This is a genomic window from Gimesia benthica (genome assembly GCF_009720525.1).
GTDB classification, from domain to species: domain Bacteria; phylum Planctomycetota; class Planctomycetia; order Planctomycetales; family Planctomycetaceae; genus Gimesia; species Gimesia benthica.
In genome coordinates, this window is the sequence record NZ_CP043930.1 from 7,663,842 (window position 1) to 7,721,512 (window position 57,671).

Annotated in this window: 37 protein-coding genes and 2 pseudogenes (2 of these 39 cut by a window edge); 24 read left to right on the plus strand and 15 right to left on the minus strand. The window is 53.2% G+C overall.

Annotated elements, in window-relative coordinates; genetic code table 11:
• The 6 genes in view from F1728_RS29930 to F1728_RS29955 are tightly spaced (at most 52 nt apart) and all read right to left on the minus strand, a layout consistent with a single transcriptional unit that may run on beyond the window.
• Positions 1–1,045 carry the 5' portion of a glycosyltransferase gene (locus tag F1728_RS29930; RefSeq protein WP_155367072.1) on the minus strand. It extends 206 nt beyond the left edge of the window, so the window shows 1,045 of its 1,251 coding nt (coding positions 1–1,045); it begins with the start codon at positions 1,043–1,045; the stop codon falls past the left edge of the window.
• Between the two features lie 45 nt (positions 1,046–1,090).
• Positions 1,091–2,347 carry a GNAT family N-acetyltransferase gene (locus tag F1728_RS29935; protein ID WP_155367073.1) on the minus strand — a complete coding sequence of 419 codons (1,257 nt, stop codon included), beginning with the start codon at positions 2,345–2,347 and terminating at the stop codon, positions 1,091–1,093.
• A 7-nt stretch (positions 2,348–2,354) separates the two neighbouring features.
• Entirely contained in the window at positions 2,355–3,500 is a 1,146-nt protein-coding gene (locus tag F1728_RS29940; RefSeq protein WP_155367074.1) for a glycosyltransferase, read from the minus strand.
• A gap of 51 nt (positions 3,501–3,551) precedes the next feature.
• Positions 3,552–4,733, minus strand: a complete 1,182-nt coding sequence (locus F1728_RS29945) for a GNAT family N-acetyltransferase (RefSeq protein WP_155367075.1) — start codon at positions 4,731–4,733, stop codon at positions 3,552–3,554.
• Between the two features lie 52 nt (positions 4,734–4,785).
• Positions 4,786–6,279, minus strand: coding sequence for an oligosaccharide flippase family protein (locus tag F1728_RS29950; protein ID WP_155367076.1), 1,494 nt, complete (start codon positions 6,277–6,279; stop codon positions 4,786–4,788).
• A gap of 34 nt (positions 6,280–6,313) precedes the next feature.
• Positions 6,314–7,795 carry an O-antigen ligase family protein gene (locus tag F1728_RS29955; protein WP_228030409.1) on the minus strand — a complete coding sequence of 494 codons (1,482 nt, stop codon included), beginning with the start codon at positions 7,793–7,795 and terminating at the stop codon, positions 6,314–6,316.
• A 337-nt stretch (positions 7,796–8,132) separates the two neighbouring features.
• On the opposite strand from F1728_RS29955, the gene F1728_RS29960 reads away from it, so the two are divergent.
• Positions 8,133–9,917 (plus strand): ABC transporter ATP-binding protein, encoded by a 1,785-nt coding sequence (locus F1728_RS29960; protein WP_155367077.1) that lies wholly within the window; start codon positions 8,133–8,135, stop codon positions 9,915–9,917.
• 51 nt (positions 9,918–9,968) lie between these two features.
• Here the strand turns inward: F1728_RS29960 and F1728_RS29965 are convergent, their stop codons facing one another.
• A complete protein-coding gene (locus F1728_RS29965) occupies positions 9,969–11,963 on the minus strand; it encodes a family 16 glycoside hydrolase (RefSeq protein WP_155367078.1) in 1,995 nt (664 codons plus the stop codon).
• 54 nt (positions 11,964–12,017) lie between these two features.
• On the minus strand, positions 12,018–13,214 hold the full coding sequence (locus F1728_RS29970; RefSeq protein ID WP_228030410.1) for a sialidase family protein: 1,197 nt from the start codon (positions 13,212–13,214) through the stop codon (positions 12,018–12,020).
• Between the two features lie 287 nt (positions 13,215–13,501).
• Here F1728_RS29970 and F1728_RS29975 point away from each other — a divergent pair, with 287 nt between their 5' ends.
• The 3 genes and pseudogenes from F1728_RS29975 (at position 13,502) to F1728_RS29985 (ending at position 16,105) form a co-directional block, all read left to right on the plus strand.
• Positions 13,502–13,780, plus strand: a complete 279-nt coding sequence (locus F1728_RS29975; protein WP_145041419.1) for a hypothetical protein — start codon at positions 13,502–13,504, stop codon at positions 13,778–13,780.
• A 161-nt stretch (positions 13,781–13,941) separates the two neighbouring features.
• A pseudogene (locus F1728_RS29980) lies at positions 13,942–15,734 on the plus strand (ATP-binding cassette domain-containing protein).
• A gap of 29 nt (positions 15,735–15,763) precedes the next feature.
• Entirely contained in the window at positions 15,764–16,105 is a 342-nt protein-coding gene (locus F1728_RS29985; RefSeq protein WP_145185866.1) for a translation initiation factor, read from the plus strand.
• A 12-nt stretch (positions 16,106–16,117) separates the two neighbouring features.
• Here the strand turns inward: F1728_RS29985 and F1728_RS29990 are convergent, their stop codons facing one another.
• Positions 16,118–17,620, minus strand: a complete 1,503-nt coding sequence (locus tag F1728_RS29990; protein WP_155367079.1) for a M81 family metallopeptidase — start codon at positions 17,618–17,620, stop codon at positions 16,118–16,120.
• Between the two features lie 206 nt (positions 17,621–17,826).
• On the opposite strand from F1728_RS29990, the gene F1728_RS29995 reads away from it, so the two are divergent.
• Positions 17,827–18,999 carry an FAD-dependent oxidoreductase gene (locus tag F1728_RS29995; RefSeq protein ID WP_155367080.1) on the plus strand — a complete coding sequence of 391 codons (1,173 nt, stop codon included), beginning with the start codon at positions 17,827–17,829 and terminating at the stop codon, positions 18,997–18,999.
• Between the two features lie 7 nt (positions 19,000–19,006).
• Here the strand turns inward: F1728_RS29995 and F1728_RS30000 are convergent, their stop codons facing one another.
• The gene (locus F1728_RS30000; protein WP_155367081.1) at positions 19,007–19,744 is read right to left on the minus strand and encodes a CorA family divalent cation transporter; all 738 of its coding nucleotides are present in this window, start codon (positions 19,742–19,744) and stop codon (positions 19,007–19,009) included.
• Between the two features lie 161 nt (positions 19,745–19,905).
• Between F1728_RS30000 and F1728_RS30005 the strand changes: the two genes are divergently transcribed.
• On the plus strand, positions 19,906–21,177 hold the full coding sequence (locus F1728_RS30005; protein ID WP_155367082.1) for an efflux RND transporter periplasmic adaptor subunit: 1,272 nt from the start codon (positions 19,906–19,908) through the stop codon (positions 21,175–21,177).
• Between the two features lie 69 nt (positions 21,178–21,246).
• Positions 21,247–24,399: an efflux RND transporter permease subunit gene (locus tag F1728_RS30010; RefSeq protein ID WP_155367083.1), complete on the plus strand. Its 3,153-nt coding sequence runs from the start codon at positions 21,247–21,249 to the stop codon at positions 24,397–24,399.
• 43 nt (positions 24,400–24,442) lie between these two features.
• Here F1728_RS30010 and rlmB read toward each other — a convergent pair whose 3' ends face one another.
• Positions 24,443–25,228, minus strand: a complete 786-nt coding sequence (gene rlmB / locus F1728_RS30015) for a 23S rRNA (guanosine(2251)-2'-O)-methyltransferase RlmB (protein ID WP_155367084.1) — start codon at positions 25,226–25,228, stop codon at positions 24,443–24,445.
• A gap of 205 nt (positions 25,229–25,433) precedes the next feature.
• Here rlmB and map point away from each other — a divergent pair, with 205 nt between their 5' ends.
• The 14 genes from map to F1728_RS30085 all read left to right on the plus strand — a co-directional run bounded on the left by map (position 25,434) and on the right by F1728_RS30085 (position 48,055).
• Entirely contained in the window at positions 25,434–26,231 is a 798-nt protein-coding gene (map, locus tag F1728_RS30020) for a type I methionyl aminopeptidase (protein ID WP_390644276.1), read from the plus strand.
• 241 nt (positions 26,232–26,472) lie between these two features.
• Positions 26,473–28,647: a GDSL-type esterase/lipase family protein gene (locus F1728_RS32005; RefSeq protein ID WP_228030413.1), complete on the plus strand. Its 2,175-nt coding sequence runs from the start codon at positions 26,473–26,475 to the stop codon at positions 28,645–28,647.
• A gap of 40 nt (positions 28,648–28,687) precedes the next feature.
• Complete coding sequence (locus tag F1728_RS30030) at positions 28,688–29,578, plus strand: acetamidase/formamidase family protein (RefSeq protein WP_155367086.1); 891 nt, start codon at positions 28,688–28,690, stop codon at positions 29,576–29,578.
• A 72-nt stretch (positions 29,579–29,650) separates the two neighbouring features.
• Entirely contained in the window at positions 29,651–31,270 is a 1,620-nt protein-coding gene (locus F1728_RS30035; protein WP_155367087.1) for a N,N-dimethylformamidase beta subunit family domain-containing protein, read from the plus strand.
• An 88-nt stretch (positions 31,271–31,358) separates the two neighbouring features.
• On the plus strand, positions 31,359–32,771 hold the full coding sequence (locus F1728_RS30040; RefSeq protein ID WP_155367088.1) for an SBBP repeat-containing protein: 1,413 nt from the start codon (positions 31,359–31,361) through the stop codon (positions 32,769–32,771).
• A 1-nt stretch (position 32,772) separates the two neighbouring features.
• Positions 32,773–33,834: a hypothetical protein gene (locus tag F1728_RS30045; RefSeq protein ID WP_155367089.1), complete on the plus strand. Its 1,062-nt coding sequence runs from the start codon at positions 32,773–32,775 to the stop codon at positions 33,832–33,834.
• A gap of 381 nt (positions 33,835–34,215) precedes the next feature.
• Positions 34,216–35,169, plus strand: coding sequence for a DUF1559 domain-containing protein (locus F1728_RS30050; protein WP_155367090.1), 954 nt, complete (start codon positions 34,216–34,218; stop codon positions 35,167–35,169).
• A gap of 100 nt (positions 35,170–35,269) precedes the next feature.
• Complete coding sequence (locus F1728_RS30055; RefSeq protein ID WP_155367091.1) at positions 35,270–35,704, plus strand: carboxypeptidase-like regulatory domain-containing protein; 435 nt, start codon at positions 35,270–35,272, stop codon at positions 35,702–35,704.
• Between the two features lie 181 nt (positions 35,705–35,885).
• On the plus strand, positions 35,886–40,142 hold the full coding sequence (locus tag F1728_RS30060; RefSeq protein WP_155367092.1) for a DUF1592 domain-containing protein: 4,257 nt from the start codon (positions 35,886–35,888) through the stop codon (positions 40,140–40,142).
• A gap of 71 nt (positions 40,143–40,213) precedes the next feature.
• On the plus strand, positions 40,214–41,518 hold the full coding sequence (locus F1728_RS30065; protein WP_228030414.1) for a DUF1552 domain-containing protein: 1,305 nt from the start codon (positions 40,214–40,216) through the stop codon (positions 41,516–41,518).
• 13 nt (positions 41,519–41,531) lie between these two features.
• On the plus strand, positions 41,532–42,227 hold the full coding sequence (locus F1728_RS30070) for a GntR family transcriptional regulator (protein WP_194242597.1): 696 nt from the start codon (positions 41,532–41,534) through the stop codon (positions 42,225–42,227).
• Positions 42,228–42,623: 396 nt separating this feature from the next.
• The gene (locus F1728_RS30075) at positions 42,624–45,188 is read left to right on the plus strand and encodes a tetratricopeptide repeat protein (protein WP_155367094.1); all 2,565 of its coding nucleotides are present in this window, start codon (positions 42,624–42,626) and stop codon (positions 45,186–45,188) included.
• 426 nt (positions 45,189–45,614) lie between these two features.
• Positions 45,615–46,496 carry a YybH family protein gene (locus tag F1728_RS30080; protein WP_194242598.1) on the plus strand — a complete coding sequence of 294 codons (882 nt, stop codon included), beginning with the start codon at positions 45,615–45,617 and terminating at the stop codon, positions 46,494–46,496.
• A gap of 56 nt (positions 46,497–46,552) precedes the next feature.
• Positions 46,553–48,055, plus strand: coding sequence for a hypothetical protein (locus tag F1728_RS30085; RefSeq protein WP_155367096.1), 1,503 nt, complete (start codon positions 46,553–46,555; stop codon positions 48,053–48,055).
• Between the two features lie 138 nt (positions 48,056–48,193).
• Here F1728_RS30085 and F1728_RS30090 read toward each other — a convergent pair whose 3' ends face one another.
• The 4 genes and pseudogenes from F1728_RS30090 to F1728_RS30100 form a co-directional block, all read right to left on the minus strand.
• Entirely contained in the window at positions 48,194–48,706 is a 513-nt protein-coding gene (locus F1728_RS30090) for a response regulator (RefSeq protein WP_155367097.1), read from the minus strand.
• Positions 48,707–48,955, minus strand: a pseudogene (locus F1728_RS32795) (ATP-binding protein); the annotation flags it as partial.
• Between the two features lie 408 nt (positions 48,956–49,363).
• Positions 49,364–50,065, minus strand: a complete 702-nt coding sequence (locus F1728_RS30095) for a 3-keto-disaccharide hydrolase (protein WP_155367098.1) — start codon at positions 50,063–50,065, stop codon at positions 49,364–49,366.
• A gap of 146 nt (positions 50,066–50,211) precedes the next feature.
• The gene (locus F1728_RS30100) at positions 50,212–51,978 is read right to left on the minus strand and encodes an arylsulfatase (RefSeq protein ID WP_155367099.1); all 1,767 of its coding nucleotides are present in this window, start codon (positions 51,976–51,978) and stop codon (positions 50,212–50,214) included.
• A 262-nt stretch (positions 51,979–52,240) separates the two neighbouring features.
• Here F1728_RS30100 and F1728_RS30105 point away from each other — a divergent pair, with 262 nt between their 5' ends.
• From F1728_RS30105 to F1728_RS30115, 3 genes are all read left to right on the plus strand, one after another.
• Positions 52,241–53,566, plus strand: a complete 1,326-nt coding sequence (locus F1728_RS30105) for an MFS transporter (RefSeq protein WP_155367100.1) — start codon at positions 52,241–52,243, stop codon at positions 53,564–53,566.
• A gap of 232 nt (positions 53,567–53,798) precedes the next feature.
• Positions 53,799–56,000 (plus strand): sulfatase-like hydrolase/transferase, encoded by a 2,202-nt coding sequence (locus tag F1728_RS30110; protein WP_228030415.1) that lies wholly within the window; start codon positions 53,799–53,801, stop codon positions 55,998–56,000.
• 79 nt (positions 56,001–56,079) lie between these two features.
• A protein-coding gene (locus F1728_RS30115; RefSeq protein ID WP_155367102.1) for a DUF4838 domain-containing protein crosses the window boundary here: on the plus strand, positions 56,080–57,671 show its 5' portion. 127 nt of this gene lie beyond the right edge of the window; only the first 1,592 of its 1,719 coding nucleotides appear in the window; the start codon lies at positions 56,080–56,082; its stop codon lies off the right edge, out of view.

Genomic DNA, 57,671 nt, shown 5'->3' on the forward strand with positions numbered 1-57,671 from the left:
GCAGCTGCGGGTTGTTCGGAGTCACCAGCCGATCCTGGAGGGGATCGGCGATCTCCGGAATCCCGCCCACGCGACTGGCTACGAAACGGCTTCCGCAGGAAATCGCTTCCAAGAGCACATTGGGAACTCCCTCTGAAAGGCTGGGCAGGGCAACGACATCGGCGGCCCGATACCAGTCTGGCAGTCGGGACTGTGGTTGTGACCCCTGCAACTGGAAATACTTGTCTAATCCGTACTCTGTTACTTTCTGGTTCAAACGGGAATGTAATGAGCCATTACCTAAAACATAGCATGTAAATGCAGGCCCCTGCTTACTTATTTTCTTACAGGCTTCCAGCAGAACCGTATGTCCTTTCACGGGTTCCAGTCGCCCTACGCTGACGATCACTTTACGATCCGGATCGAGTCCCAGACGCTCGCGGGCCGCCCGTTGATCACCGGGGCAGAAGCGGCTGCGATCCACGCCCCGATAGACGGTATGAATCTTCTCAGGATGGATCTGCAGCTTTTGCACTGCGGCTTCGATGTCCTGGCTCACCGTGATCACAGCATCCGACTGTTGCAGTACCGATTGAATCGCCCGCCGCCGATGTCGATTCCGGGTCAACAGCAAGACATCGCTGCCCCCCGTCATGACGACCGCTGGAATTCCGTGTTCGCGGGCTGCCCTGACGGCGACCTCTCCATCCGGGTGCAGCCAGTACGACAGAATCACGTCCGGTTGAAACCGGGCGATAGCCCGATTCAAAGTCGAACGGATCGACCAGTACAGGAACTGGCCGTAATGCTGATGCAGCATTTTCGGCGGGTAATAGAACCGCGGATAATCAACGCGCATTCCGTTAGCCGCTTCAAAAGGCAGCCAGTCGGGATCGAGTCGAGTCCGCTGGCTGACCCGGGAAGAACACTCATCCACCCAGGCGACCGGTGAGATCACATGGGTTTGGTGAAGTTCTCCCAGGGACTGCATCATCGCAGCGTTAAAAGTCCCTTTTCCCGGGTGCTGGGAATTCGGAAACACATTAGATAAGAACAGGATTTTCATAAGTCGTCCATCTTTCGATAGTCAATGCGCTACTGCTGGGCCAGCTTACCTGCTGCCCAGTTTTCCATATCGCACCAGTTGTCGCAGACCGGTATAAATGCCGGAGGTCTTCAGCAGGTGTCGTGCTGCCTGATCAATCCTGCGGGAGGAATTCAGATAGCAGAGCAGGCTTTTGTTTTTTAACGTATTCGACATCAGCATGACGGCCCCGCTATGGGTCAGCTCGGAGCTGTAGCGCTGCTTGTATTGCGCATCGCCTTCGCCGAAATCGTATGTGCGGGGCGAGTCGTACTCGGTCAAATCTTCCAGGATCAGTAGTAACAGCGTTTCACCTGGTGAAACGCTGGCGTAATCCAGATCAAACCCGAATTCGAGATCGTAGAAGATCCCCTGAAACTGACTGCCGATTTTGAATGCCACGGGGCGATCCCCGTCCATCAGCAGGTAAGAACGCAGGGATCCGTGCAACGCGTAGAACATCAACTCGCTGACTTCCTGATCATTGTTTTTGACGCGCAGCCCCAGTCGTTGACTCTGCCAGGAGTTTTTCGATACCTGGTGAGCCGCACTCAGAAAGTCTGTGATCTGGTCTGGCTCCGTGATCCGTACCAGCTTGAGATGGCTGTTGTCCCGAATCATTTTGCGATGCTTCCGACGGGATTTAGACCGGAACTGATTCCAGTAATCAGCTGCATTTTCCGGGAACCGGATCAGGCTGCGCGGCTGATATCCCGTATGGGAATAGGTCAGACAGCGATCCTCCAGTCGATCCAGGCAGGCTTTCACGGGCGATTTGAGATGGACATCTTCCAGGAACAGGAAAGCACCATGTTGTTGTTCACAGAATTTCAAAGTGGTTTCCAGCAGGAATTCGAGAAACGCAGAGTCATCCTGGTATGCCTGCTGAAGTAGAAAGCTGTTTCCCTTTAAATAATATCCTTGCAGCAGTCGTGCCGGCCCCATACCACGCAGCGTCTTTGTGCTGAGGTTTTTGGGACAACAGATACCTGCGGCCACCAGCGTCCCCTGGTGACGGCAAAACATCACGTAACTGGGGCGATCCGGAAACGATTTCTTTAACTGCGGTTGCAGGTGCAGCAGATAATCCGGGTGATGGTTTAAAAGTGCGTGTGGATCCTGTTCAAACAGTGCCAGCCAGTCCTGGTAGAACTGGGACATCGGTTGCAGGTCTTCCATCTGCACGGCATAAAAACTGATTTGCAGTTCATCAAACGGCGCGGTTCTTTCTATTTCCGGGTCGAGTGACAGGTCGTGGTGAGTACAGGTTAAATTCATATTCATGGCGGGTTCACTTAACTTGTAGATTCAAAATCTGTTGATACAGGCTTTCGTAGTCTTTAATCATTGAACGCACATTGAAGTGCTGTTCGACACGTTCGCGGGCCGACTGGCCCATGGTCAGCCACTTCTGAGGCTGAGTACACATTTGACAGATGGCTTCCGCAAGCAGCGATGCATTCGCCGGGGGGACCAGCAGTCCGGTTTCCGGTTGCTGGACAATCTCCGGATTTCCACCGACGGCCGTCGCCACAATCGGTAATCCGACCGACATGGCTTCCAGCAGGGTCAATGAGATTCCTTCTGTCAGAGAAGAAGAAACGTAAAAGCCAGCCTGCGTCAGCAGGTCAGGGACGTCATTCCGCTCTCCCAGGAAGCGCACATGGGATTCCAGGTTGAGTTCTGTTGTGATCTGTTCCAGTTTCGCGCGTTCGGGACCATCTCCCACGATCATCAGCTCGAATTCGGGAATCGAATCAACGACCAGCCGCACCGCTTGCAGCATCGTTGCAAGATCCTTTTCAGGCGACAGACGCGAGACAGTAATCGCCCGCATCTCTGCCACCGGTCCGGAAAAGGCAAACCGATCCACGTCGATCCCATTCCAGATGCGGGTTACTTTACGCTCGTTCAACCAGCCCACTGAGCGACAGCGGTCTCCTGTGTCATCCGAGACAGGAATCACGCGATTCGCCAGGCGGCTGGCCAGCGCAAACTGCAGCCGCTCGTTAAAGGTCTCTCCGAAGCGGCGACCATGACGCGTCTGAATGATCGCGGGGATCCCGACGAGACGTCCGGCCAGTGTGCCGTAAAAGTGAGGGTACGCATTGTGGGTGTGCAGCAGGTCGTAGTTCTTCTCCAGGAAAAATTCCTTCAACTGACGGATGCGTCCCAGCTTACCCGAGGCAGTCAACGGAAAGGGAATGACGGGGCAACCCAGCTTCTGGATTTCCTCTGCAGGAGCGCCCATCTCTCCCAGCGCGACGAATTCGAGTTCGTATTCCGCTGCATTATGGAATCGGGCAAAATCAACCAGCAAACGTTCCAGTCCACCCGTGCATAGAGTCAGGCTCAGATGACAGACCCGGAGCCGCGCTGCTGATTTCTGAGCCGCGGCATTGGTTTCGTTGCTGGAAGTGATTTCGATGGTGCTCATGTTATTTTCATTCATAAGAGATTGATTCCGACTGAACTTGATACCGAATTGTCATTCCTCGTCGGCGTTCGATTTCTGAATCAGCTGCATGGTCTGTTTGATTTTGCGCAGGGTATTCAACGCGGTAAATTTCCAGCGGGGACGCTTCACCTGTGCCCACGTGAGGTAGCTGTGATGTGTGCTCATCTTCTGCTTGTGGTGGCTGTTACCGGCCAGGAAATCATAGGCATCGAAGCCACGACGGAAGCACTCTTCGATACAGAGATAATCCGCGATCACACCCGGGCTCAGTTTACCCTGGTATTCAGCAGAACCACCCTGGTAGCACAGCACGCGGTTGCGGTCGATCAGGACCTGCACGCAACCGATGATGTCGTTGCCGAGCTTGACGCGGAACAACCCCATCTGTCCGCTGGGAACCAGCTTCTGAATCAGCGCTTTATGGAAATCGGTAAAACGCTGGCTGGCATAGGAACCAGGTTCCCCCTCTTTCTGCCAGCGTGCCTGATGTAACTCGACCAGATCCGCAAAGATGTCCTCCGCTTCGGCAACGCTCTCCGCCCATTTTCCGTTGAGGTCGCCGTATGATTTCATGTTCTTCCGCAGATTTTTACGGGTGGAATAACCAAAGCCGGAAATGACTTCCCGTTCTTCCTCCCGGATCAGCTTCAGGTCGAAATAGCGACTTTCGATTTTGCGGAAACCCTCGTCGGAAACGGGCAGGTTCCAGGCTTCCAACTCATCACTGGCAAAGCCATCAAAGTGAATCGCATCCCAGCTCTTGTTTTTCTCAAGCAGTTCCATCAGTCCCTGCATGAAGTCAGACTGTAATTCGGTGGGGACGAGCAGGGCATTGTATTCCACACACGCACTGTCGGATGCCGGTTCACCCGCCGTTCCCAGGTGCAGCGTATTGACAGCCATCGGTCCGTCGAATTGCGCGACTCCTTCGGTCACGAGACAGATCCCGCAGGGCACATTGTCTTTGGTCGCCACGACGAACGAATAGGGGACCAGGTCTCCAAAATATTCGATCCAGGTTGACGTCCAGACGTGTGAACACATCAGGGGGACCTCGGAGAATTGTGCTTCTACTGTTTTCCAGACTTCCAGACAGGCTGTACGCTGGCTGCTGTCATACTGAGCCAGTGACAGCGCCTGTGCTGTCTCCTGAGTTGCAGAAGCGTTGGAAAGCGTATCAATTGTCTGGTGAGAACAGTCGAGTAAAGTCATTCAATTACCTGTCAGGATTATTAGTGATAAATGTGTTTCAGATAAAAATATTTCAGGACGTGGTTCGTTTAAGTAAAGGACTGCCTTTCTCAAACAGTAGCCAGGTACCAGCCAGGAAGGCTCCCCCTCCGCAGGCGATACAGGCCAGGACCACCCACGAATTCCGTATCTCAAAAAAATGCGGCAGCCAGTAGGAATACGCCAGCAGAGCCAGCAGCGGGGCGATAGTCGGTCCAATCGCATAACGCAGCAGTCGGCTCCGGGAGATATCCAGTTTTTTCAACGCATACGGGAGCAGGATGCCGAGCTCCGCAAACAGAATCGGAATCGCAGTCCCCAGGGCCACGCCGACCAGTCCGAGGTACTGGATCAAAATCAGCGATAAAATCAGGTTGGCCAGCGCTTCTCCCATGTAAATCAGGGAAGGGACTTTCACATTCCCCATGCCGTACAGCACCGAGCGGAAGATCGAGATCGGCAGTGCCACGATCCGGGCGCCCAGCAGAATTGTCAGCAGCAGATGGCTCTCCGGATATCCGGGCCCCACCCAGGTGTTGATCAATGTCTGTCCGAAAAAGCCTGCGCCGATGAAAAAGCCAGTCACCAGCAGAAAGGAAAGGGAGACGCCGTTCAGAACCAGCTTCTGTAAGGCACCGTGGTCCTCGTTGGCATTCAGCTCTCCTGCCCGAGGCATGAAGACCTTGCCGATCTGGGCGATGGGCATATTGATAAATTGTGTCAGTCGTAACGCGATGTAATACGGGACGATCATGGCTGGACTGAAGAAGATCCCGATCACAATGGAGTCGGTGGCCTCGATCAGGGTCCAGGCGATGGCATCGATGAAGGCAAACCCACTGAACGAGCCACATTCCCGGAGGATCGACCAGTCCATATACTTTGTGTTGATGCGGAACTGTTTCAACTGCCGAAACGCAAACAGGCACTGCCCGATGTTTTCAAACAGGGTGACCGCGAGGAAAATCGCGGCGATAATCAGCAGTCCCTGTTCGGCTCGCAGGAAGGCCACGGTCAGAACCAGCCGTAGAATCCCACTGGTCAGGTTGACTCCGCGTTCAATGTCAAACCGCTGAATCCCCATCAGCACACCACCAAACACGCTGCCCGCCAGGCCCACAAATACGTTCAGACCCAGGATCAGGATGACGAGCCGGACTTCGGAGATTGGCACCGATCCCCATTCACTCAGATGGGGAGCCAGCCAGGCAATGATGCCGGCTGCCATCAGTGCCAGAAACCCCATTCCCAGGTAAATCGCGAAAATCACATTCGCTACCTGGTTCAGGTGTTTCCAGTCTTCCTTGGCGTGATAATGTGCCACGTACCGGCTGATCGTCTGGCCAAATCCAAGGTAGAGCAGACCCGAATAGCCGGCGATCGCATTAATGAAAATCCAGCTCCCGTACTGCTGGTCGCCCAGGATGTGCAGTACGTAAGGCATAAGGAATACGCCGATCAACAGGCTCACCCCATGGTTGAGCCAGTTGGCACAGAGATTCCATTTAACTGATCGACGCTGATTCATGTTTGTTCTTTCGAAAAACCGCACTGACGACAGGTCAGCCGGCGAAAATTCGTACAAAAATGGCAAATGAGATCAGCATTCCTACGCTGATACCAATCAGCCAGAGCTGATGTTGTTTATTCCAGTAAACGACGGGCGTTGGTCGCGCCAGGCTGGCTCCCGCCAGGTTCAGATACGCCGCAGAGACTCCTACAATCATGTAGGTAGGAACCACGTAACAGCGGGAGAGTGACATCATCCCGCCGCACCAGGCTGCCAGAATCGCACAGGCGTAAGGCAGGTAACGTTCCAGTTCCCGATCACGCATGATTGGTTTTCCCCGGGACGCAATCTGGAACCGCACCAGACGATACAAACCCAGGCCAGCAAAAAAGAAACAGCCGATGAACAGGGTGCCGCCAAACAGCCCCAGTTCCGTAAACGCGTGGACGTAAGAATTATGAGCCGCGAGCCCCGCCATATCAGAGTATTCACCCTGGCCGATTCCGAAAAACAGATTCGCTGACTTCAGCGCAGAGATCCCCTCACGCCAGAGCAGAATCCGGTCGTGTCCGGTTCCGGAGTTCAAGTCGATATTGCCCTGTCGTCCCGCGAGCACCGTCAGGCCGGCAACACCTACGACCGCACAGGCAATCGCGGCTTTCTTACCATATTTCGGTAATACGAAGACCATGCCTGCGATGCCCAGAGTCAACAGGCCGCCGCGCGAGCGGGTATCCAGCAGGCCGATCATCAGGATGATCATGCTCACGATCCACAGGAACCGAAACGGGCTCTTGACCGGATCGTTGAAAAAGTAGAGGCACAGCATACCGGTGGCGACAATCAGTACGGACAGGTCGTTGGGATCCTGAAAGATACCCGTACCCCGCATTCGGAAGACGCGAATGACTTCACCCGCATCTGAGACGCCGTCACGGTCGCTGACGTGTTTGATGAATTCAAAGTCGATGATCCCGGCATAGTCAATCACACAGAGCAGAATCATCGCAGATGACGATATCGCCACCGTTTTCAGCAGTCCCTTCAGACGCTTGGGAGAATCGATAATGGAGATGAGTAGAATGTAATAAATCAGTGTTTTCAGGAATGCGACTGTCGATGTCCGCACGCCGTAGAGGTACATATGCGATAGATGCGACATCGCAACAGCGACCAGTACTCCAATCACGCACAGCGTTATCGGCTGACGTTTCAGGTTCGGAAACTGCACCACACGCTTGATCTGATCCAGTGACAGGAAGAAAGATGACAGTATCAGCACTTCATAGATCGGCAGTCCCTTGAGAGCCGGAATCAGCTCCGCGGGTCTCAAAAACAGATTGATGTTGACCAACAGGAACAGGATGTAGGCATTGTGGGGAGCCGAATTTCCCCCGATGATCGACTGAGGCAGGGGGCGGCGACGTCGTGGAGAGGCGGCGTTATGAGCGCGCATTCCATGCGTATCGGGCGTTCTCGTACTGGGAGCGGCCCGCTCGGCAGGAGGACTGGATGAATTTCCTTGGTTAATCATCGAACTCGATTCAGTTGGAAATCCGCGTTTCCATATATCCGGAACGGTACAGAGTTTCAGGCTCTTCAATCCGGATATTTTGACATTGCGCACTTACTGAAAAGATAGATCAGGAACTAGCTGCATGTGGCGAGAATTCAACGTTTCCCTCGCTTTCCGGGCTGTAATAATTGCTACAACCGTCAAGGGCCGAGAAAGTTCGTAGTGAGATGAATCGGGATCACTGCAAAAGCAGCACGTTTGATCAATTGAATCATTGCGAGCTTCCCGTTATCTTCTCTGTCCTCGTGTATACGTTTTACTGATTATCCCTCTGAAATAACGACTTGGTAGAGTAATGGCGACCCTGATTGATATATCCAATGTGACCAAGAGTTACGGTGCTCAGGAACTGCTGAAAGAAGCTTCTGTTTCACTGGCCGACGATCAGAAAGTCGGTTTCATCGGACGCAACGGTGCCGGTAAATCGACCCTGTTACGGATTCTCCTCGAAGAAGAATCTGTCGACAGCGGACAGATCGCACGGCATCCCAATCTCCGCGTCGGCTATCTGAGACAGCACGATCCTTTTCAAGAAGGGGAAAGTGCACTCGACTTTCTGATGCGCGACAGTGGTCAGCCCGAATGGAAATGTGGCGCCGTCGCCGGTCAGTTTGAGTTGAAAGGCCGGTTCCTCAACGGTCCCGTCAAGGAGCTCTCCGGTGGTTGGCAGACCCGCGTCAAGCTGGCCGCCCTGTTGCTGCACGAACCGAACTTCCTCATGCTGGACGAACCGACCAACTTCCTTGACCTGCGTACTCAGCTGCTGCTCGAAGACTTTCTGAAAGATTACCGCGGTGCCGTGCTGGTCGTCTCCCACGATCGTTCGTTTCTGAAAGCCGTCTGCTCCCAGACCCTCGAACTCAAACGGGGGAAACTCACCCTCTTCAACGGCGATGTCGATCAGTATCTTGAAAATCAGGACATTCTCCGTGAACGGGACGAGCGGACCAACGCCACCGTGCTGGCCAAACGTCGTCAGCTGGAAACCTTCATTGCCAAGAACAAAGCGGGCGCCAACACCGCCTCACAGGCCCGCAGCAAACAGAAACAGCTGGAACGCCTGACACTCACCGAGATCGAAAGCGCTGAATCGACGGTGCATATCGTGATTCCGCAGACCGAAAAACGGCAGGGAGTCGCGCTGGCCTGCGAACAGCTGGCAATCGGTTATCCCGATCTGCAGGTAGCCGACGACATTACGCTCGAAATCGAACACGGCTCTCGGGCTGCCATTGTGGGAGACAACGGTCAGGGGAAAACCACCTTCCTGCGGACCATCTCTGGTTCGTTGCCTCCCAAAGACGGGGAACTCCGCTGGGGCTATCACTGTAACGTCGCCTGTTACGCGCAGCACGTTTATACATCGCTACCCGATAAAATGACAATTCGCGAGTACCTCGAGCACGAATCTGCTCCCGGCACAACCGCGCAGCAGATTCTGAACGTTGCGGGAAGCTTCCTTTTCAAGGAACAGGCTCTGGATAAGAATATCAAGGTCTTGAGCGGGGGCGAGCGGGCACGGTTGTGCCTGGCGGGAATCCTGCTCGGCAACTATTCGATTCTGATCCTCGACGAACCGGGCAACCACCTGGACGTCGAGACGGTCGAAGCGCTGGGAGACGCTCTGGTAGGCTTCCAGGGAACCGTGATCTTCACCAGCCACGATCGGCACTTCATGGGCAAGGTCGCCACCGATGTGATCGAAGTCGCCAACGGCTCCGTCAAGAGTTACGAAGGGGACTACGACGCCTACCTCTACCGGGTTAAGAAAGAGGTCGCTGACGGGCACCGCGAGGCGAATCAGCAGTCGGTCGCGAAACAGGAGCAGCAGAGCAAACAGGACGCTCCCCGGGAAAAAGGCTACGGGGGAAAAATCAAGGAAGCCCGCAAAGAGCTCTCTGCCATCGAACGTAAAATTGCGCAGCTGGATGAGAAAAAGAACAGCATCAACGAAAAGTTCCTGAAAGCCACCAGTCCAGATCAGGCGCAGGAACTACATGAGGAAATGCAGCCCCTCGTCGATGAGATCGGCGAACTGGAAGTCCGCTGGATGGAGCTCTACGAGTTCCTGGAGCAGTAAGTACTGTCTGGAACAGCCCGGGTTAAAGCGATATTCGCAGCCTTACGCAGCTCAATACTCTTTGACCCGGATGTTTTTATACTCCACATGACTGCCATGGCCCAACAGGCCGATATGACCGCGCATTCGTTTGAGACCGGGGTGTTTTTCGAGCACCTTGGGATCTTTTATATCCGCCAGGTCGGTCTGCAGCACGGGCATGTCATTGACAATCACGGTGATTTTCGAACCGCGGCAGATAATTTCCTCGTGGTTCCATTCTCCGGCCGGCTTCAAAGCACCTTTTTTCGCCGGGATGACATCATATACTGAGCCATGATATTGGGTTGGCTTCAGCTTTTTCGGGTAACCTTTGTTATCCAGTACCTGGATTTCGATTCCCTCGTAAGCGGGCCTCTGATCGACGAGGGGGCAGCGGATGGCAATTCCGTTGTTGGCCCCCTCAGTGAGTTTGAAATCGAATTTCAGACTGAAGTCGCCAAATTCTTTCTCGGTAAACAGGAAGCCCCCTCCATCAGAGGGGCAGATCAGCTTGCCGTCGGCAACGTGATACCCTTTGCGGTTGGCCCGCTTTAACGTCCAGCCGGTCAGATCCTTGCCGTTGAACAGAGGCTTGTATTCAGCCGCCTGTTCTTCTGCAGGCGATTCACACGAGATCGGCAGCGTATACTGTTTGAGCCACAAATCATCGGACTCCTGCAGATAGTTCAGCAGCTTTTCCGAGAGCGCTCTGCGGACGTCCTGGTATTCTGGCTGACAGGCCACGTTGATGACCTCGTCCGGATCCTGCTTCAGGTCGTACAGTTCGACTTCATCACGGAACAGGAATTTGTGTACGGTCCGCTGCCCGAGTGTCGGTTCCTGCAAACGCAGTGTTTCATTCCAGGTGGCCCGCGCAAGGGTGTCGATGGGCAGGGGATACTTCGATCGCCATTCCAGGTTCCAGATCAGTTTATAGTCGCGGGTGCGAATTGTCCGCATCGGATAATACATGGTCACTTCATGAAAGTTATGCGCCAGAATGACATCGTCCCAGCCGGGAGTGTGCTGCTGACCGACCGTCGGCAGCATGCTCCGCCCCTGCAGCTTGTAGCGAGGCCCTTTGGTCTGGGTCCAGTCCAGCACCGTCGGAGTGACATCGAGCAGCGAGACCATCGCGTCTGAAACGACTCCCTGTTTCTCGGCCGGCAGTCCCGGTTCGCGGATAATCATCGGCACATGCACTCCCGGATCGTAATGGTTAGCCATCGCTCCGGGCTCAGAGGAACCGTGATCGCTGGTGAAAATGACCAGCGTATCGTCGGCGTGCCCCGCTTCTTCCAGTGCCTTGAGAATACGACCAATGCCGGCGTCCATATAACTGATCTGCTGATAATAGCCGGCCAGTCCTTCGCGTACTTCAGGTCGATCGGGCAGATAACGGGGAACCTGGATCTGGGCAGGATCGTATTCTTCTAACGGCATTCCGGGTTCGGGAGCTCTCACACCCCATTCTGGTTGTGTGCGGGAGGTCGGATGCGGATCGTGAAAACCCAGCACCAGGAAGAACGGTTCATCACTTTCCTGCTGAATAAACTCGGCAGCCAGGTCGGACATCGCCTTGACCGCGTAACTGCCGACCTTCGGCTGAAAATCGATTGTGGTGTCTTCCGGCCAGAGATGGTATTTGCCGATCATCCCCGTGCGATACTTGTTTTTATCAAGCAGAGCGAAAACGGTCTCGACATGAGGTCTCAGTCGAAAATTATGCGCCCCGTGCGGATGTCCATACTGCCCGTTCGCATAAGTCTGTAACCCGGTATAAAACACACCTCGACAGGGACCGCAGGAAGCGGTGGTCGCGAATGCATACTGGTAACGCGTCCCTTCCCGGGCCAGTTGATCGATATGAGGTGTCTTGATTACCTTGTTGCCGTAGCAGCCACAGTCTTCCTGGTTCTGATTGTCAGAAAACAGAATCAGTACATTTTGCCGCGCTTTCGCAAAAGACTCTGCGGGCACGAACAGCAGACCAGAAAATACGACCAGATAAAACAGACACCTCATCGGTAAAACCTCATGTTGTCGAGTCGTTGATTGAAATAAAAGACCGTTGAAAACTTATTTCTTCTTGGGTATTTCGCCCGTTGCCTCATTGATGAGCACCCGCTGCCGGACTTTACCGGAAACCGGTTTACCAGCCAGGACGTCTTCCTCGGTAAAGGTAGTCATCAGGATATTCTTATCGCCGGTTCGGGAGTAATCGTAGATGATGTAGATCGTACCATCTTTGCTCTGCACACCGTCTGGATAGGAGACTCCCGGCCGTTCATCCAGCAGCAGGCCTCCCTCCCAGGTTTTGCCATCATCCTTTGAGATGTAGGCGGTCAGATCGCGTCGCGTCTTGCGGTCCGCAGGATTGTGACGGACCAGCAACAGATTGCCTGAATTCAGGCGACGAATAAAGAAGCGGGCATTGATGTGCGGAATGGTCGACGCTTTCCCGGCAGACCAGGTTTTCCCACCGTCCGTGGAAATCGATTCGCCAATGCCGTAACGCGTACGCACCAGGGTCCACAGACTGCCGTCCTTGCGTTCGACAATCATATGTTCGTCGAAAGTACGCTCGGGAACATCGGTCTGTCCCAGCAGTTCAAACGTTTTTCCCTGATCCCGGGAGATAATAATGTTACCGCCCCGTTCTTCAGGTAAATCGAAACGGTACTCAATCGCTTCTTTTGCCGGTTGTTTCCAGACGGCCACAGGCAGCAGCCAGTCGCCGTTCGACAGGACCGTGGGCTTATTCATCATGATCCCGTTGCAGATGCGACGAGGTTTACTCCAGGTCGGATTCTCCTTGTCGGCTTCATCGGTCGTAATTGCCCAGACACCACTGCGTCCGTCCCACCAGCGGTAAGACTGTGCCCAGAACAGCCACAGCTTTCCCGAGGGATCCCGCCATAACGCGGGGTCGTAAGCACGCACGGGACCAGGCGGATCGATGACCAGTTTAGGACCCGACCAGGTTTTGCCATCATCACCACTGGTCACCAGAATGACGTAGTTCAGTTCCCCTTCTGTAATACCACCAGAATACCAGAGGACCCACAGACGACCGTCTTTAGACCGTTCCAGTCCCGGGATTCCCTGGAACATCCGCGTGTCATCCGCGTATTCCGGACCGGGGTTCGTATTGATTGGCGGAGCAACCAGGGCGGGATCAGATTGATCATCCGGTTCGGCACTGAAGCCATTGACTGGTGTGAGAACAGAGCAGGTGATCAGAAAAGCGAAGCAGGCGGTAAACAGAGAGCGCAAGATGAGACCTCATTAGCTGGTAGAATGTCATTTCAGATCAATGGTTTTAAGGCAAACCGAGACTGAAGCCATGCTAGCAGATCAACGCACCCGTGGCGAGTATTCAGATCAACAAACGGCGATGTGAATCCGGTTTTCGGGCACGCGTGAAAAGTGTTCTGCAACCTTAGATCTGGAACCGGAACTGGACAGACTGTCCAACCTGACCTAGAGTATGGTTGCAGAGTCTGTGCTTCCGACAGACTGCCCCCCATTCATCTTGCTTCATTAGACGCTTAAGGGATTCCATGGATTTAACGGAACTGATCATCCTGTTGGTAGTTTCAGGACTGTGTGGCAGTATCGCCCGGGCACTGGCCGGCTCGACGCGCGGGGGCTGTCTGGTGTCGATTGCGCTGGGATTTATCGGTGCTCTGATCGGCAGTAAACTCGCCATGGCCCTCGAACTGCCCGAAATACTCTCGATTCCGCTGGGTGGGCGAAACTACCCGGTGGTCTGGTCCATTATCGGGGCGTCCCTGTTTGTAGCCGTCCTCAGCCTGCTCTCCGGTCGCAAACGTCTTTGAATCTCTGATTCTGACAGGCGTTTATCCCCCGGTTCTCATCAATCCCGCTTCGCGCCGGCATTGCAGATTCCGAGAGCTGAACTTAACATGTCCGTGTGCAAGCGATTCCCGACCATGCGAGTCGGGTTTTTTTATATCCATGTGAGCGGAAGTGCTGAGTAATGTCACTGTTGAGCTTGAGTGAAGTCTCCTTTACCTGGAGTGGTCCGCCACTGCTGGATGGCATCAGCCTCGAAATCAATGCGGGAGAGCGCATCGGGCTGCTGGGGCGTAACGGGGCCGGTAAATCCACGCTGATGAAAATCATCGCGGGCGAACTGGATCCGGACCACGGGGACATCAAACGCGATAAAGACCTCCGCGTGGCACGTCTCGTTCAGGAAGTCCCCGCAGGGGGCGCACACCAGATCCATAAATTCGTCGCGGAAGCGGCGGCCCCCTTCTACGAGCATGACTGGGAAGTCGATCATGCCGTCGATCAGATCCTCGCTCGCATGGGGCTGGTCGGCGATGAAATCTTCGAATCCCTCTCCTCGGGTATGAAACGCCGGGTATTACTGGCGCGGGCAATTGTGCAGGCGCCGGACATCCTGCTACTCGACGAACCGACCAACCATCTGGATATTCCCGCAATCAAATGGCTGGAACAGTTCCTGCAATCCTATGAGGGAACACTCCTGTTCGTCACCCACGACCGGGTCTTCCTGCAGGCCCTGGCGACGCGGATCATCGAAATCGACCGCGGTCACATGTACGACTGGACCTGCGACTACGATACCTTCCTCAAACGCAAAGAAGCGTTTCTCGAAGCGGAAGAAAAACAGAACGCATTATTCGATAAGAAGCTCGCAGAAGAAGAGGTCTGGATCCGACAGGGTATCAAGGCCCGTCGTACCCGCAACGAAGGACGCGTCCGAGCCTTGAAGAAAATGCGGGAAGAACGCAAACAACGCCGCACCCAGGTGGGGAACGTCAATCTGCAGGTTGCCAGTGCCGACCGCTCGGGGCAAATGGTGATCGAAGCCAAAGATGTCTCGTTCTCGTATGGTGACGAACCGGTCATTCGCAACTTTACGACACTCATCTCTCGGGGAGACAAAATCGGAATCATTGGCCGCAACGGTGCCGGCAAAACCACGCTGTTGAAACTGATGCTGGGAGACTTACAGCCGGACAGTGGCACGATTCGTGTCGGAACCAATCTGGAAGTCCTGTACTTCGACCAGCTCCGCGAGCAAATCGAAGAAGAGAAAACGGTGATCGAAAACGTTGGTGAAGGTCAGGAGACGCTCACCATCGATGGCAAACCCCGCAACATTTACGGTTACCTGCAGGATTTTCTCTTCACACCGGAACGGGCCCGCCGACCGGCCCGCTTCCTCTCCGGGGGGAGCGCAACCGGTTATTACTCGCCAAGCTCTTCAAACGCCCGGCTAACCTGTTCGTGCTGGACGAACCGACCAACGACCTGGATGCAGAAACCCTGGAACTGCTCGAAGAACTGATCTGCAATCATCCGGCAACGTTGCTGCTTGTCAGCCACGACCGGGCCTTTCTGAATAACGTGGTCACCGCCACACTCGTCGTTGATGAAGACGGAAGCGTCAAAGAATACGCGGGCGGTTACGATGATTATCTCAGACAGTCCGAAAACAGCAAAGCCGTCGAAGAGAAGAAGCCAGAGTCAAAAAACCAACCAGTAGCCAGCCCGGAAAAACCCAAGCCGAAGGCCAAGCTGAGTTATAAAGAAGAACGGGAACTGGAACAGATTCCTCAACAGATCGAAGCACTGGAACAGGAACAGACCGAACTGCAGTCGGCGATGTCTGATCCTGACTTTTTTAAACAGAGCAATGATGTCATTACGGACGCTTCAAATCGTCTGCAAACGATTCAGAGCGAACTGGAACGTCTGCTCGAACGCTGGGAAGAACTGGAATCGCGCGTTCAATAACCGCGGATTCAATCCACGAAGGAGATACCATGCGCCTGTTTGAAGGAACTCCCTTTGACCGACCTCCCCGCTGCGAAAAATGCGATCAGCTGGAAGAAGAGTGCATCTGCCCGCCCGAACCACCGTTTCGAATTCCTCCCGAGCAGCAGACCGCACGGCTGTCGATTGAAAAACGCAAAAAGGGGAAACGCGTCACCGTGATCCGAGGTTTACCCGCAGAAGGCAACGATCTCCCTGAACTCTTGAAACAGATCAAAGACCGCTGTGGCGCCGGCGGCGCACTCAAGGACGAAGATCTGGAAATTCAGGGAGAGCAACTGGACCGGGTTCGCGAGACTCTCCAGCAGATGGGCTTCAAGGTCAAAGGCTGAGGCCCCCGCAGTTTAAATATCTGGTGCCGTTTCGTAAGGGATTTCGACCGGATAGAAATCCTGCTTTCTGCGCTGATGATTCAGTTTGGCAAAGTCGTGCGTGTGAATCGCGCGGGCTTCCACGTTGAAGATCGAGCCGGCGAATGGTTCAAAACTGGCTCGGAAGTGCGCCGATGATTTGACTGAGATGTAGTTCATCGATTCACAATCAATTCCCAGCGTCTTGGAAAACGCCGGGCCGAAAGGCTGTTCGCGGGCAGTGACCACCACCACGTTGACGCCATCCTGCTGAATCCAGGCAGAGGGACCCATGTTCCCCGTCAGTCCTGCATACATGGGACCATCGTACTTGAACTCGCCATGAGACAGTGCTTTGACGGTGGCTTTCATCTTCACCGGAGGCCCCTGAATCGGATCAGACTTGCCGCCGACCTCAGTTTCAATCGTGCCTCCTACGCCAACTTCGTGGGCCAGCGCCACGACCTCGGGATCGACGATATACAGAATCAAAGCCTTGTCCAGTTTCATGTCCAGAAAGGTCTGCAGGATCTCGGTCGAATCGCCGGCGGTACCACCACCAGTATTGTCAGCGTGGTCGGCCAGGATGATCGGGAACTTGCCGATTTCCTGTCCCTCTTTGATCGCATCGGTGACTGAGAAGGGCAATTTGTACCAGCGGCGTCGCCGTTCCCAGATCCAGCCACTCAGTTCGTCCGCCGTTTTGTCTGCCAGTTCCTGATCGTTGTCAGCCACGACGATGATCGACGGGCCAACTTCAGGGATGTCGGCCCAGGGAAATCCTGTCGAGACGGTGACGCCCAGAATACCGGGGCGGGTTTCGATTTCATGCGCGTAATCCATGACCTCTCTCATCGGCATGTGTGCGGTTACCTGGCAGGCGGTGCTCCAGAACAATGGAATCTGTCGGAGTGTCATCACCGGTTTGACCTCACCGTTGATAATCCGCACGATGAGATCCGCTGCTTCCTGCCCCCGCTCATTCATGTCGATATGCGGATAGGTGTCGTAACCCAGGATGGCGGTCGCCTGTTCCACGCGGAGAGGTGAATGGTTGCCGTGCATGTCTGGAGTCACAAGGATCGGCCGGTCGTCTCCCAGGTATTCCCGTACTTTCGAAATGAAGTGACCGTCGCCATCTTCAATTCCATCGATGACCATCGCCCCGTGCAGGTCGAGCAGCACACCGTCAACCGGGCCCCCTTCGTCTTCGGCCGCTTTCAGCCGGTCCAGGAACTCAGCGAGCAGGTCGTCATAAGTCTTCCGTTCAATCAGACCGCTGGGAAATGCAAACGTCCATAGCAGCGGAATCAGTTCGAATCCGTGTCGTTTGGCTGCATCAATGAAGCCGCCAATACAGACATTCGCGCCGGGAAACGTCTCCATGATCTCCTGACCACGAAACAGTCCACGGTCGTTGATGAAATCATTCAGGGTGGTGGGAAGATCAGAGTAGGTGCTGGTTTCATGAAGCACACCGCCGGTTGCGATTCGCATGAGGAAGACTCCTGGGAGGTTATTGGGATGGATGAGCACCAGAGGTACAGATCGGATCTGTGTTATTTAACATAGTTAAAGATTTCAGAAAAAGAAAGCGAATCCACGTTCTGGTTTCCTCTTTTCAGAATGTCTGATTTTCATTATGTAGTGAGTCTGCCAGTCAGGTATCTCCTCCAGAAACTCTCGAACATTGAGCCGATAACATGAAGATTGCGATCGCAGGTGGTGGTATTGCGGGGACTGCAGTGGCAGCTCTGCTCGCCAGACAGGGGCATGCTGTGACGCTCTTCGAGCAGGCGGTGCACTGTGGTCCGGTGGGAGCGGGGATCATGATCCAGCCTGTGGGACAATGGGTTCTCCAGCAGTTGGGCCTCTATGAACAGATCGCCGCGGAGTCCGCTCGACTTAATGCGATTGAAGCCGTCCGGGAGTCAGGTAAGCGTCTCATTCGTCTGGAATACCAGCGACTGCATTCCGATCTGTTTGGGCTGGGAGTGCATCGGGGACGACTGTTTGCCGCCCTGTTGAATCTCGCTCAACAGGCGGGCACTGAAATTCGCGAAGGATCCCGGGTGATCGGTTACCAGAATGGATCAGCCGGATTGTCCCTGCATCTGGAACAGGGAGGGTGTGAAGAGCAGTTCGATTTTCTGGTCGCCGTCGATGGCTCGCGCTCTCAGCTGCGTTCGATCAGCGGGATTCCGCAACGGGGCGTCGAATACGAGTACGGGGCGCTCTGGGCCACGGGAAAATGCACCGCGGTCCGCGATCATCTGCTGCAGCTGGTCTCCGGAACACGTCGGCTGGCCGGTCTGTTACCTATCGGGCAGGATGAATGCAGTTTTTTCTGGGGACTGACGGCAGACCAGTTCAGCCGCTACCAGCAGCAGGGATTCGACCAGTGGAAGCAGGAAGTTCTGGCCCTCTGTCCGCTGGCAGAAGAGCTGTTGCGTCAGACTACCGGCTTTCAGGATTACACCTTTACCACTTACCGCAGCATCTCACTTAGTAGATGGTATGCAGACCGTGTCATTTTCATGGGAGACGCCGCCCATCCCACCAGCCCACATCTGGGGCAGGGGGCCAATCTGGCACTGGAAGATGTCTGGATCTTTGCCGAATGCCTGCAACAGCAGGGGGACTTTCAGTCTGCCTGTCACCTCTATGAATCGCGCCGAAGCAGCAAGCTTCGTTTCTATCAGCGGATTACGGGCTGGCTCTCGCCGTTCTTTCAGTCGCCCGGCGTACTCCGCGGCTGGGGCCGCGATCTCAGTCTGCCCGTCATGAGCCAGACTCCAGTCTTGCGCGAACAGATGCTCAAAACCCTCTGTGGCTTCAAGACCGGCTGGTTACACAGTTCTCAACCTGGTAAGTAGTCGTCGTTCACCGCGGACCCCGTTTGAGAAACAGGTGAATCACAAACCCGAGCCCCAGTCCGGTCGCTACCATGATCCAGAACGGGTAGGGAGTCAGGTACTGTTCGTAGCCGTGCCGAAAGTTGGAACCGAAAATCGTACTGAGTGTGGCGATCGGGAAGAAATAAGCAATGAGCAGATTCAATCGGTGCGACGAAAGTTCGATGCGTGCGGAGACTTTGGCCTGTTCTTCCGCCTGTTTCGCAACGATATATTCCAGCGCATTTTTGGCATCGGTAATCAGCAGCTCGGCGGTTCGTTCCAGTCGATAGGCATTATCGCGATAGTCGATCAGCAGTTTGTCTTTCGGAATCGCCTCGCGCGCGATCTGCAGGGCCTGCGTTGCATGAGCCAGGGCCCGATACAGAGGCCCCAGGTGATTCAGGACTTCGAGGTAATCGAGCGAGCTGGTCGCCTGGTCTACCTTTTCGTCATAGTTTTCCAACAGCGTCTCATATTCTTCGAAGTGCGTACTCAACGCATCGGGACTGCTTTTGAATTCAGAAGCGTGCCAGGTGGCATCCGGTTCGCGCCAGAAGAAACACCCTTTACGATAAGTGTCTTCAGGCTCAGGAGGCGCATGCAGGATGATTAACAGGTGTCCTTCTGCAACCATGGTTCTCTGTCGCCCGACCTGTTTTCCCAGTCGATCATGAAATTCTGCGGGGACATTCCAAGTCGCCGGTAAAAGTGAAGAATCCTGCATCTTGGTTCTCAATCTCTTTTTAAGTCAAATGAGAATTGCATTTAGAGTGTCTAAGTGAGTAGTATGCCTGTTACTACGGGCCGCGTATATATGGAAATGATCCGGATTCTGAGATACTTCAAGACAAATGACTGGTCTTGGTAGCGATAAAAGGGAGCACTGTGAACGATTCACCCGTCCGATTTTCAATTCTCAAATCTTTAGTCTTACTCTGTCCCCTTACGCTGCTGCTCAGTGGCTGTAATCAGCCGCCTCCACCACCACAGATGAAACCGCCTGCAGTGACAATCGCGGAACCGGTTGTCAAACAGGTGGTCTTCAATGAAGATTTCACCGGAACACTGGCTTCGGTCGCCTCGGTGGATATTCGCGCCCGCGTCGCAGGATTCCTGGAAAAGATCGACTTCCAGCCATCAGACGATGTCAAAAAAGGGCAGTTGCTGTTTGTGATTCAGCAGGACGAGTACCAGGCGGCTCTGGATAAAGCCAATGCTCAGATGGAAGCAGCCAAGGCACAACTGGTCGATGCTCAGGCAACCCTGGATCGCTATACCGAACTGTTAAAGAAACAGGCCGTCACGCCCCAGGATGTGAACGATGCCACCGCAGCCCGCGATAAAGCCAAGGCAGCAGTCATGGGAGCGCAGGCGGATATCGAACAGGCTCAGATTAATATGGGCTATACCACAATCAAATCTCCCATTGACGGCAAGATCAGTCGAAACCTGGTCGATGTCGGCAACCTGGTTGGCTCCGGAGAAAATACGCTGCTGACGACCATCGTGACAATGGATCCGATCTATGTCTATTTCGATGCCAGTGAGCGTCTCTGGCTGCAGGCTTTAAAGAAAAAAAGATCACCCACTGATAAAGATCCACTCCAGGTGCATGTAGGGCTTTCAGATGAAGAGGGCTTTCCTCACGTCGGTACCATCGACTTCGCGAATAATAAAATCGATCCGGGCACAGGCACCATTCAGGTGCGAGCAGTGCTGGAGAATAAGCAGGGTTTTCTTTATCCCGGACTGTATGTTCGCGTCCGCGTGTACGGCGATCCGATTCCCGGTGCGGTACTCGTGAAGGATATATCGATCGGGACTGACCTCGCAGGAAAATACCTGCTGATCGTGGGGAAAGATAACATCGTTGAGAAGCGACAGGTGGAAATCGGTCAGCTCGATAACGGTATGCGGGTGATTCTGAAAGGGATCAAGCCGGGAGAGAAATATATCGCGGAAGGCATTCAGCGCGCCCGTCCCGGGAAGCCGGTGACGATTACCAATAATCAGGCTGCAGGAAACCAGCAGACCGCTGGGGGTCAGCAGCAGAATAAACAGGCAGCACCGCAGCAGGCAAAACCCGCTGCGGAACCGAAGAAAACCGGTGATGCGCAGGGTAAACCTGCCGCTGCAACTGATAACAAGCAGAACTGAGCTGCGACAGGGCCATGTAGTTTGATTCTCTGATTTGCCTGACTGAATATTTAAACGAAACGGACGAGAATGTTTTCCCGGTTTTTTATCTATCATCCGATTTTTGCCAGCGTGATCTCGATCGTCATCGCCATTGTCGGTGCTATCTCGCTCCCGCTGTTACCCGTGGAACTCTTTCCGGACATCACACCTCCTACTGTTGCCGTCACCGCCACTTACCGTGGGGCAGATGCGCAGGTGGTCGCGGATACAGTCGCCACCCCGATTGAAGAACAGGTCAATGGCGTGGAGAACATGATCTACATGTCCTCCAGCAGTACCAGCGACGGCAACATGACGTTAACGGTCACATTTGACGTCGGCACCGATCTCGATATGGCGAACGTGCTGGTTCAGAACCGCGTTGCCATTGCCAATCCGTCACTTCCGGAAGACGTCAAACGGGAAGGCGTTACCACCAAAAAAAAATCAACCAACATGACGCTGGTGATTGCCCTCAATTCGCCGGATGAAACCTTTGATGAACTCTACCTCAGTAACTACGCGTCCATTAATATCAATGACGAGCTGAAACGAATTGATGGTGTCAGTGATGTCAACGTAGTCAACGCCAAAGATTTCGGCATGCGGATCTGGCTGAATCCGAATCAGCTCGATACCCGGAATATTACAACGACCGACGTGGTCGATGCGCTCCGTCAGCAGAACGTGCAGGTGGCCGCCGGTTCGATTGGTCAGGAACCCAATCCCGATAATCAAGACTTCCAGTTGACGGTAACGACCCTCGGTCGTTTGACGGATCCCAAACAGTTTGCTGACATCATTATTAAGACAGGCGAAGACGGTCAAATCACTCAAATCAAGGATGTGGCCCGGGTCGAACTCGGCGCACAAAGCTATTCAGGGTATTCGCAGCTGAATGGCAAGCCGGCCGCACTGATCGCCGTTTACCAGCTGCCCGGGGCCAATGCGCTCGATGTTGCTGAGAAGTCGCGTAATGTAATGGAACGTCTCAAAAAAGACTTTCCCAAAGGGTTGGAATATTCTGTCCCCTATGACTCCACCGAGTTTGTAACCGCCTCCATTGATGAAGTAGTCACCACCCTCTTCATGGCACTCTTGCTGGTGTTTATCACCATTTTTGTTTTCCTGCAGGATTTCCGTGCCACTTTGATTCCTGCAGTGACCATTCCCGTCTCGCTGCTGGGAACGATGGCAGTCATGCTGGCGATGGGCTATACGATTAACACGCTCTCCCTGTTCGGGATCGTACTGGTCATCGGGATTGTGGTTGACGATGCCATCGTGGTGGTCGAAAACGTGACCCGTATTCTCGATACAGAAAAGTGCTCCTCGAAAGAGGCAACTGAAAAGGCGATGATTGAAATCACCGGTCCGGTGATCGCGACCACCCTGGTGCTGCTGGCGGTCTTCGTACCGACCATGGTACTTCCCGGGATTACCGGTCGTCTCTACCGTCAGTTCGCATTGACGATTTCAATCGCCACTCTGTTTTCCTCCGTCTGTGCGTTGACGCTCAGCCCCGCGATGTGCGGTATCATGCTGCGACAGACCAAAGAGCGACAAGGGCTTTTCTTCCGTGGCTTCAACTGGTGTTTCGACCGGTCACTGAATGTCTACATGAAAATCGTCAAGACCTGTGTCCGACGCGCATTTATTATGCTGATTCCAATGCTGGTCATTTTTGTTGCGACCGGAGTCGGCTTCGTGTCTGTGCCGGGGGGCTTCCTGCCGAATGAAGATCAGGGTTACATCTTCATTAATACTCAATTACCCGACGGTGCCGCTCTGAACAGAACCCGCGTCGTGCAGAACCGGATTAACAAGCTGGCTGCTGAACTCCCCTCTGCAACAAACGTAGTTACCATGGGGGGCTTCTCGATGTTGAATAACTCGAATGCCTCCAATTACTCTACAACCATCATCGCGCTGGAAAACTGGGACAAAAGGCAATCTCCCGAATTGCACGTGTTTGCGCTGGTGCCGCGTCTGCAGAAGGAACTGGCTCAAATCCAGGAGTCGATCACCTTCGCCTTCATTCCACCGGCAATCCAGGGATTGGGTAATGCCGGCGGCTTCCAGATTCAGTTGCAGGATCGTAGCGCCGCGGGGATGGACGTGCTTCAGATGGCGACTACCGATCTCATGGACCGCGGTAATGCGGACCCACTCTTGAGTAGGCTTAATACCAATTTCAGTGCGACAGTTCCCCAGCTTTATCTGGATATTGACCGCGAAAAAGCCATCAAGATGGGCATCCCCCTGAATTCTATTTTCGACACCCTGCAGGCGGAGCTGGGATCGACCTATGTCAACGACTTCAACCTCTTCAACCGGACTTTCAAGGTCATGGTTCAGGCGGATGAAGACTACCGCAGCAAAGTCGCGGATATTACACGACTCAAAGTCCGCGATCGACGCGGCAGCATGGTTCCCCTGCATACGCTGGTCAAAGTCAATAACAGCGCCGGACCGCAGGAAGTGGATCACTACAATCTCTATCCAACTGCTGCGATTACCGGTAACCCGGCACCGGGATACAGTTCCGGTCAGGCAATCCAGCGCATGGAAGAACTCTGTAATGAGATTCTCCCCGAAGGTTTCGGTTATGAGTGGACCGGGATTGCCTATCAGCAGATTGAAGCCGGCAATATGGCCCCGTTCATTTTTGCGATGGCTCTGGTCTTTGTATATCTGTTCCTCTGTGCCCAGTATGAAAGCTGGTCAATTCCGATTTCCGTGATTCTGTCGGTTCCTCTCGGTATCTTCGGCGCAATTTTCGCGACCATGTTGCGTGGCATGGATAACAATATTTATACCCAGGTCGGCTTCGTGCTCCTCATTGCACTCGCCAGTAAAAACGCCATTCTGATCGTCGAATTCGCGAAGCTGCAGCGGGAATCAGGAAAGTCGATTCGCGATGCAGCTGTCGAAGCCTGTCACCTCCGTTTCCGTCCGATCCTGATGACCGCGTTCTCCGCGATTCTGGGGGCCATTCCCCTGGCAATCGCATCGGGGGCCGGGGCCGCGAGTCGGCAGGCACTGGGGACTGCTGTCGTCGCAGGTCTGACCGCAGCCACATTGTTCGGCGTGGTTATGGTGCCCGTGATGTATGTGGTGATCCAGATCGTCAGCGAATGGATCACCGGCAGCAAACCAGATCCCGAGACTACTACCGAAACATCTCCTGCAGCGAAATAAATCGCGCGTGCAGGACAGACGATTTGCAATTGCCAGGCTCGCTTTACTGGAACCCGCGTTGCCGACTCGCTTCGTAGAGCAGTATTCCTGCAGAGACCGCGACATTGAGGGACTCGGTCTGTCCCTGTTGTGGAATGCGAATGAGATGCGAACAGGTGGCAACCAGATCCGGATGCAGTCCCGTTCCCTCATTCCCCACGATGAGAGCCGTGGGTTGTGTGAAGTGATAGTCGACGAGCGTCTCCTCCGCCTGCATCGCTGTCCCCAGCACGTTGATATTTTCTGACTTCAACTGCTGACAGAATGCGACCAGATCCACCACTTGTGCCAGCGGCATATGATTCACCGCCCCAGCCGAGGTGCGGCAGACGAGGCTGGTCACATCGCATTGCTCCTGCTCACCAAGAAATATCGCATCCGTTCCCAGAGTCTCCGCCGAGCGAATTATGGCCCCGAAATTATACGGGTCCTGAATCCGATCAAGAATCAGGTAGAGCGGTGTGCCTGTCGTCTGCTTGCGAATCTGTTCCGGGTCTGCATACGGGAAGGGGGCCATCTTGGCAATCATCCCCTGGTGATCACCGGCTCTACATTTTTGTGTCAGTGTTTTGTCTGACGTAATCACGACCGGCACCGAATGCTTCACGGCACAGGCTTCGAGTTCCTCAAGCTCCTCAGCAGGCAGTCTGTCAGAGAGGTACAATTCCCAGATCGTCCAGAAGCCGGCAGACAATGTTTCCCGAACTGCATTTCTTCCCCAGATCCAGCATTTCTGATGGTTTCCCAGCAGAGGCTTATTTTTCTTTACTTTAGAATGCTTTCCGACCATAGGAATTCTTTGTAAGTTTGTTTATTCTATATTTCAGCATATCGCAGTGGATAACGAATATTGCTGTGATTTGATAGAAACTGTTATCCTGCAACAGGAATCAGTTTAAAGTGGGGCCACACCGCACGCATCTTAGCGGAATGCATGAACTCTCTCCACTCTGAATCACATCACTGTCAGTCGAACATGGAAAGAGATAGAGGCGATCATTTTGTCCGGAAATCCAATTATTTATAAATCGTACGAATGGGAACGACTGCGAATCGCATCCCGTTTCAATGCCAGTTTGATGGATCATCTGCGCCCGTATGTCAAACCGGGGATTACAACGGACGAAATCAATCAGGTAGTTCACGAATACACGGTATCTAACGGTCATACACCCGCCACCTTAGGCTATCATGGCTTTCCCAAGAGCTGCTGCATCAGTATCAATGAAGTCGTCTGCCACGGGATACCAGATGACACCGAGCTGAAAGAAGGCGACATCGTCAACGTGGATATCACCAGTATCGTGGACGGCTGGTACGGCGATCAGTCGGAAACCTTCCTGGTTGGCGAAGTCTCCGAGGATGCCCGTAAGCTCGTTCAGGCGACGTATGAATCTCTGTTTCTGGCGATCAACACGATCAAGCCCGGTTCCAGTGTCATCGAGATCGGTGAAGTCATTTACGATTTCGCGACGGAACTCGGTTACGGAGTCGTTCGGCAGTACCAGGGACATGGCATCGGACGTGAATTCCACACCGATCCGGGCATTCCCCATTACCCGGTCTCAGGCTCAGAACGCGATCTGCTCCTGCCGGGAATGTGTTTCACCATTGAACCGATGTTGAACGCCGGTACCTGGAAAACCGTTGAAGACCGCAGCGACGGCTGGACAGTCCGTACCAAGGACGGCAAGCTCTCGGCTCAGTTCGAACATACGATTCTGATGACCGATACCGGCCCGGAAATTCTGACACTGACCAAAGAAGGTCCTCAACCAGGGCACCGTTTCTAAACGCACTGCTGTCGAAGCAGACGGTAGCCGTTCCAGGCATTCACAGTCTCTGCGTTTGCTGCTGCGCGGTATCTGAACAGAGTATCGCTTCTAAATCCCGCGAATTTTATTTCAGTTCTCATGCGCCACAGGAGACGTACGCTTGCAACCTGAGGAAACAGCAGGGTATGGTAATAATTACTTAAGATTGTTACTGATATGCTCGCGTGACCCTTTGCACACAATCAGGTATGGAGTTGAGATGATGCGATCCTTCCTGCTGCCGCTGTTGTTCCTGTTGATATCCACCGCAGGCTTTGCCGAAGACAGAAAACTGGATTGGGTGAAGGTCACCGAAAAAGCGGACTGGCAACCCCGCGACTCACAAGGGGAACTGGTTTATAAAGACCAGCTCTGGATTTTTGGTGGCTGGTTCAATTCCTATGAAGCACCTCCCCGCGATGTCTGGAAATCTTCCGACGGAAAGAAATGGTCGCTGGTCACGAAACAGGCCCCCTGGATTCACAGCGACCTGCCGATGACGGTTGTCTTCAAAGACAAGATGTGGCTCATGGGAGGCTGGTATAATGGTCGGCTACCCGGTCACTCCGCCGGGAATCAGGTCTGGTCTACCGAAGATGGAAAAGACTGGGATCTAGTCACCAAAAAAGCGAACTGGACTCCTCGACTGGCAGCAGCACTCGTCACCTTCAAAGATAAGATGTGGCTGCTCGGCGGATCCGAGAACTATTACTTCGGCGACGAGAAAAGCCTCAAAAACGATGTCTGGTATTCCGACGACGGGAAAGAATGGAAGCTGGCCACAGAGCACGCCGGTTGGTCTCCCCGGGCTTATCACCAGGCCGCTGTATTGAACGACAGAATTTATGTGTTCGGTGGCGGTAATTACACACCCGAATATCATGCGAATAATGACGTCTGGAGTTCCGCAGACGGCGTTCACTGGAGACAGGAGACAGCCCACGCCCCCTGGCACGAACGGCTCTGGTTCTCTTCCGTTGTTTATCGAGATCGCATCTGGGTGATCGGCGGCTGGTCCAATAATCCCTCAACCAACAAGCAGGACATCTGGTACTCTCAGGATGGTAAAAATTGGACCGAGCTGAAATCGGACGTCGTCTGGAAAGAGCGACACGAACATTCGGCTTTCGTCTTCCAGGACAAAATCTGGCTGGCCGGCGGCCATGCGCAGCCACTCAGCAGTCAGGTCTGGTCCCTCTATGTGCCTCCCAACTGGTTCGACCAGCAGAAGCAGAGTGCTTCCCCCTCGAGTAATTTTCCTCAAACGCTCGCCAAACTCGAAGCAGGCAAACCGACAAAGGTTGTCTGTTTCGGGGATAGTGTGACCGGCGTTTATTATCACACCGGCAGTCGGCGTGCTTATACTGACATGCTGGGCATTGCCCTGCAGAAAGCGGTTCCCGGTTCCCGACCGGAAATGATCAATGCAGGCATCAGCGGGCACACCACCGTCAATGCATTGTCGCGCATCGAACGGGATGTGCTCAAGCATCAGCCCGACCTGGTCACGGTCATGTTTGGTCTGAACGACATGACGCGGGTTTCGCTGGAAGATTATGAGAAAAACCTGCAAGCGATTGTGAAACAGTGTCGTGAGGCGGGGGCGGAAGTTCTGCTCTGTACTCCTAATGCCGTGATTACCACCACCAGCCGTCCCGCAGAAAAACTGGTCAAGTATTGTGATGTCGTCCGCAAGGTGGGAACAGAGTTGAACGTGCCTGTCTGTGATACCTATCAGCAGCTCTCAGCACTGCGGAAACAGGATCCGCTCGCCTGGCGAATGCAGATGAGTGATGAAATTCATCCCAACATGGCGGGACACAAAAAAATGGCAGAGCTGTTAGCGGCATCCATTACGGGAAACACGGTCTCACTGGATGATGTAAAACCGCTGGAAAACGCGATTCCACGCACCAGAAGTCTCATCAAGGACAAGCAGCCGATCAAAGTCATCGCCCAGCCCCCTCTGGATCAGCTGATTCAGACAGTGCTACCGGAAATCGCTCCGGAAGCCAAACTGGAAGTGACCACCTGGGATTCGTCCGGAAAAACGCTCAAGCAGATCGAAGCTGATGCAAAACAGCTCATCCGTCCGGCGAAACCAGATCTGGTTCTGCTGGCGATTCCCCGCACTGCACAGGCCAAATCACAGGAAGAATTTATCCGCAGCATGATGTGGACTATGAATTACTCACTCAATTTCGGTACGGGAGGCTGGGATTGTGTCGTTTTCCATCCGGACGTATTCGATTCAGAACATCCAGTCACAGACAACGACAAACTCACCCGTCAACTGGTATTGGGGCAGGACCTGACTCTCGTCGAACGTTCTCAGGGAGACAAGGCTTCCGCAGCAGAACTGCTGAAGCAGTGGTTGAAGTCTCAGCTCGACTGATTTTCTGAAGATGTGACAACTTGAAACCAGGATGAATGATATGCAGGAAATGTCACTGGGGAATCTCAATTATGAATTCAGCCGTGAACAGGAACCGCGACTCCGCATCAGCAGCGGCGAGACGATTCGTGTCGAAACGGAAGACGCGCTCTCTGGCCAGATACGAAAGCCTGGAGACTGCCGTGATAAAAGCAAGGTCCCCTATAGCAATCCGGTAACCGGCCCCATTTATGTGGAGCAGGCCAAACCCGGAGATACCCTCGCGATCCGCATCGAAAAGATCGAATCACGCGACGGTCAATGTGCGACCTACACCGGTAATCCGAAACAGCTCTGTCAGTGGCTTGGAACTGATGTCCCGGATGGCGCGCATGTCTGCCCCATTCGCGAGGGCCTGGTTTACTGGAGTGATGACATCGCGATCCCTTATCAGCCGATGCTGGGGTGTATCGGCACAACTCCCGCTTACGGCATGCCCAGCACGATGCCCGCCGGTCCGCATGGCGGAAACATGGATATTCGCGAAGTCACGGAAGGTAACACGCTCTTCTTGCCGGTCTTTGTTGAGGGCGCTTATCTGTACCTGGGCGACGCCCATGCTGCGATGGGGCAGGGGGAACTCTCAGCAACCGGACTGGAGATGGCCTCCCACACGACACTGACGATCGAACTCATCAAAGGCAAAACAATCGCCGGTCCCCGCATAGAGACGCCGGATGAGCTGATCACCGTTGCCAGCGGGACCCCCATGGAACGTGCGACGGCAGAGGCGTTCGCGCAATTGATTCTCTGGATGGAATCAGAGCATGGCTGGAATCGCTGGCGGGCCTATGACCTGTTAACGCATGTGTCGGAAATTTCCCTGGGATACTATGAGGGAGGCGGACTGGCGGTCAAAGTCCCGAAAAAATATGTAGCTCATCCTTCCTGAACCTGACCCAGTCTCAACGTGATCAGAAGCGACTCAGACGACTGTTTTCCTTTTATGTGACGGAACCGATTCATGCTCATTGGATATGTCAGCGACGAAAATTACAGCGCGTTATTTGATGTCGCGGTAGAATTTCAGTCCGACGGTCAGTTTTTCAGCACGCGTTCTACCGCTTCCGGCGCCGTGATCGCCGATCTGCCGGAAGGGGAGTACACAGTGATCCTCCAGCACACAGATCACTGTCCGAAGCGAGTGCAGATGCAGGTTCAGGCGGGACAGATCTATCAGTTTCGCCTGCTCTCGAAAAAACTGTACGGCTTTGCCTGGCCTCGCTGCGTAACCGCCGGGGAAGCCTCCGAGTTCCGCGTGCATTCGACCTCCGAGTATCAGGTCGAGCTTTGGCGCTACGGTAAAGAAAAAGAATACATCCGACGCATCGGCACCTTTGACGATCATGCGCCGCTGGCCAACCTGCAGGTCACCCCCGATGGGGATTACTCGCAAGCAGGTGTCAACTGGAACGACATCGGCTATCGAGGAGCCGTACAGCGCCAGTCGGTCACGTCACCGGAAAAATCGGGCCTGTATATGTTTCATCTCCGGAATCAGTCGGGGGATCATTTTACGTTTCCCTGGGTGGTGGCCCCGGAAACGCCACAGTCTGACATCGCGATTCTGGCCAGTGATCTGACCTGGAATGCCTACAACAACTTCGGGGGGCGCAGCAACTATCTGAATCCAGATGGACTGCCGGAAACTCCCACCGTGAACAGTCGACAGGAATTGAGACGCTATCTGAAGCCTTCGTTTGGCGTCTATTGTGTCGAAGAATATCCGCCTCTGTCGCTGGAACGGCCGCAACCTTACCTGCACATCGATCTGGATGAGCAGCTGCGGGACCCCATTTACAGCCGCATGGGGTGCGGCATGCTGCACTCAGAATGGCGTCTGCTGGGCTGGATGGAAGAACAGGAATTGCCTTACGACTATTATAGTGAAACACAGTTCCACCTGGGTACGCTGCCCCTGGATCAGTACAAGGTCCTCATCCTGAGTTCACACCCTGAGTACTGGTCGAAGCAGATGTACGACCGGCTGAAGTCCTGGGTATTCGAATCCGGCGGTCGGCTCATTTATCTGGGTGGGAACGGACTGAACTGCGAAGTGGAGTTCCTGGATGATGAACGCATTGTCTATCACAATTCCGACTGCACAAGTTGGTGCGGCGTCGCCATGGATCCTCCCATTCCCGAATCGGAGTCGACCTATGAAAGTCGTTACCACGCGCGACAGGAATCGGAAGCGAACCTGTTGGGGGTTGTCTTCTCCTTTGCCGGGATCATGACGGGCGCTCCCTACAAAGTCATTGACGCCGATCACTGGGCCCTGGCAGGCACGGGGCTCAAGACAGACGATCTGTTCGGCACTGAGAGTCAGCATATGCGCATACCCGGCGGCGCTTCCGGGCACGAAACGGATAAAATCTCTCCCAGTTCACCCCCACAGGTACACCTCATTGCGCAGGGAACCAACCCGGATAACGGGGGAGCCGACATGATTCATTATCAGACCGACTCGGGAGGGGAAGTCTTCTCTGTCGGTTCAATCTGCTGGATTACCTCGATGCTTGTCGACAATGATGTTTCTCGAGTCACGCGGAATGTGCTCGATCAGTTTACAAAATCAGAATGAGACGCTGATCGGAACTGTGTTCACACTGTTGCGTCGATTAGAATACTTTTAACAAACTTTTAGAAAATGTTTCAGGATTAACTCTGTTATGAACCGGATAGCCCGTCGTATGAATATGCATGTCTCCAGTTTAGCAGTCACGCTGCTTACTCTTCTTTTCTCTAACGCTCTGCAGGCAGGTCAGCCGGCCGGGAAAAACGAAAAGGAAACAGCCCGGAACGTGGAATGGGTTCAGCAGGCTGGAGGCCTCAAACATGACAAGATCCGCGGGATCACCGTCGACGCAGCCGGGAACTGTTATGTCACCGGAGAATTTACGGAAACCGCCGAGTTCGGCGATCAGAAAGTCACCAGCAAGGGAAGCATGGATTTTGTCCTCGCCAAATACAGCCCGGAAGGCAAACTGCTCTGGATCCAGACCGCCGGGGGAACCCTGATTGATCGCGGCTACGCCGTGGCAGTCGACAAGGTCGGCAATGCATTTGTGACCGGACATTTCCAGAGCCCGGAATTTCAGATTGGCGATCAGGTCCTCTATAACCAGGGAGACTATGATTATTTTATTGCCAAATATGATCCGGACGGAAAACTTGTCTGGGCGCAGAGTGAGGGCGGGACAGGCTATGATTACGGACATGGAATCGCAGTGACCCTTGCTGGCGACTGCTGCGTCGCCGGTTCATTCGCCGGGGATGTCAAAATTGGAGATGTCACTGCTCCGAATAAAAAAGGCCGTTCCCTGTTCGCCGCAAAATATGACAATAACGGAAATCTGCTCTGGGCCCAGTTGGCTGGAAACGGTCGCGGTCAGAGCGGCCATCAGATCGGCGTAGACCGGGTCGGCAACTGTTATGTCTGCGGTTACATCACCGGACAGGTTGAACTGGCGGGAGAGCAGGTAGGGACAGATACCGCGGTGCAGGACATCTTTCTGGCCAAACTCTCTCCCAATGGCAAGCTGGTCTGGTCGGTGAACTCCGGAGGACAGGCGAACGGACTGAGCACCGGGGTGGCGGTGGACAGTCGCGGAAACTGTTACATCACCGGGATGTTTAAGAATGAAGCCCGTTTTGGTGACACCGTCATGAAGAGCAGGGGCACGCACGATATTTTCGTCGCCCGCATCAATGCAGACGGAACGCCTGCGTGGGCCTGTACCGGGGGCGGAGAAAAAATCGACTACGGACTTGGAATCGCCGTCGATCAGCACGACAACTGCTACGCAACCGGTGAATTCAGCGATGAAGTCCACTTCCAAGGACAGCACTTCAAGAAACTCGGCGGCCGCGATGTGTATATCGCCCGCTTTGCTCCTAATGGAAATCTGGACTGGCTGGAAATCCTGGGAGGCGAGAAAAGCGATTTGAGTTATGCGATCGCAGTCGATAATAACGATAACTGCTACGTCTCCGGTGCGTTTTCACCAGCGACCCGCTATCAGAAACACGAACTGACCAGTCGGGGTAGCAATGACATTTTCCTGATCAAACTGAGTCAATAATATGAGAGTACGAATTCTGTTGAGTCTTGGTCTGCTGGTCACTTGTTGTTCCACTCTGCAGGCACAGCAGGTAATCAAACAGAAGTCTAAAGCAGATTTACAGAAAGCGGGAGCGCCCCTGGCCGCTGCACGGCGGAAGGCCATTCACGCGCTCCCCTTTCAGCGTCCTTTGACCGATGCCAAGCTCAAGCAATGGCTGCAGATCACCTCCCGCTGCACGATGGCCGAGTTTGAACTCTTTCTCGCGCCGCTTACACCTCAGGAGCAGAAACTGCTGCAGGTGATCGAATCCAAGCCGGCACCCATTGTCAACCGACTCCATTTTGAGAATCTGCGGGACATTTTAAAACAGAAGGCACTGGTCTCCCTGCGCGTGGAGCAGCAGCGGGAACACAATCGTTTATCACACACCACACCAGCCGTTGAGAATCTCCTGTATGGCGCCTTTGATGCGGTCTTCGCCAGTATTGGGCCGCCCCATGGTTCTCCCCGCTATGGGGATGTCATTATTCGTCTCAAGGATTCTGTGCGGGAGAATGGCTGGGCCACTCCCTTCAGTGGCATGCATTTTATGTACGCCATCCGCCACAAAGATGCCCGCAAAATGCAGGACCTGCTCGCTGCCGGAAAAGAGTTGCCCACGTCTCCCTGGAACCCATTGAGTCTGGGATTTGATGACCGTCTGCATTTTGCCAACTATGTGGTGACCGAGCAGTATTGGAACCGGGCACTCGCATATCAGGCGATTCTCGTTCAGCGGAACCTGGATGATTCTCCCGCCAGTCAGAAGGTCCGGGAACGGTTTACGCAGATGCTGACCGAAAAGGATCCGCAGAAGTTCTGGAGTCTGTTTATCCCGCCGCGCGTCGAGCAGGCATCGACAGAGGAAAAAGCGGAAGAGATTCCCTTTGGTTACCTGGAAGGGAAATTTGATGATCAGCTTTCGATCCGCTTTTTTGAATCGATCGAAGTTCCGGCTGACAAACTGGAGGAAGTTCGCAGCTGGCCGGAAGCGCAGCCTTACCTCTCTCTGATCAAAGCCAAACCCGCGGGAACGCCCTGACTTCTCCGCCTCAAGCGTTTTTGAGGCTTCAAAACAGCGCTGATATGCGCACACTCTTCCGTTCTGTATTGCCTGAATTTTGTGCAGAATGCTGTTCTGATGGTCTGTTGGTGGGTTTAACCGTAGTCAGAGCATCAGCGTCATTTTCCCTGTACACTGCTCGAATTCCCGATATTTCAGACTTTTCAGCGGCCGGTGATCCCGTCGTTCAAAAATTCACCAAGAATTGGCGTCATTTTTGCATTTTCTATAAGTGATGTTCTTCGGAAGAGGAGTGTCAGGATCAACTGTACTGATTTGAGTTTTATATTTCCCACGTCGATCCTGCAGAATTTCCTCTCCTTTTATGCATTTATTTATTTTTATGGAAAGTGTTAAGAGATGGATTTATCAAAACAGAATCGACTCAGAACGCGCGGTTTTACGCTGATTGAGTTACTGGTCGTGATTGCCATTATCGCAATACTCATCGCATTGTTGCTGCCTGCAGTCCAGCAGGCACGGGAAGCAGCCCGCCGCAGTTCCTGCAAAAACAATCTCAAGCAGATGGGACTGGCGCTGCACAACTATCATGACGCCCACAGTGTCTTTCCTCCCGCTGCAATTGCCCCGGGCAGTTGCTACTGTGAGCGGGTGCTGGGTTTGTCGGCTGGAACGTCTCCCAAACTGTTGAACCATACGTTCTACCAGTTGTTGTTACCCTACCTCGACCTGGCGCCGTTGTATAACAAATACAACTTCTCGCTTTCCTCTTCGGATCATGTGGCACGCTCTGATGGCAGCTATTGTGGTTCTGTCGGACCCACGTTTGCAGGTTCGGGGCAGTTAAGTGTCGCTCCGAATAATTACCCGGTCTTTCTCTGTCCGTCCGATCCGGATCAGACCAGCTACGGCAGCTATCAGAAAACCAGCTATGGCCGTGCCGGTTATACGACTGAGTACAGCCTCGTCACAACATATGGAACTGATTCAAATCGGTTGAAAGGGACACTTGGCTTCAACGGTTCAGCCAGAATCGGTGACATCAAGGATGGAACGAGTAACACGATGGTGCTGATTGAGTCACCCCTGTTGCTGACCAGTTCATCCTACGGTCCTTTCTGGAATTCCTATCGGCACACGAATGTGATTCTGCCTTACTCCTATGGGATCAACAAGAATCATCCCGGCTACGATAAGCCGTATGCCTGGGGAGCCGGCAGTCACCATGTCGGGGGATGTCACATGCTGATGAACGACGGCAGTGTACGTTTCCTGAGTGAGAATGTGGATCGAATTACCGTGATTCAGGCACTCGTCTCCATTAAAGGGGGCGAGGTCATGCCGGAATTCTAAGCGGCAGTCAGCGTTCGCGATTCTGAAATCATTCACAGTCGGAAGCATCAGTCAACTGGCTGATGCTTCCGGCGTTTACCCCTTTGCATAAGAGAGAACCATGTTTACCAACGCGCTACGAGTACAGATAGTTCCACTGGTCTGCGGATTGCTGCTGATCTTGAATGCAGGATGTTCCGGTAATTCCGCTCAGAAACCCGAACTGGCAGAAGTGACAGGAACGGTGACCCTGGATGGAAAACCCCTGTCCGATGCCATCATCGATTTCTTTCCTCAGTCAGCTGCCGACAAGAGTCAGTCGCGTGCCTCATCCGCCGCTACGGATACAGAAGGCAAATATACACTGAGGTATGACAACAACACGAGCGGCGCCATTCCCGGCGAGCATCTTGTCCGCATCAGCAAGCCCGATGGAGGAGCCGAGGTCGCCGGTCCCGAAACGTTACCCGCCCGGTACAACGAGCAGACAACATTGCAGGTCACAGTCTCTAAGACGGCACCAAATACGATCGATTTCGACCTGAAAAGCAAGTAATTCATAAGCCGACCTGAAACCCAAGTGTTCATACTGACACTTTTATTTCTGAGTCGGCTTTTCCAGGCCTTGACAAACCTGTCGACAGTCGACACCCTGTTGTTCAGCTGAAGGTTTACATGTCGGGAAGAGTACATTCCCCGATCGAGGTTTGCTTTCGTAAAACGCCAGGGAGTGTCGTATGCGTTCGGGATCTGGATATCAGGCTGGTTTCTGTTTTCTACTCATCTCTGTGTTGGCTTGTGCCTGTAGCCAGACTCTCTCAGCACAGACGCCGGACCCATTTGCTCCCCTGCAGGTAACTTTCGCAAAGCAGCAGCAGGCTGTGCTCAAAAAGTACTGTTTGAACTGTCACAATACCGCCGAGAAACAGGGCGAACTCGATCTGGAACAGTTCCGCAGTGTGTCAGATCTCCGCCGGAATGTGACTCCCTGGCAACGGGTTGTGGAGATGCTGCGTGATGGAGAGATGCCTCCCGAGGATTCAAAACCGCAACCGACGCAGGCGGAACTCGCATCCTTGCAAAAGTGGGTGCAGGCAGTTCTCGATGCGGAAGCCCGGGCAAACGCCGGAGATCCCGGCCCCGTTGTGTTGCGCAGGCTGAATAACGCCGAGTATACCTATACGATCCAGGACCTGACCGGAGTCCCTCTGGAACCGGCGCAGCAGTTTCCCGTCGACAGCGCTGCCGGCGAAGGTTTCACAAACGTGGGAAATTCGCTGGTGATGTCTCCTGCTTTGATCCAGAAATACTTCGCTGCCGCTAAGAAAATATCCAGTCATGCAGTCCTGCTGCCAGACGGCATCGAATTCTCATCCAAAACGACCCGCAGAGACTGGACGAACGAAAAACTGGCAGCGATTCGCGAATTCTATGCACGTTATACTGAAAGCAAAGGCGCGACCGCGGTCAATCTGCAGGGGATCCACTTCGAAACCAATGGCGGAGGACGACTTCCCCTGGAAGCTTATCTGCAGGCTACACTCAAAGAAAAAGAGGCGCTCCAGTCGGGCCAGAAAAGCCTTGCGTCCGTCGCGCGTGAATACGATTTGAACGAGAAATATCTGACTCTGCTCTGGCAGTCCTTGACTGATAAAACTCCCTCCGTAGTGCTTGACCAGATCCGTGATTTCTGGAGTCGCGCGAAACTGACGGATGCCCCTCAACTGGCAGAGCTGATTCAACAGTGGCAGTCAGCACTCTGGCGGTTCACCACAGTCGGGCACATCGGCAAACGGGGCGGCCCCGCAGCCTGGCAGGTTCCGGTGCAACCGGTCACCACGCAACAGGAACTGCGCTTAAAGTTACCCGAAGTGAAAGCCGGAGAGTCGGTCACACTCTATCTGGCAACCAGTACTGCCGGCGATGGAAACCAGGGAGACTTCGCGATCTGGCAGAATCCGCGTTTGATCATTCCCGGACAGACGGAATTACCCTTGAAAGAGGTCCGTCAGTATCTCGCATATCTGACCGCTTACCAAGAGCGTCTGCTGGCTCATACCACCGCCTGTCTGAATGCGGCTCTGGAAGTGGAAACGGCGACAGCAGCGGTCAATCTGGAAAAACTGGCGCAGAAGCACGGCATCGAGCCAGTAATTCTGCATGCCTGGCTTGCCTGCCTGGGCCTGGATGGCGGACAGCCGACTATCGAGGGATACATTACCAGGCAGACTGAGCAAATTCAGAACTATGACTTCGTCAAAGGCTGGGTAGGCGAGCAGGCTTTAAGTGTTGTGGCGAATGCATCCGATCAGGGTGTGCGAATTCCCGGCGAAATGCTGCCACACCATGTCGCCGTACATCCCACACCCCAGCGGCGGGTGATCATTGGCTGGAAAAGCCCCATGTCTGGCACGGTTAATGTCAAAGGTGCTGTCAGGCGGGCACATATCGGTTGTGGAAATGGAATCGACTGGCGACTGGAATTGTGGCGCGGCAATACGAGACAGATGCTGGCTTCTGGAAATGCCACAACCAGGGAAACGTCTCCCGTGGAGGTCAACGAACCGCTCAAGGTACGAACCGGTGATATGCTGCTGCTCGGCATCGGGCCGCGGGACGGAAATCACTCCTGCGACCTGACAGACGTTGATCTGACAATCACTCCTGTGACAGCAGGAGCATCAGCATGGAATCTGGCTCGTGAGATTTCATCCGATATTCTGGCAGGGAACCCGCACGCCGATGAACAGGGCAATCCCAATGTCTGGCACTTCTTCAGTGAGCCGGATCAGCCTGTCTCTCGCATTGCTGTTCCTTCAGGCTCGTTACTGGCCCGCTGGCAGACCGAGGCTGATATTGAGACCCGCAAGCAGCTGGCAGCAGAATTACAGCGCCTGCTCACGGCCGGGCCAGACCAACTCCCCGAAAACGCTCCGGATCGAAATCTCTATCAGCAGCTAACATCCCTCCGCAGTCCCGCTTTTGAAGCACTCAGGCAACAATATCGGCCAGATCGGCAACAGGTCACAGAACTGACTGAGGAACAAGCATATGGTCTCGACCCACAACTGTTCGGCAAGCACCCCGCAGGCACGTCTATAGCGCCGTCTGCACTTTGTGTGCAGGCACCTGCTGTGATTGAAGTCCGCTTACCAGCCGAACTGGCTGCCGGGACTGAATTCGCAGCCACTGGAATGTTACATGCCGCCACCAGTCAACAGGGGACCGTTCAGCTTAAAGTTTCCACGGAAAAACCAGAGTCGCTGACTGAGCTACACGCCGGCGCATTTCGGAGCGGTGGGAAGAAATCGACCTGGTCCGATGGTGAAAAGCCGGTGATCCCTATTTCGCCGGTACTGGTGAGTGAAAACAGTCAGGTTAAAGAGCGAGTCCTGGCGCAGTTTGCTGAGTTCCGCAATCTGTTTCCAGCCGCCCTCTGTTACACGCGCATTGTTCCCGTTGATGAAGTCGTCACTCTGACGCTTTACTATCGGGAGGACGAACATCTGCAGCGGCTGATGCTGAATCCTGATCAGACTTCAGAGCTGAATCGGCTGTGGGACGAGCTGCATTATATCAGTCGCTCACCCTTGCGACAGGTGGATGCCTACGAACAGCTCTGGCAGTTCGCGACGCAGGACGCCGATCCAAGTGCCTTTACTCCCATGCGGGAGGGCATCATGCGACAGGCAGATGCATTTCGCACCCGATTGCAGGCAACTGAGCCCCTGCATATTGAAGCCGTCCTGAAATTTGCAGACCGCGCCTGGCGGCGTCCTCTCAGCTCAGCAGAAGAGACCGAATTGAAAACACTCTATACGCAGCTCCGGCAGCAGAAGCTGTCTCACACGGAAGCGATCCAGATGCTGCTGGCGCGGGTCCTGGTCTCGCCTGTCTTTCTCTACCGTACGGAAGCCGCTCCCTCTGGAAGCCAGCCTGCCCCCGTCTCGGACCATGAGCTTGCCTCCCGTTTAAGTTATTTTCTCTGGTCGTCGCTGCCCGATCAGGAACTCCGTGAACTGGCGACTCAAGGCAAGCTACGTGATCCAGCCGTTCTGAGGCAGCAGGTAGCTCGAATGCTGCAGGATCCCCGAATCAGTCGTATGGCGATTGAATTCGGCTGCCAGTGGCTGCACGTGCGCAACTTCGATCAGTTCGATGAGAAGAGTCAGCGACATTTCCCGGAGTTCGCAGAACTTCGCAGTGATATGTACGAAGAGGTGATTCGATTCTTTACCGATCTTTTACAGCAGAATCGTTCCCTCCTGGCCATCCTGGATGCGGACTATGTCTGGGCGAATCAGCGGCTGGCCAAATTTTATGGTCTACAGGGAGTGGCAGGCGCAGACTGGCAGCGGGTAGAAGGAGTACAGCAACAGTCCCGGGGGGGCATCCTCGCGATGGCGGCGACACTCTCGAAGCAGTCCGGCGCGTCACGAACGAGTCCGATCTTGAGAGGAAACTGGGTTTCGGAATTTCTACTGGGTGAGAAACTTCCCCGTCCTCCCAAAGACGTACCGGTTCTGCCGGAAGAAGTTCCTGCGAACCTGACCGAGCGACAACTGATTGAACAGCATAGTGCCGATCCTGCCTGTGCCAAATGTCACAAGCGCATTGATGGCTTCGGATTCACTCTGGAACAATTCGACGGCATTGGGCGTCTGCGGAAAAAAGATGCGAAAGGGCATCCGATCGACGATGCTTCGGTTCTACCCGATGGAACTGCAGTGACAGGAATCGCCGGTCTACGGAATTATCTGCTCAACGAGCGGCGGGATGATTTCCTGCGGGCCTTTAATCGGCGTCTGCTGGGCTATGCCCTGGGACGCTCTGTGCAGTTGTCTGATGAACCACTGCTGGATCAGATGACGACTCAACTCGAACAGGATGACTACCGGATCAAGACTGCGATTCAGGCCATTGTTCTCAGTCCGCAGTTCCGCATGATTCGCGGTACCGAGCAACAGAGTGTCAGCAGCGTGACAGCGGACTGATTCAATAAAATCTGTTAAACTAAAAGATGAATAGAACTGATACCGAATTCTGAAAATCAAGGAGTTATCAGATGAGCGCTTTTATGACAACCCGACGAACCATGCTGCGAGGGCTCGGCGTAACCATGGCATTGCCCTGGCTGGAATCACTGCGGGTCTGGGGAGCAGAAGCGGGCAAGAATGCAGTTCAGGGAGAAGCTCCGATTCGGTTTGCAGCGCTTTTTTCCGGCAATGGCTTTCACCGCGAACACTGGTGGGCCAAGGGGAGCGGCAAAACAATGGAACTGGGTAAGGTCCTTGAGCCGCTGCTGCCACACCGGGAAAAAATGCTGTTTATTCAGGGGCTGTATAACGAGGAAGCGCTGAAAGGAAATATTCACAGTTCCCAGACGGGAAATATTCTCACGGGGGCGCCGCTCGAAGCAGGGGGCGGCATTCGCAGCGGGATCAGCATCGATCAGATGCTGGCGAAACAGTACGGTCAGACGACGAAAGTCCCCAGCCTGGTCCTGGGTTGCGAAAAGTCGAATCCGTCAGTCCACAAGAACTATTCGATGCTTTACAGCAGTCATATCTCCTGGAGTTCTCCGACAACGCCGACGCCCCTGGAAGTCTACCCGGCGCTGGCCTTTGATCGACTGTTCCGCAAAGATGCGAGTCAGAGTGATCAGAGTGTACTCGATGCCGTTCTGGGGGATGCTCGCGATTTGCGACGGGGGATCAGCCGGAGCGATAAACAGAAGCTGGATGAATATCTTAATTCGGTGCGTGAAGTAGAACAGCGGATCGATCGGGCAGGGCAGCGAGGGGAATTACAGGGCTGGCGTCCCACGCTTGATAAACCGAATGTTCCCCGGCCAGCGGATGGCATTCCCCAGGACATCGCCGAGCATATGCGACTGATGTGTGATATTCTGGTACTGGCGTTTCAGACCGATGCGACTCGCTTCTGTACCCTGAAACTAAACAACGATCATTCGTCTTTACGCTTTCCCAATCTGGGCGTGGATTACATGATCCACCACCTGTTATCACATCAGGAATCGAATGACTGGCTCAAGGTCAATCAGTTCTTTCTCGAGCAGGTGGCCTATATTGCCGCCAAGCTGGATGCGATCCAGGAAGGAGAACGAACCGCACTGGATAATACCATGCTGATGTATTGCAGCAGTATGCTCACCGGCAGTCATGATGCAACCAAACTGCCCGTCGTAATACTGGGCCGTGGAGGAGGCAAGCTGGAAACCGGACGGGTGCTGAATTATCTCGATCAACCGAATCGAAAAATGTGCAGCCTCTATCTGTCGTTAATGGACCGTTTCGGGTTGCACCTGGATCAGTTCGGCGATGCTACAGAACGCCTGGCAGGTCTCTAGACAGGAATTAATGATGAGTATAGATCAATTTTCGAAAGGCGGCGCCGGTCAGCCAAAACTGAAGCGGCAGACACTGACACAGGCTGTCGAATCCCGCTTGCGCAGTGAAATCATCCAGGGCGTGTACGAGCCCGGGACAATGCTCAGTGAACCGGTGCTTTCGTCTGAATTGGGAGTCAGCCGATCTCCGGTCCGTGAAGCACTGTTGATTCTGGAGCGGGATGGTATCGTGGAATTCGACGAACGTGGTCGAACCCGGGTCGCAACCATGACCGCCGCTGACTTTGAAGATCTGTACCTGCTCCGTCTTGCAGTGGAGCCAATGGTTGCTGTGCATGCGGCCGCCCAGGCAACTTCAGCTGACTATGCTGCACTCGAAGCGAATATGAAGGCAATGCATAATACAAAAACGCTGGCAGAGATCAGTCTGTTGGATATGGAATTTCATGATCTGCTGGTTGCCTCCAGCCGCCGTTCCCGTCTGATAGCCACCTGGCGCTCATTGCGCCCTTCATTGGAACTCTGGCTTGCCGCTTTGCATCGTCGTCATGAACAGATCACCGGCCGTGTTAAGGAAATCACAATCGATAGCCATCAGGAACTGATCAACACGCTCCGCAGCGGTGATGGAGCCTCGATTGAAAAACTGATGCGCGGGCATATCGAAGGCTGGTATCAGTGGCTGCCGGAAATGACTGAGCTGTCCTGATGCTGTCTGATTATTCCGCTTCAAGAGGCACAGAGCAGGCTGTGACTGTAAAGAATCTTTAACAAACCACGCGCCTCCGCTAACTCGTTAAGACAGAAGTAGTGGTTCTGTGTGCAGTTTGGCTGGTGACAGGAAATGGAATCCAGCAAATTTCCGGGTAACGCGTCCCATTCTGATTTCAGACAGGAAATGCTTACCTCTCAGGACTTTAATTGCTGTGAAAACTGACTGATGGCAGCGCTCACTTTCCTCGTCTAACCTTGGCGTAAACAATCAGGACAGAGAAAGTGCGCAAAATACGGCAGAACCCAAATTTACGGTATGAAAATAGGTAGAGTAGGCTGGTAGACTGACTGGAAAGACTGTCATCCACTCTCAAAAAAGTACCTGCGTGAAATGAATCAGGAAAATCTGTCGCCACAATCGCGTTCTTGGAAAATGCCGATCCTGCTGCTGATCATCTTTACTGTATTAGGTACAGCACGTCTGAATCAGTTCTATTTTTACAACCCCGACAGTAGTGATTATGTGCTGATGGCGCGGGGGTTTGTTGAATTCCAGGAATATCGACAGTTTGATCGACCAGGGGAGCCTTACTTCACTTTACGTCCGCCAGGCATGTCGGTTCTGTTGATACCTGCTGCAATCATCGCCCCCTATGATGTGATCGCCGCAAAAGTGACGGTATTGATGACTGCCCTCGTCATGATCTGGCTCTTCTATACACTGGCCTGGCGACTGATAAGCAGCACAGATCCCGAGTCTACGGAGTCATTGTCACCACTGCGCTGGTCGGTTCTGCTGGTCAGCCTGGTCCTGATGACCAATCCCTATGTTCTCGTTTATTCCACAATCGTGATGAGCGAGATCCCCTTTATGGCATGCACGCTGGCGGTACTCTACCTGTTTTCTGCCGAGGAAGAGAAATGGTCTCTCGGTAAACTGGTTTGTCTGACCGGATTGCTGGTGTTTATTCCCTTTCTCAGAACCATTGGCGTCGCCATGATTCTGGCCGTGGGACTCTGGTGTCTCTTTAGTCGGAAACGCTGGATCTGTCTGATCCCGGTGGGGTTCGCGGTCGGAACGACCGCATTCTGGATGTTCCGCAACAGCCAGTTCAAAACAATGAGTTACAGTTCTATTGCACTCCAGGAAATGAAGACCGCGGGAGTGGTCGGCACACTAATCAGCATGCTGAATCGGCTGCTCGTTCACATCGACGGATTATTTCAGAAAATCTTCCCTGGTCTGCCGGGAACCGTGCCCGAATACAGCGGAGTGCTTTCCGGAGAGTATCATGCACTCCCCGGTTCTCCCCTGATCTATTCGCTGGGGAGCGTAGTGATAATTGTCATCTCGCTGGCAGGCATGCTGTGCTGCTGGAAACGCGGTGGTGCAGTCTGCTTACTCTACTTGTGTCTTTCGCTGGGAGTGCTTTCTGTCTGGCCCTGGATGCAGACCCGTTTTTCACTCCCCTGGTTGCCCATGATTCTGGTCTTCGTTCCTGCAGGTCTGTTTTACATCAAAGAGTCTTCACTGGGCCAGCGTGCAGGGGTGCTGAAAACACTTGCCGTGGGAGGTGTCGCGGTAGTGGCTGCTCTACTGTTCTCACAAACCTGGGTTGATGCCAATCTGATTACAACAAATCATCTCATGAAGACGGAGAGTGAAGAGGAACTTTCTAACGAGGACCTCATCATGTTCGCCAGTGACTTCGTCAAAGCGGGCGAATGGTTGAATCAGAATACCGCACCTCATGCGCGTGTGTTAACGCGGCGGGCAGAAGTCTCCACAGCCAGCCATCGCTATCAGAGACTGTTTTATTTCGAACCGTCCAATATCGAACAGCTGCATAAAGCCATTCAGTCCATGGGACAATGTTACCTGGTCACCTATAGCAAACATACGAATGATATGTTTCCCCGATATCTGCTGGATGATGATCTGATTTATCGCTTCACTCCGGTTTATGAAGAAGACGGAATCGTGGTGATTGAAGTGACGCCGAACTATGAAGGGACAGTCCGAGATCAGTACTGGCGGGATGAAGAAGCTATGGAACTGGCCCGGAAACGGCTGGCTCGAAACCCACGCCGCATTTCGGTCTGTATGACGTATCTCAATCAACTGCTCAAAGCGGAAGAGTATGATCAAATTATCGCTTTCATTGGCGATCTCGAACAGGCTGGGATACAGGATGCCCGCTTCATGAGTATGCTGGGCTGGTCTTACCTCGGTAAACGCCAGTACGACCAGGCGCTGGAAGAATTTGCCCGCGCCACGCGAACTCCAGGACAGAAAATGATCCGGGGCAACCTGAATGACGGAATTAAACTGGCTCTCAAGCGACGGAAAGCGGCTCAGGAGAATCAGGGGAAATCACAACATGAAAAACCGGGCAGCTATCTGAAACTGACCGACAACATGTGGCAGCTGGTCATGTTCGATAAAGCTGAAAAGTTTGCGCACAAAGTGCTCGATTCAAAACAGGCTACAACTGCTGAACTGGATCAGGCTCACGTCTGGCTGGCCCGGCTGGCGCTGATTCAGGGGAATGCGGAACAGGCGCTTCAGGAATTAACCCAGGTGCAGGATGCGGACAATGAAGCTGCTCAGGCTCTACGACACCGCCTGGACCTGGAGAAAATGATTACCTCTGCCTGGGCCAGTGAATCTGCTTCCTCTAAGGTACCTGACTCCAGTCAGATCCTGAAACTGGCCAAACTATACGAGGAACAGGGCGTTCCGGGCAAGGCACTCAAACTATTGCAACAGGCTCATGATCGCAACGACTCCGATACACAGATTTTGAGAGAACTGGCCCGTCTGCAGCTGTTCTACAGTCTGCTCGATGAGGCAGAGAACAGTTACCTGAGTCTGCAGAAGACATCGCCCGATGATCCGGAGATCAAGAAGGCGTTACAGCAAATTGCCCGGTTCAGAGAAACGCCTCGATACTAACTGCTGTTTTCACAGGATTATTCCTGCCTGCCCGGGGATGCTCTGTTTCTCTGGTACGATCTCAAGTTCCAGAGGCCAGTTCTGGCGTTTCGAGTATTCTCCCTCTGCGCCATACAGGCTCTGAAAACTTTACGGGGGCTGCAGATCGATTTGATGAAAATCTGTAGAGAAAGAATCAGAACTTCTGGCAGATTCGAAATGAATATGCGAACATGGAATCAGGTGACAAAGCAAGGCTAAGTGTTCTCTGATGGGAGTTTCTGTGGGGCCGCAGGAATTCATTCCGTGGTTGAACCGTCTGCAAACGCAGAGTTTCTCAGGCGAAACAACACGGCGCTTTGTCCCGAGATCGTCATGGTAAGACCGGGAAATTCAATTTTGCATTCTGAATTTCTGATTGAGAAGCCCCGTTTATGGAGAAAAATAATGCGTCGAGTACTACCGCTTCTTTTACTGCTGTGTTCAGCGGGTCAGTTTTTGCATGCGGACGATGCAAAACCAGATGAGGAAGGCCTGATTCGCACTGCGATTTCCTCTTACAAAACAGCTTTTGACAAGGGAGATGCCAAAGCTGTTGCCAGCCACTGGACACCCGAAGGGGAATTCACTCCACCGGGAGGCGAAACAATCAAGGGACAGGCCGCGCTGGAGAAAAGCTTCACAGAGTATTTTAAGGATTCGCCTGGCGCTAAAATCGAACTGGAAAGTGTCGATATTCGACTGATCTCACCAGGCGTTGCCGTTGAGAACGGTGTGGCTGAGGTCATTCTGCCGGAGCAGGAGACCAGCATCACTGAATACTCGGCCGTGCATGTGAAAACGCCCGCTGGCTGGAAGCTGGATAGTGTAACAGAAACAGCAGCCATAGTGCCTCAATCACACTACGAACAACTGAAATCACTGGAATGGATGATCGGAACCTGGGTTGATGAAGGCGATGATGGTTCCGTCGAAACCGTCTGCAAGTGGACGAAGAATAAAAACTTCATGACGCGTTCTTTTAAGGTACATATCCAGGATCGCGTTGCTCTGGAAGGGACGCAGATCATTGGCTGGGATCCGGATAAACAGACCATCCGTTCCTGGTTATTCGACTCAGAAGGTGGATTCGGTGTCGGGATCTGGACTCAAACCGAGAATCGCTGGACCGTACGCACATTGCAGGTTCTGGCGAATGGCGAGAAGGCCACTGGAGTTAATGTCATCACCAAAATCGATAACAACAGTTTTACTTTTCGTTCTCTAGGACGCGAGGTGGATGGCGAACTCCTGCCGGGAGTCGACGAGATCACCATTATCCGCAAGTAATCTGAGTGGTTTCGTAATTCATCGCTAATTATCAGCTTTAATATAAGGTGGGAAAAATGAGAACTCCCCAAATTGCATTCTTTGTAGCACTTTTATCTGTATCGTTACTGACGCACGATGCCTATTCCCGCGGCGGCCGCGGTGGAGGAGGTGGCGGTGCTCGCGGCGGGGGTGGGGCCCGTGGTGGTGGAGGAGGATTCAACCGGGGCGGAGGCGGGGGAATTTCCCGGCCCAGCCCCTCAATGAGTCGGCCTTCGCGTCCCAATGTGTCCCGACCCAGCGGAGGGAACCGTCCCAATTTGGGCAACCGCCCCAGCGGTGGTGGCGGAAATCGACCAAATCTGGGGAATCGTCCAAGCGGCGGCAATCGACCTGATCTGGGGAACCGCCCCGAAGGAGGCAATCGGCCGAGTGGTGGAAACCGTCCCAACCTCGGTAATCGACCAGGAGGGGGAAACCGACCCGATTTCAGTAACCGTCCTACCCAGGGGCAATTGCAGGACTTTTTGAACCTGCCGGGTAACGCAGGTGGTAACCGTCCTGGCGGAGGAAATCGCCCTGAAATCATTAATCGCCCGGGCAGCGGCAATCGGCCCGATGTTGTGAACCGTCCGGGCAGTGGTGATCGCCCAGGAGCAGGAAACAGACCAGAGATTATCAATCGGCCTGGTAGTGGAAATCGTCCCGATGTTGTGAATCGACCAGGCGATGGCAATCGTCCCGGAGCTGGCAACCGACCCGGTGCAGGGGACCGACCTGGGAATCGTCCCGGAAATCGCCCCGGCGACCGTCCCATTAATAACCGTGGTCCCGGTAAGCGGGATATTTCGATCAATCAGATCAACAATAACCGTGTTCGCGTGGGTAACAATGTTCGTAATAACTGGAATAACAGACATGTGAATGCTTTCAATCGCGACTGGTGGACCCATCGTCCCGGCTGGAATACTCCAGCCTGGCGCTATCAGCGTTACTGGGGACGTTACCCCGCCGGTTACTGGTGGCGACCTGTAACCGCTGTCGCTATGACCTCCTGGTTCGTAGGCTGGTGGAACACTCCCTCCTATTATGAGTATGGATCAAACATCTATTACGAGGACAACTCGGTGTATTATGGAGACCAGCCGGTTGCCACAGCGGATGAATATTATCAGCAGGCGTTGTCCCTGGCTGATTCCGCTCCTCAGGATTCGCAGTCGAATGCAGAAGAGACGGAATGGATGCCTCTGGGAGTCTATGCCATTACGAATGCTGACTCCGAGGAGACCAATATGGTTCTGCAGTTGGCGGTGGACAAGAACGGCGTGATCGCGGGAACGTTCTACAACGACATTTCTGACGTCACTCACCCAGTTGAAGGCATGGTTGACAAAGACAACCAACGCGCTTCCTGGCATTTTTCTGATGGCAGTAATCCGGGGCTGGTCATGGAGACCGGCGTCTATAATCTGACCCAGGACCAGACCAACGTGCTCGTGCACTTTAATGAAGAGAAGACACAGACCTGGTTACTGGTTCGTCTGCCTGAACCGAAAGGGGACGATAATCAGACGAACTGATTCACACCAGTAATCGTTAGAAATTTATTATTCTGTAGTCGTAAAAGAAGCCCCCTGAAACATTCGTGATTCAGGGGGCTTCTCGTGTTCTTGCTCATCCTGTGAATAATGAAGGCACAGAAGGCTCATGTGTTCTGTTTAAACCTGCACGGTCATGTACAGCTCCTGATGTGCAAACTGCTCGATAAGTCGGACGAGTTCTGTTCGATTTACCGGCTTTGACAGATAGGCATCACAGCCACTATCCAGGCATTTCAGATGATCTCCAGTAAGTGCATTTGCTGTTAGTGCAATCACAGGGATCTGGCCCCCCATATCTCTCAAGGTCTGGGTGGCTCTATAACCATCCATTACCGGCATTTGCATATCCATGACAATGGCATGAAACGGCTCGCCAGATTGAGAATTAGAATTAACGAGGTCAATTGCGACCTGACCATTTTCGGCAACTTGTGTGCTTGCCCCGGATTTTTTCAGGATATGGGAGAACAAGCGACAGTTATCGTAACTGTCGTCCACAACTAAAATGCGTAATCCTGCTAAAGATTTTGGCACATGAGCTGATCTATTAGCACACGCAACAGGCACTTTATTAACTGTTTGATTTGACGATATGAAAGAGTCGGTATCAGTAACCAGAACGGGAATCATGAAAGTGACAGTGGTACCCTGATTCAATTGACTCTCAATGGAGATTGAACCTCCAAAGAGTTCTACCAACCGCTTACTGATGGTGAGTCCCAGTCCAGTCCCACCATATTTACGTGTCGTGGAATTGTCTGCTTGAGTGAATGGAGTAAACAGATTCTGAATACGGTCGGCAGAAATACCAATGCCGGTGTCTACGATCTTAAAATTGAACAGGGCAGGGGGCCGGTTCCCTGGCCAGACGAATGCAATTGAGCTCGTCCTGCTGAACCGTCAGTAAATCGGTTTTGCAATGCGTTCGATAAACAAATGCCGCGATTTCTGACAGGAGCACCATTAAAGGCAGGAAGATGGCGAGTCCTCGTTTGAGAATGCGAGAAGCCGCTGATTTGTATAGGAAAGAACTGCATTTTCTTCGCGAGGTTCATAAGAAATGATGCACAGAATTATTCTGCTGGACGTTGATCAGATAGCTGAAAAGCGGGCAAATAAAAGGGATATCTCTTAAGGGGCTGACAGTTTCAAAGCTCGAGGCTCGTGAATAATTGTGATTTGATTCCGGATTCTGATTCAAAAAATCATTGCAAGGTGATTAATGAAAAACAGCCACCTGAGTTAGAACTCAGATGGCTGTTCTGAAATATCAATTGTTCTTGTGAACTATTTCAGTTCTTTGATTTTGATGTTTCGCCAGCTGACCTGCTTGCCAACTTTTTCAGGATGGTTACCAACACCATGTACCTGCAGGGCGATAAAGCCTTCAGAAGTGAGTCCATCTTTGAGATCTGCAGCAGGGACGCCGTTGATCCAGGTCTTGATGGAATCCCCTTTGCAGACGATGCGGTAGTGATTCCACTCATTCTGCTTGAAGGCTTTCTGTGCTGCCTTGTTATCAGCCAGGTTGTTTAACCAGCCACGACGTGCTTCATCATAAATTCCGCCTGACCAGGCGCGATCGGAGGGATCGATTTCTACCTGATAGCCGTGTACACGACCAGCGGGGATTTTTTTCTTCAGTTCTTTGCCGTCTTCACCGTTGTAGACAATAGTTCTGTCTTCATCATGGACATTGCTGCGAATCTGGATCCCCGAGTTCAACAGTGGATCAACTTTGAAATCGACTTCGAGTTCAAAGTCGCCATAATTTCTGTCGGTACACAGAAAACTGTTGGGAGTTTTGGGTACCGAAGTGCCGACGATCGTGCCATCGACGACTTCATATTTGGCCGTCCCACCTTTTTGGACCCAGCCGTCAAGAGTTTTACCATCAAACAGTGGTTTGAAGCCCTTGTCTTCAGCATAGGTGGTGATATTCATCAGGAGTGCGAGGCAAAACGCAGAGAGTGTCAGTTGAACTTTCATAGTTTATCCATCAGGTAAAGTGTTTTAAAAATAGCCAGAAAACGGTTGTCAGGCAGCATTATGACTGGGAGAACGGGAGGATACCAGTCATAAAACAGAGTTTCCTTCCGCGTCCGACTCGATAGGCGTCGATCGATCAGCCTCTGCTAATCGATGCGGTTTAGAATCAGCAGACGAAAGTCCATCACCTGCTTACCGGGGATCTCAAGCGCCCGCAGGGTCAACTCACCAGTCCCTTTGGGAAGCTGGATGTTCCCCAGGACCAGTGGCTGAAAATCCTTAACCAGGGACTCTGAACGTTGCGCCCGGTCCTGTTCTGCACCAACGAGAGGAGGATCGTGCGCTTCAGTTATCTTGCCTGTGAGGTGACTGTCTTTGAATCTCAGTTCAACGGTCGAACCGACATCATCTGCCGGGCAGGTATAATAGACTATCGCCTCGTAAGTGCCTGCCTGGTCCACTTCTGCATCCCAGATGATGCTGTCTTGCGGGCTTGTCCAGTTATAGAAGAAGCTGCAGTTGGGATGCCGGGACGAACGTTTGATTTCACCGTAAGAAATGGCATCACGGGCGGGTAGTTGAGTCGATTTCGCACCGCCGTAACCAATCAGGAAAGGGCGGCTATCTTGGGGATAGCCGTGAGGCCAGACTGAACTTTTCCAGTCTTTGACTGCCTGTTTGAGCTTCTGAGTAACTTCAGGCCGTTCACCGGCGATGTCTTTCCGCTGGCCGGGATCCTGGGTCATGTCATAAAGCTGTCCTTTTTCAGAGAGCCGATACTGATCCGTACGGACGCTGACTCGCTGACGCAGGCTGGAGAAGATCATCCGGTTCGGCCAGGAATTGGCGTCCCCCATGATCAACGGTTTGAGGCTCACGCCGTCAATCGGCTTTGGTTCGGGACGTTTAATCCCAGCCAGATCGGTCAAGGTCGGCAGGAGATCAATCGCACCCGCGACCTGGTTCACCTGTCGTCCTGCGGGGATATGTCCGGTCCAGCGGATCACAAACGGAGAGCGCACACCACCTTCATCCAGTGAACCTTTCTTACCTTTCATGTCACCATTCCAGCGAAAACCGTTGGGGCCATTATCGGAGAAGTAAAGCACGATGGTCTCATCTTCGATTCCGAGTTGATTCAGTTTCTTCAGCACGCGACCTACGTTCCAGTCCACATTTTCACACATGGCCAGCGCAGCACGGAGATGATCTGACTGTTCTTTCTCCGGGTCGCGATGATGCATCTTCAGCTTTTTATCTGCAAAACGGTCCCAGTATTCGTCAGGGACCTGCATAGGGGAGTGAGGCGTGCAATAAGGCAGATAGGTAAAGAACGGTTTGTCGCGTTTCACCTGCTGATCCATGAACGCAATTGCTTTGCTGGTGAGGTCATCGGTAATGTATCCCTCACCTTTCACAAACGTCCCATTATGATCAAGCATGGGGCTGAAATAGTGTCCCCAGTGTCCTGAAGTGAATCCGTAATACTCATCAAAGCCTTTGGCATTGGGATGATTCGGATATTGAGTGCCGTTATGCCATTTGCCAAAAGCGCCGGTCGCATAGCCGGCTGCTTTGAACGCCTGGGCCACCGTATATTCATCGGAATTGAAGCGTTCTTCCCCTTTGGAAACCCCGGTCGTCCCGGTGCGGGCGTGGTAGCGTCCGGTGAGAAAGGCGGCACGAGTGGGGGCACAGACCGCGCCTACATAAAAGTGATTAAACCGCACACCCTCTTTTACGAGCGAGTCAATATTCGGAGTATGCAGATTCGTGTTGCCATTATGACTGACATCTCCCCAGCCCTGGTCATCTGCAAGGAAGACAACAATATTAGGATGTTTCTGATCGTTTGCCAGAAGGTTACCGGTCAGCAGGCAGACCAGCAGACCGAGTGTAAGAATTGGTTTCATATTAGTTGCTCTTGAATAAGGAACGCTGACGTAAGTCTATGTGGTTGGAATTCATAGTAGCGGATTTGATCCGGCAGTTCACGTATCTGGAGAAGGAAAACTGACAACAGGCTTTTTGATAAGAAAGTTTTTTAATTGCTTTCTCGAAGCCGATTGTGACATGATGAAAAGGCATGAATTGCGCTCATCACAATTCGGTCACTGATAACAGAGGCTAAGGAATGAAACAACCTGCCTCTGTAGTGGAGTGAAAATATCCCAGATGGATTCTCCAGCAGACAGCCTCTCCGCAAATGATTCCAAACCGACCCGGGTGCGTTATCTGGTACTGGCTGGGTTAAGCAGTGGTTTTCTACTGGCCTATCTGCCACGCGCGGGACTGGCTCCTCTGGCGACTACGATTCAGCAGGATCTCAGTCTGGATGATCTGCAGATGGGACGCGTGCTGGCTGCTTTTTATGCCGGTTATTTCCTGTTTCAGATTCCGGGAGGCATACTGGGACAAAAGCTGGGAAATCGGCTGGCTTTACCTTTGCTCCAGATGACAGCAGGCATTGCGAATCTGTTAACGGCCCTGGCAGCTTCATTCGGACTGATCTGGTTTTCACGTCTGTTACTGGGGCTGGCGCAGGCCGGTATGGTTCCCTGTTCGGCACAAGTGATTAAGAACTGGATTCCCGTAGCGAAACGCGGTACAGCCAGTTCTCTGATGGGCAGTTTTATGTCCGTGGGGAGTATCATCGCCACAGGGGTGACTGCTGCATTGGTTGACCCGTTGGGCTGGCGTCTGCCGCTGGTGTTGTTCAGCCTGTTCTCTGTCTGCTGGATGTTCCTTTTTTTTCTGTTGTTCCGCGATCGTCCCCAGGATCACCCAAAGACGAATCATGCTGAAGTGGAACTGATTAACGCAGCGGACAGGAATGCCGTCTCAGAAAATAAGGCAACAAGCTCAACGCCGATTCGTCAGTTATTCATACGGATGATCTCGAATGCGAGTCTCTGGTTGTTCTGCCTGCAGTCCGTCTTCCGGGCGTTTGGATACGCATTCTTCATTACCTGGTTCCCGGCTTACCTGCAGCAGTCCAGTGGCGCTTCTGTGCAGAAAGCGGGACTGTTGGCGATGCTGCCGCTAACAAGTATCGTGTTGGGGACCCTCGCGGGAGGCCGTCTGATCGATCTGATTTATCAATGGACGGGCAACAAATACTTCAGCCGTTCGCTGCTTAGTGCCGGGTCCGCGCTGATCTGTGCCGTTTGTATTCTACTGGCCAGTCAGGTCCCTGCTGAAGATGCCGTCTACCTGATTTCCTGCGGAACGTTTCTCTCCGGCATGGGGAATCCCGCGATCTGGGTGACGTCTATGGATCTGGGAGGCAGACATACATCGGTCATTATTGCGATTGTGAATATGGCAGGCGTTGTAGGCGGTTATCTCTCCCCCATCGCCGTGGGCGCCTTATTCACCTATATCAAAGCAATGCCGGTACCGGAGTGGAATCTGGTACTTTACCTCTTTGCTGGAATCTATCTGGGGGCAACCTTGAGCTGGGCATTGATCAATCCCCGCAATTCCCTGTCTGAAATCTGAGGGCTGAGTTTCAGAGATAGTGAACGTTGTTAAAGAAGGGAAAGTCCCCTCAGGAAATTCCAGCTCAACTGTCGCCTTTGCCTGCTCGTCCGGTTAAACTAAAGAGACCACATATTTCATTCCGGTAGATATTCTCCCCGTAAAACTTCTGAAACTGAGCCTGGTTTGTCTGCAACACGATCAAACCTCACATGCTCCCTGTGACTCTGGCGCGAGTCTGGAAATGAACCTCATGATTGGGAAATTCAAAAGTTTACTCCTGCTGACTGCTCTGCTTTTACTCACCTTGGGAAAATCGGAAGCAGCAGAGCGACCGAACATTGTCTTTTTCTTCGCCGATGATCAAACCACCAGCACAGTTGGCTGTTACGGCAACCAGGTGATCCAGACACCCAACATTGATGAACTTGCCAAACGAGGCACTCGTTTTGAAAAAGCATACGTGAGCCAGGCAATCTGCTGGGTCAGTCGGACCACAATTCTGACCGGATTAACGGGACGCAGTTACGGAACTCCCGCGAATCCGGAACAGGCACGGCCCGACGCGGTCCAGACACTGTATACAGATCTGCTGCGAGAGCAGGGGTATCGAACCGGTTTCTATGGAAAATGGCATGCGAAGATGCCGAAAGATTTCAAGCGGGAAGCGCACTTCGATGAGTTCGAAGCGATCAGCCGCAATCCTTACTACAAGAAGCAACCGGATGGCAGCCTGCGGCATGAGACCGAATTAATCGTTGATCGCGGAATCGAATTCGTCAAATCGCAGCCCAAGGGGAAACCATTCGCATTGAATCTGTGGTTCAATGCCTGTCACGCTGAAGACAGTGACCGACGGCCCGGAATTGGACACTTTCCCTGGCCGCGTGCTGTCGATGGTATGTATGAAGACATTGAAATCGCGCCCCCTCGTCTGGGAGATCCTGAGATCTTCAATGCACAACCGAATTTCCTGCAGACCACGATCAACCGGGAACGTTATTTCTGGCGCTGGAATACGCCTCAGAAATATCAGACAAACATGCGGGCCTACTACCGCATGGTCAGCGGTATCGACGGAGCAATCGGTCGGTTCCTGAAAGCACTGGAAGAAGCCGGGCTCGCTGAAAATACCATTATTGTTTACTCTGCTGATAACGGCTACTACATGGCCAATCGGGGGCTTGCTGGAAAGTGGTCACACTACGAGAATGCACTCCAGGTACCACTGATTGTCATGGATCCCCGTGTTCCGAAAGAAGAACAGGGCAAAGTGACTGACGCACTGGCGCTGAATCTTGACCTGCCCGCAACGTTTCTGGACTGGGCCGGTGCGGACGTTCCGAAACGGTATCAGGGGCAGAGTCTCCAGCCCGTCGTGAAGGGAGCGAAACCAGCCGACTGGCGGACTGAAACATTCCATGAACATTTCGCAGTACGCAATCGAATTCCGGCCTTCGAGGGGATTCGCGATGGTAACCTGAAATACGTGCGTTACTTTGATCATGATAACTACGAGTTTCTGCATGATCTGGAGGCAGATCCAGATGAACTGATCAATCTGGTGGGAAATCCCAGATATGCAGAGCAGCTTCAGGCACTCAGAGATCGCACGACAGAGCGAGTCAAAGAGTTGGGAGGCCCTTTAGATCCACTGCGCGGTGGATTTCGGGATTCCACGGTTCCCTATCCAGTGGCTTCTGCAGCCGTTGGTGCCCGCGCGGACAAGGATGGTTTTGTCAGTGTCTTCGACGGCAAAACGCTCCGGCACTGGACCGGCGATCCACAATACTGGTCTGTTGAACAAGGGGCTCTGACGGGGAAAACAGATGGTTCTCTGAAGATGAATCGCTTCATTACCTGGAAAGATTCCACGATTCGCAACTTTGACTTACGAGTCAAAGTGAAAGTGACAGAGGGGGGCAACAGCGGGATTCAGTATCGGGGAACCTCTCGTCCCGATCTCGGACTGGATATCGTCACCGGCTATCAATGTGATGTGGTGGCCAACAATCCGAATTACAATGGTATGCTCTATGAGGAGAAGGGACGTCGAATTCTCTCGCACACAGGCGAGAAAGTCATCGTCGCACCTGATGGTCAGCCCTGGGTAGTTGGTAAGATGCCCGTCAAAACATTCGCCCCCGACGAGTGGCATGATTTCCGAGTGCTGGTACGCGGCAATCATCATGAGCACTGGATTGACGGCCACAAGACTGCGGACCTGATCGACCTCGATCCCAAAGGTCGGGCACTGGAAGGTGTGCTGGCCGTTCAGGTACACGTCGGACCGAAGATGAAAATTCAATACAAGGATTTCAAAATCAAGCATCTGCCAGACGATCTGCCTTTAGAACAGGCTGAGGATCATCCGATTCCCGCAGATGCTTACGGTGTTCGTCCTCAGGGACGCCTGCCCAGGAACTGGAAGCCGCCGGTTTATGGCAAACAGTAATTGGCTCCCAGCTGGTGCTGAAAGTACGCTCGCTACAGTATGACAACTGATTTCACCTTAAACAGTGTTGGAGTTCAACATGCGGATTTCACTTCTGCTGGCTGGCGTTCTGTGGTGTTTCACTTTCGTGCTGGATACGGTAACTGCTGCGGAACAGTATCTGGTCAGGGAAGGACGGGCAGAAGCAGAAATCGTGATTGATCCTGCAGCTCAGCGCAGCACGCGACTGGCTGCCCAGGAACTTCAGCATTATCTGAAAAAGATTTCGGGAGCAAAGCTGGAAATCGTCACTGAGACGACGGCTAAGGTGCCAGTCAAAGTTTTGATCGGGGCGAGTAAAGAAGCAGAAAAGCGGGGAGTCACGACTGCCGGACTGAAAGCAGGAGCCTACCGGATTGTTGCCGGCGACAACTGGCTTGCTATGCTCGGCGACGATACTAATTTCGTACCGATCGAACCCTGGCCCCGCAATCATCGTGATCTGGCCAGTGGTAAAGTACAAACGGCCTGGAATGCGATTACTGGTGAGCACTGGGGCTACCCTCATTCTCAACTCTACAAGCATTACACGGGTTCAACGGGTCTGTTTGGAACACCGAACGAGCAACTGGTCGACAAAACAGGCCAGGTCAATGTGTGGGGCTTTGACGAAAGAGGTTCCTTCAACGCGGTCTGCGGATATTTACGGGGACTGGGTGTGCGGTGGTATCTACCGGGGGAACTGGGAGAAGTCATTCCCCGGCAGAATACGATTCCATTACCGGCGATCGACGAAACGGTACAGCCCGATTTTCCGTTGCGGACAATTAACTTTCGTCTCGGTGTGTATGGTCGCGATGCTGCCATGTGGGCCATGCGGCTGGGGGTAAGACAACCCTACGGTCGGCAGGCCGCCCACGGTCTGGATCATATGACGCACAATACAGAGACACTCGAAAAGCATCCCGAATGGTTTGCCCTCTACGGCGGAAAACGTGATACCCAGCCGGGGAAACGTCTGAATCAATTATGCTATTCTAATGAGGAACTGTTCCAGCAGACCGTGCGCTATGTGAGGGCTCAGTTTGATCATTTTGACATGGATGTCGTTTCGGTAATGCCCCCTGATGGCTATACCGCGATCTGTCAATGTGAGCATTGTGCAGGCAAGGATACTCCTGATCGAGGTTACCGCGGTGCGTTTTCCGATTATGTCTGGGAGTTTGTGAATCGAGTGGCTAAAGAGGTTCGTAAAACGCACCCGGATCGCAAAATCTCGAACTGTGCCTATGGAACTTATACGCTGCCTCCTGAAAAGATCGACCGTCTCGAACCCAACGTGCAGGTGATTATTGTGGGGGGAAGAAGACCGACGTCTGCAGACCGGGAAGAACTCCGCCAGTTGCGTGACGCCTGGGTGAAAAAGACAGCAAACCCGATCATTATCTTCGAAAACTATCCGTTTACCGGACGGGGCTTCTATCTGCCGGCCTTCATTCCTCACGTACTGGGGGAGAGCATCAACGAGACCAAAGGGATCTCGAAAGGAGAAGACATCTGGCTCACGATGGATTTCGGCGAGAATGCGATTGGCTATAACCACTTTCTGATTTACTTCACCGCGCGGATGTACTGGGGGGAAAAGACCAGGATGTGGATGACCTGTTCAACGAATACTGTGATCTGTTTTAC

Coding starts and splice junctions, on each gene's coding strand:
- F1728_RS30090 (WP_155367097.1), bottom strand. CDS start 48,706: ATGATTCCCGTTCTGGTTACTGATACCGACTCTTTCATATCGTCAAAT.
- F1728_RS30030 (WP_155367086.1), top strand. CDS start 28,688: ATGCAGGAAATGTCACTGGGGAATCTCAATTATGAATTCAGCCGTGAA.
- F1728_RS30060 (WP_155367092.1), top strand. CDS start 35,886: ATGCGTTCGGGATCTGGATATCAGGCTGGTTTCTGTTTTCTACTCATC.
- F1728_RS30055 (WP_155367091.1), top strand. CDS start 35,270: ATGTTTACCAACGCGCTACGAGTACAGATAGTTCCACTGGTCTGCGGA.
- F1728_RS30010 (WP_155367083.1), top strand. CDS start 21,247: ATGTTTTCCCGGTTTTTTATCTATCATCCGATTTTTGCCAGCGTGATC.
- F1728_RS29940 (WP_155367074.1), bottom strand. CDS start 3,500: ATGAGCACCATCGAAATCACTTCCAGCAACGAAACCAATGCCGCGGCT.
- F1728_RS29965 (WP_155367078.1), bottom strand. CDS start 11,963: ATGAGGTGTCTGTTTTATCTGGTCGTATTTTCTGGTCTGCTGTTCGTG.
- F1728_RS30075 (WP_155367094.1), top strand. CDS start 42,624: ATGAATCAGGAAAATCTGTCGCCACAATCGCGTTCTTGGAAAATGCCG.
- F1728_RS30085 (WP_155367096.1), top strand. CDS start 46,553: ATGAGAACTCCCCAAATTGCATTCTTTGTAGCACTTTTATCTGTATCG.
- F1728_RS29985 (WP_145185866.1), top strand. CDS start 15,764: ATGCGCCTGTTTGAAGGAACTCCCTTTGACCGACCTCCCCGCTGCGAA.
- F1728_RS30045 (WP_155367089.1), top strand. CDS start 32,773: ATGAGAGTACGAATTCTGTTGAGTCTTGGTCTGCTGGTCACTTGTTGT.
- F1728_RS29950 (WP_155367076.1), bottom strand. CDS start 6,279: ATGAATCAGCGTCGATCAGTTAAATGGAATCTCTGTGCCAACTGGCTC.
- F1728_RS29995 (WP_155367080.1), top strand. CDS start 17,827: ATGAAGATTGCGATCGCAGGTGGTGGTATTGCGGGGACTGCAGTGGCA.
- F1728_RS29935 (WP_155367073.1), bottom strand. CDS start 2,347: ATGAATATGAATTTAACCTGTACTCACCACGACCTGTCACTCGACCCG.
- F1728_RS30035 (WP_155367087.1), top strand. CDS start 29,651: ATGCTCATTGGATATGTCAGCGACGAAAATTACAGCGCGTTATTTGAT.
- F1728_RS30080 (WP_194242598.1), top strand. CDS start 45,615: ATGCGTCGAGTACTACCGCTTCTTTTACTGCTGTGTTCAGCGGGTCAG.
- F1728_RS30095 (WP_155367098.1), bottom strand. CDS start 50,065: ATGAAAGTTCAACTGACACTCTCTGCGTTTTGCCTCGCACTCCTGATG.
- F1728_RS29990 (WP_155367079.1), bottom strand. CDS start 17,620: ATGCGAATCGCAACCGGCGGTGTGCTTCATGAAACCAGCACCTACTCT.
- rlmB (WP_155367084.1), bottom strand. CDS start 25,228: ATGGTCGGAAAGCATTCTAAAGTAAAGAAAAATAAGCCTCTGCTGGGA.
- F1728_RS30105 (WP_155367100.1), top strand. CDS start 52,241: ATGGATTCTCCAGCAGACAGCCTCTCCGCAAATGATTCCAAACCGACC.
- F1728_RS29975 (WP_145041419.1), top strand. CDS start 13,502: ATGGATTTAACGGAACTGATCATCCTGTTGGTAGTTTCAGGACTGTGT.
- F1728_RS30100 (WP_155367099.1), bottom strand. CDS start 51,978: ATGAAACCAATTCTTACACTCGGTCTGCTGGTCTGCCTGCTGACCGGT.
- F1728_RS30110 (WP_228030415.1), top strand. CDS start 53,799: ATGATTGGGAAATTCAAAAGTTTACTCCTGCTGACTGCTCTGCTTTTA.
- F1728_RS30065 (WP_228030414.1), top strand. CDS start 40,214: ATGAGCGCTTTTATGACAACCCGACGAACCATGCTGCGAGGGCTCGGC.
- F1728_RS30050 (WP_155367090.1), top strand. CDS start 34,216: ATGGATTTATCAAAACAGAATCGACTCAGAACGCGCGGTTTTACGCTG.
- F1728_RS30070 (WP_194242597.1), top strand. CDS start 41,532: ATGAGTATAGATCAATTTTCGAAAGGCGGCGCCGGTCAGCCAAAACTG.
- F1728_RS30000 (WP_155367081.1), bottom strand. CDS start 19,744: ATGCAGGATTCTTCACTTTTACCGGCGACTTGGAATGTCCCCGCAGAA.
- F1728_RS30040 (WP_155367088.1), top strand. CDS start 31,359: ATGAACCGGATAGCCCGTCGTATGAATATGCATGTCTCCAGTTTAGCA.
- F1728_RS29955 (WP_228030409.1), bottom strand. CDS start 7,795: ATGATTAACCAAGGAAATTCATCCAGTCCTCCTGCCGAGCGGGCCGCT.
- F1728_RS29945 (WP_155367075.1), bottom strand. CDS start 4,733: ATGACTTTACTCGACTGTTCTCACCAGACAATTGATACGCTTTCCAAC.
- F1728_RS29960 (WP_155367077.1), top strand. CDS start 8,133: ATGGCGACCCTGATTGATATATCCAATGTGACCAAGAGTTACGGTGCT.
- F1728_RS32005 (WP_228030413.1), top strand. CDS start 26,473: ATGATGCGATCCTTCCTGCTGCCGCTGTTGTTCCTGTTGATATCCACC.